This is a genomic window from Nonomuraea soli, assembly GCF_013761175.1.
Classification (GTDB): Bacteria; Actinomycetota; Actinomycetes; order Streptosporangiales; family Streptosporangiaceae; genus Nonomuraea; species Nonomuraea soli.
Window position 1 is genome coordinate 1 of the sequence record NZ_JACDUR010000001.1, and the last position, 55,868, is coordinate 55,868.

General features: G+C 70.7%; 53 protein-coding genes and 2 rRNA genes (1 of these 55 running past the window's edge). 29 read left to right on the plus strand and 26 right to left on the minus strand.

Going from position 1 to position 55,868, the window contains the following annotated elements; genetic code table 11:
• The 3 genes from HNR30_RS00005 to HNR30_RS00015 form a co-directional block, all read left to right on the plus strand.
• A 23S ribosomal RNA gene (locus HNR30_RS00005) occupies positions 1 to 99 on the plus strand; the annotation flags it as partial.
• 78 nt (positions 100 to 177) lie between these two features.
• Positions 178 to 294, plus strand: a 5S ribosomal RNA gene (rrf, locus tag HNR30_RS00010).
• Between the two features lie 280 nt (positions 295 to 574).
• Entirely contained in the window at positions 575 to 1,927 is a 1,353-nt protein-coding gene (locus HNR30_RS00015; protein WP_181606862.1) for a S1 family peptidase, read from the plus strand.
• Positions 1,928 to 2,271: 344 nt separating this feature from the next.
• Here HNR30_RS00015 and HNR30_RS00020 read toward each other — a convergent pair whose 3' ends face one another.
• The gene (locus HNR30_RS00020; RefSeq protein ID WP_181606868.1) at positions 2,272 to 3,723 is read right to left on the minus strand and encodes a phosphodiester glycosidase family protein; all 1,452 of its coding nucleotides are present in this window, start codon (positions 3,721 to 3,723) and stop codon (positions 2,272 to 2,274) included.
• Between the two features lie 231 nt (positions 3,724 to 3,954).
• On the opposite strand from HNR30_RS00020, the gene trpS reads away from it, so the two are divergent.
• The 3 genes from trpS to HNR30_RS00035 all read left to right on the plus strand — a co-directional run bounded on the left by trpS (position 3,955) and on the right by HNR30_RS00035 (position 6,674).
• Positions 3,955 to 4,923, plus strand: a complete 969-nt coding sequence (gene trpS, locus HNR30_RS00025) for a tryptophan--tRNA ligase (RefSeq protein ID WP_181606878.1) — start codon at positions 3,955 to 3,957, stop codon at positions 4,921 to 4,923.
• Between the two features lie 77 nt (positions 4,924 to 5,000).
• Entirely contained in the window at positions 5,001 to 5,459 is a 459-nt protein-coding gene (locus tag HNR30_RS00030) for a hypothetical protein (protein WP_181606883.1), read from the plus strand.
• Between the two features lie 117 nt (positions 5,460 to 5,576).
• Positions 5,577 to 6,674, plus strand: a complete 1,098-nt coding sequence (locus tag HNR30_RS00035; protein WP_181606886.1) for a helix-turn-helix transcriptional regulator — start codon at positions 5,577 to 5,579, stop codon at positions 6,672 to 6,674.
• Here HNR30_RS00035 and HNR30_RS00040 read toward each other — a convergent pair.
• Positions 6,671 to 8,146: an LLM class flavin-dependent oxidoreductase gene (locus tag HNR30_RS00040; RefSeq protein WP_181606889.1), complete on the minus strand. Its 1,476-nt coding sequence runs from the start codon at positions 8,144 to 8,146 to the stop codon at positions 6,671 to 6,673. The genes HNR30_RS00035 and HNR30_RS00040 overlap by 4 nt on opposite strands.
• A 75-nt stretch (positions 8,147 to 8,221) precedes the next feature.
• Here HNR30_RS00040 and HNR30_RS00045 point away from each other — a divergent pair, with 75 nt between their 5' ends.
• Positions 8,222 to 8,707, plus strand: a complete 486-nt coding sequence (locus HNR30_RS00045) for a MarR family winged helix-turn-helix transcriptional regulator (RefSeq protein ID WP_181606892.1) — start codon at positions 8,222 to 8,224, stop codon at positions 8,705 to 8,707.
• An 8-nt stretch (positions 8,708 to 8,715) separates the two neighbouring features.
• Here the strand turns inward: HNR30_RS00045 and HNR30_RS00050 are convergent, their stop codons facing one another.
• The 4 genes from HNR30_RS00050 to HNR30_RS00065 all read right to left on the minus strand — a co-directional run bounded on the left by HNR30_RS00050 (position 8,716) and on the right by HNR30_RS00065 (position 13,111).
• A complete protein-coding gene (locus tag HNR30_RS00050) occupies positions 8,716 to 9,030 on the minus strand; it encodes a cupin domain-containing protein (RefSeq protein ID WP_181606897.1) in 315 nt (104 codons plus the stop codon).
• 45 nt (positions 9,031 to 9,075) lie between these two features.
• The gene (locus HNR30_RS00055) at positions 9,076 to 10,722 is read right to left on the minus strand and encodes a PucR family transcriptional regulator (protein ID WP_181606906.1); all 1,647 of its coding nucleotides are present in this window, start codon (positions 10,720 to 10,722) and stop codon (positions 9,076 to 9,078) included.
• Positions 10,723 to 10,812: 90 nt separating this feature from the next.
• Positions 10,813 to 12,396: an AMP-binding protein gene (locus HNR30_RS00060; protein ID WP_181606909.1), complete on the minus strand. Its 1,584-nt coding sequence runs from the start codon at positions 12,394 to 12,396 to the stop codon at positions 10,813 to 10,815.
• A 13-nt stretch (positions 12,397 to 12,409) separates the two neighbouring features.
• Positions 12,410 to 13,111, minus strand: a complete 702-nt coding sequence (locus tag HNR30_RS00065; protein WP_181606911.1) for a TetR/AcrR family transcriptional regulator — start codon at positions 13,109 to 13,111, stop codon at positions 12,410 to 12,412.
• A 56-nt stretch (positions 13,112 to 13,167) separates the two neighbouring features.
• On the opposite strand from HNR30_RS00065, the gene HNR30_RS00070 reads away from it, so the two are divergent.
• Positions 13,168 to 14,616: an MFS transporter gene (locus HNR30_RS00070; protein WP_312894158.1), complete on the plus strand. Its 1,449-nt coding sequence runs from the start codon at positions 13,168 to 13,170 to the stop codon at positions 14,614 to 14,616.
• Here the strand turns inward: HNR30_RS00070 and HNR30_RS00075 are convergent.
• Positions 14,592 to 15,293, minus strand: a complete 702-nt coding sequence (locus HNR30_RS00075) for an alternative oxidase (RefSeq protein WP_181606915.1) — start codon at positions 15,291 to 15,293, stop codon at positions 14,592 to 14,594. The two genes, HNR30_RS00070 and HNR30_RS00075, sit on opposite strands and share 25 nt — an antisense overlap.
• A 184-nt stretch (positions 15,294 to 15,477) precedes the next feature.
• Here HNR30_RS00075 and HNR30_RS00080 point away from each other — a divergent pair, with 184 nt between their 5' ends.
• From HNR30_RS00080 to HNR30_RS00095, 4 genes are all read left to right on the plus strand, one after another.
• Entirely contained in the window at positions 15,478 to 16,752 is a 1,275-nt protein-coding gene (locus HNR30_RS00080) for an aspartate aminotransferase family protein (protein ID WP_181606918.1), read from the plus strand.
• Entirely contained in the window at positions 16,739 to 18,226 is a 1,488-nt protein-coding gene (locus HNR30_RS00085) for a CoA-acylating methylmalonate-semialdehyde dehydrogenase (protein ID WP_181606920.1), read from the plus strand. The genes HNR30_RS00080 and HNR30_RS00085 overlap by 14 nt, the downstream gene beginning before the upstream one ends.
• Before the next feature lie 98 nt (positions 18,227 to 18,324).
• Entirely contained in the window at positions 18,325 to 19,440 is a 1,116-nt protein-coding gene (locus tag HNR30_RS00090) for an extracellular solute-binding protein (RefSeq protein WP_181606922.1), read from the plus strand.
• 130 nt (positions 19,441 to 19,570) lie between these two features.
• Complete coding sequence (locus HNR30_RS00095) at positions 19,571 to 20,794, plus strand: saccharopine dehydrogenase family protein (protein ID WP_181606925.1); 1,224 nt, start codon at positions 19,571 to 19,573, stop codon at positions 20,792 to 20,794.
• On the opposite strand, the gene HNR30_RS00100 is transcribed toward HNR30_RS00095, so the two are convergent.
• The 4 genes from HNR30_RS00100 to gabT form a co-directional block, all read right to left on the minus strand.
• Positions 20,778 to 22,046: an MFS transporter gene (locus HNR30_RS00100; protein WP_220133121.1), complete on the minus strand. Its 1,269-nt coding sequence runs from the start codon at positions 22,044 to 22,046 to the stop codon at positions 20,778 to 20,780. The two genes, HNR30_RS00095 and HNR30_RS00100, sit on opposite strands and share 17 nt — an antisense overlap.
• 37 nt (positions 22,047 to 22,083) lie before the next feature.
• Positions 22,084 to 22,293 carry a hypothetical protein gene (locus HNR30_RS00105; protein WP_181608994.1) on the minus strand — a complete coding sequence of 70 codons (210 nt, stop codon included), beginning with the start codon at positions 22,291 to 22,293 and terminating at the stop codon, positions 22,084 to 22,086.
• Positions 22,294 to 22,341: 48 nt separating this feature from the next.
• On the minus strand, positions 22,342 to 22,575 hold the full coding sequence (locus HNR30_RS00110; protein ID WP_246377053.1) for a hypothetical protein: 234 nt from the start codon (positions 22,573 to 22,575) through the stop codon (positions 22,342 to 22,344).
• A gap of 191 nt (positions 22,576 to 22,766) precedes the next feature.
• On the minus strand, positions 22,767 to 24,074 hold the full coding sequence (gabT, locus tag HNR30_RS00115; RefSeq protein ID WP_181606928.1) for a 4-aminobutyrate--2-oxoglutarate transaminase: 1,308 nt from the start codon (positions 24,072 to 24,074) through the stop codon (positions 22,767 to 22,769).
• A gap of 108 nt (positions 24,075 to 24,182) precedes the next feature.
• Here gabT and HNR30_RS00120 point away from each other — a divergent pair, with 108 nt between their 5' ends.
• A complete protein-coding gene (locus HNR30_RS00120; RefSeq protein ID WP_312894159.1) occupies positions 24,183 to 25,562 on the plus strand; it encodes a PucR family transcriptional regulator in 1,380 nt (459 codons plus the stop codon).
• A gap of 2 nt (positions 25,563 to 25,564) precedes the next feature.
• Here HNR30_RS00120 and HNR30_RS00125 read toward each other — a convergent pair whose 3' ends face one another.
• Positions 25,565 to 26,197, minus strand: a complete 633-nt coding sequence (locus HNR30_RS00125; RefSeq protein WP_312894160.1) for a TetR/AcrR family transcriptional regulator — start codon at positions 26,195 to 26,197, stop codon at positions 25,565 to 25,567.
• Between the two features lie 201 nt (positions 26,198 to 26,398).
• Between HNR30_RS00125 and HNR30_RS00130 the strand changes: the two genes are divergently transcribed.
• Positions 26,399 to 27,826: an aldehyde dehydrogenase family protein gene (locus HNR30_RS00130; protein ID WP_181606932.1), complete on the plus strand. Its 1,428-nt coding sequence runs from the start codon at positions 26,399 to 26,401 to the stop codon at positions 27,824 to 27,826.
• 18 nt (positions 27,827 to 27,844) lie between these two features.
• On the opposite strand, the gene HNR30_RS00135 is transcribed toward HNR30_RS00130, so the two are convergent.
• A complete protein-coding gene (locus HNR30_RS00135) occupies positions 27,845 to 28,063 on the minus strand; it encodes a hypothetical protein (RefSeq protein ID WP_181606933.1) in 219 nt (72 codons plus the stop codon).
• Between the two features lie 132 nt (positions 28,064 to 28,195).
• Between HNR30_RS00135 and HNR30_RS00140 the strand changes: the two genes are divergently transcribed.
• Positions 28,196 to 28,654 (plus strand): GNAT family N-acetyltransferase, encoded by a 459-nt coding sequence (locus HNR30_RS00140; protein ID WP_181606935.1) that lies wholly within the window; start codon positions 28,196 to 28,198, stop codon positions 28,652 to 28,654.
• Here HNR30_RS00140 and HNR30_RS00145 read toward each other — a convergent pair.
• Entirely contained in the window at positions 28,614 to 29,222 is a 609-nt protein-coding gene (locus HNR30_RS00145) for a hypothetical protein (RefSeq protein WP_181606939.1), read from the minus strand. The genes HNR30_RS00140 and HNR30_RS00145 overlap by 41 nt on opposite strands.
• Positions 29,223 to 29,319: 97 nt before the next feature.
• Complete coding sequence (locus HNR30_RS00150; protein ID WP_181606942.1) at positions 29,320 to 29,907, minus strand: hypothetical protein; 588 nt, start codon at positions 29,905 to 29,907, stop codon at positions 29,320 to 29,322.
• 247 nt (positions 29,908 to 30,154) lie between these two features.
• Here HNR30_RS00150 and HNR30_RS00155 point away from each other — a divergent pair, with 247 nt between their 5' ends.
• A complete protein-coding gene (locus HNR30_RS00155; protein WP_181606945.1) occupies positions 30,155 to 30,937 on the plus strand; it encodes a DUF899 family protein in 783 nt (260 codons plus the stop codon).
• Between the two features lie 43 nt (positions 30,938 to 30,980).
• On the opposite strand, the gene HNR30_RS00160 is transcribed toward HNR30_RS00155, so the two are convergent.
• Positions 30,981 to 32,060: a trypsin-like serine peptidase gene (locus HNR30_RS00160; RefSeq protein WP_181606947.1), complete on the minus strand. Its 1,080-nt coding sequence runs from the start codon at positions 32,058 to 32,060 to the stop codon at positions 30,981 to 30,983.
• A gap of 56 nt (positions 32,061 to 32,116) precedes the next feature.
• A complete protein-coding gene (locus HNR30_RS00165; RefSeq protein WP_181606949.1) occupies positions 32,117 to 33,097 on the minus strand; it encodes a trypsin-like serine peptidase in 981 nt (326 codons plus the stop codon).
• A gap of 193 nt (positions 33,098 to 33,290) precedes the next feature.
• On the opposite strand from HNR30_RS00165, the gene dxr reads away from it, so the two are divergent.
• The 3 genes from dxr to HNR30_RS00180 all read left to right on the plus strand — a co-directional run bounded on the left by dxr (position 33,291) and on the right by HNR30_RS00180 (position 36,718).
• Positions 33,291 to 34,502: a 1-deoxy-D-xylulose-5-phosphate reductoisomerase gene (dxr, locus tag HNR30_RS00170; RefSeq protein WP_181606951.1), complete on the plus strand. Its 1,212-nt coding sequence runs from the start codon at positions 33,291 to 33,293 to the stop codon at positions 34,500 to 34,502.
• A gap of 9 nt (positions 34,503 to 34,511) precedes the next feature.
• Positions 34,512 to 35,678: a flavodoxin-dependent (E)-4-hydroxy-3-methylbut-2-enyl-diphosphate synthase gene (gene ispG, locus HNR30_RS00175; RefSeq protein ID WP_181606953.1), complete on the plus strand. Its 1,167-nt coding sequence runs from the start codon at positions 34,512 to 34,514 to the stop codon at positions 35,676 to 35,678.
• Between the two features lie 470 nt (positions 35,679 to 36,148).
• Positions 36,149 to 36,718, plus strand: a complete 570-nt coding sequence (locus HNR30_RS00180; RefSeq protein WP_181606955.1) for a GNAT family N-acetyltransferase — start codon at positions 36,149 to 36,151, stop codon at positions 36,716 to 36,718.
• Here HNR30_RS00180 and HNR30_RS00185 read toward each other — a convergent pair.
• Together HNR30_RS00185 and HNR30_RS00190 are read right to left on the minus strand one after the other, a co-directional pair.
• Positions 36,676 to 37,839: a hypothetical protein gene (locus tag HNR30_RS00185; protein WP_181606958.1), complete on the minus strand. Its 1,164-nt coding sequence runs from the start codon at positions 37,837 to 37,839 to the stop codon at positions 36,676 to 36,678. The genes HNR30_RS00180 and HNR30_RS00185 overlap by 43 nt on opposite strands.
• Positions 37,836 to 38,336: a SigE family RNA polymerase sigma factor gene (locus tag HNR30_RS00190; protein ID WP_181606961.1), complete on the minus strand. Its 501-nt coding sequence runs from the start codon at positions 38,334 to 38,336 to the stop codon at positions 37,836 to 37,838. Before HNR30_RS00190 ends, HNR30_RS00185 begins: the two co-directional genes overlap by 4 nt.
• 278 nt (positions 38,337 to 38,614) lie before the next feature.
• On the opposite strand from HNR30_RS00190, the gene HNR30_RS00195 reads away from it, so the two are divergent.
• From HNR30_RS00195 to HNR30_RS00215, 5 genes are read left to right on the plus strand one after another with little or no spacing between them, the layout of a single operon-like run.
• Positions 38,615 to 40,075, plus strand: a complete 1,461-nt coding sequence (locus HNR30_RS00195) for an alpha/beta hydrolase (protein ID WP_246377054.1) — start codon at positions 38,615 to 38,617, stop codon at positions 40,073 to 40,075.
• A 12-nt stretch (positions 40,076 to 40,087) separates the two neighbouring features.
• Positions 40,088 to 40,930: a GNAT family N-acetyltransferase gene (locus tag HNR30_RS00200; RefSeq protein WP_181608872.1), complete on the plus strand. Its 843-nt coding sequence runs from the start codon at positions 40,088 to 40,090 to the stop codon at positions 40,928 to 40,930.
• A gap of 2 nt (positions 40,931 to 40,932) precedes the next feature.
• On the plus strand, positions 40,933 to 41,508 hold the full coding sequence (locus tag HNR30_RS00205) for a mycothiol-dependent nitroreductase Rv2466c family protein (protein ID WP_312894161.1): 576 nt from the start codon (positions 40,933 to 40,935) through the stop codon (positions 41,506 to 41,508).
• 56 nt (positions 41,509 to 41,564) lie between these two features.
• Complete coding sequence (locus HNR30_RS00210; RefSeq protein ID WP_181606964.1) at positions 41,565 to 43,532, plus strand: sensor histidine kinase; 1,968 nt, start codon at positions 41,565 to 41,567, stop codon at positions 43,530 to 43,532.
• Positions 43,533 to 43,560: 28 nt separating this feature from the next.
• Entirely contained in the window at positions 43,561 to 44,199 is a 639-nt protein-coding gene (locus HNR30_RS00215; RefSeq protein ID WP_181606966.1) for a response regulator, read from the plus strand.
• Here the strand turns inward: HNR30_RS00215 and HNR30_RS00220 are convergent.
• The 3 genes from HNR30_RS00220 to HNR30_RS00230 are packed head-to-tail and all read right to left on the minus strand — an operon-like array spanning position 44,196 to position 45,857.
• Positions 44,196 to 44,567 (minus strand): DUF3037 domain-containing protein, encoded by a 372-nt coding sequence (locus HNR30_RS00220; protein WP_181606971.1) that lies wholly within the window; start codon positions 44,565 to 44,567, stop codon positions 44,196 to 44,198. The genes HNR30_RS00215 and HNR30_RS00220 overlap by 4 nt on opposite strands.
• On the minus strand, positions 44,567 to 45,343 hold the full coding sequence (locus HNR30_RS00225) for a HipA family kinase (RefSeq protein ID WP_181606974.1): 777 nt from the start codon (positions 45,341 to 45,343) through the stop codon (positions 44,567 to 44,569). Before HNR30_RS00225 ends, HNR30_RS00220 begins: the two co-directional genes overlap by 1 nt.
• On the minus strand, positions 45,336 to 45,857 hold the full coding sequence (locus tag HNR30_RS00230; RefSeq protein WP_181606976.1) for a hypothetical protein: 522 nt from the start codon (positions 45,855 to 45,857) through the stop codon (positions 45,336 to 45,338). Before HNR30_RS00230 ends, HNR30_RS00225 begins: the two co-directional genes overlap by 8 nt.
• 65 nt (positions 45,858 to 45,922) lie before the next feature.
• Between HNR30_RS00230 and HNR30_RS00235 the strand changes: the two genes are divergently transcribed.
• Complete coding sequence (locus HNR30_RS00235) at positions 45,923 to 46,459, plus strand: TetR/AcrR family transcriptional regulator (RefSeq protein WP_181606978.1); 537 nt, start codon at positions 45,923 to 45,925, stop codon at positions 46,457 to 46,459.
• On the opposite strand, the gene HNR30_RS00240 is transcribed toward HNR30_RS00235, so the two are convergent.
• From HNR30_RS00240 to HNR30_RS00250, 3 genes are read right to left on the minus strand one after another with little or no spacing between them, the layout of a single operon-like run.
• Complete coding sequence (locus tag HNR30_RS00240) at positions 46,452 to 47,312, minus strand: TIGR03619 family F420-dependent LLM class oxidoreductase (RefSeq protein WP_181606980.1); 861 nt, start codon at positions 47,310 to 47,312, stop codon at positions 46,452 to 46,454. The two genes, HNR30_RS00235 and HNR30_RS00240, sit on opposite strands and share 8 nt — an antisense overlap.
• Positions 47,309 to 48,556, minus strand: coding sequence for an LLM class flavin-dependent oxidoreductase (locus HNR30_RS00245; RefSeq protein WP_181606983.1), 1,248 nt, complete (start codon positions 48,554 to 48,556; stop codon positions 47,309 to 47,311). The genes HNR30_RS00240 and HNR30_RS00245 overlap by 4 nt, the downstream gene beginning before the upstream one ends.
• Entirely contained in the window at positions 48,553 to 49,332 is a 780-nt protein-coding gene (locus tag HNR30_RS00250) for an alpha/beta fold hydrolase (RefSeq protein WP_181606985.1), read from the minus strand. Before HNR30_RS00250 ends, HNR30_RS00245 begins: the two co-directional genes overlap by 4 nt.
• Before the next feature lie 60 nt (positions 49,333 to 49,392).
• Here HNR30_RS00250 and HNR30_RS00255 point away from each other — a divergent pair, with 60 nt between their 5' ends.
• The 3 genes from HNR30_RS00255 to HNR30_RS00265 all read left to right on the plus strand — a co-directional run bounded on the left by HNR30_RS00255 (position 49,393) and on the right by HNR30_RS00265 (position 53,581).
• Positions 49,393 to 50,214, plus strand: coding sequence for a TIGR03619 family F420-dependent LLM class oxidoreductase (locus HNR30_RS00255; protein ID WP_181606987.1), 822 nt, complete (start codon positions 49,393 to 49,395; stop codon positions 50,212 to 50,214).
• Entirely contained in the window at positions 50,186 to 51,457 is a 1,272-nt protein-coding gene (locus HNR30_RS00260; protein WP_181606989.1) for a serine/threonine-protein kinase, read from the plus strand. The genes HNR30_RS00255 and HNR30_RS00260 overlap by 29 nt, the downstream gene beginning before the upstream one ends.
• Before the next feature lie 117 nt (positions 51,458 to 51,574).
• Positions 51,575 to 53,581, plus strand: coding sequence for a PASTA domain-containing protein (locus HNR30_RS00265; RefSeq protein ID WP_246377219.1), 2,007 nt, complete (start codon positions 51,575 to 51,577; stop codon positions 53,579 to 53,581).
• Between the two features lie 15 nt (positions 53,582 to 53,596).
• Here the strand turns inward: HNR30_RS00265 and HNR30_RS00270 are convergent, their stop codons facing one another.
• On the minus strand, positions 53,597 to 54,130 hold the full coding sequence (locus tag HNR30_RS00270; protein ID WP_181606993.1) for a TetR/AcrR family transcriptional regulator: 534 nt from the start codon (positions 54,128 to 54,130) through the stop codon (positions 53,597 to 53,599).
• A 74-nt stretch (positions 54,131 to 54,204) separates the two neighbouring features.
• On the opposite strand from HNR30_RS00270, the gene HNR30_RS00275 reads away from it, so the two are divergent.
• On the plus strand, positions 54,205 to 55,868 hold the 5' portion of the coding sequence (locus tag HNR30_RS00275) for an MMPL family transporter (RefSeq protein ID WP_181606995.1). 493 nt of this gene lie beyond the right edge of the window; only the first 1,664 of its 2,157 coding nucleotides appear in the window; the start codon lies at positions 54,205 to 54,207; the stop codon falls past the right edge of the window.

Below are 55,868 nucleotides of genomic sequence, written 5' to 3' on the forward strand. Positions count from 1 at the left end.
GGGTAAGGCTCCCAGTAGACGACTGGGTTGATAGGCCGGAGGTGGAAGCACAGTAATGTGTGGAGCTGACCGGTACTAATAGGCCGAGGACTTGATCACAAAGCTAACACGTTCTGCGTGTGTAATGCTCGCGTCCACTACGCAATTCTGAGACAGCAAGCGGCTGTTTCGAGGGGTTGCGGTGGTTATGGCGGGAAGGAAACACCCGGTTACATTCCGAACCCGGAAGTTAAGCTTCTCTGCGCCGATGGTACTGCACTCGCCAGGGTGTGGGAGAGTAGGTCGCCGCCGCACAAATTTTGGTTCAGAAAGGCCCACCCGGGGTGACTCGGTGCGGGCCTTTCTGCGTTTCACGGCAACCCCGAAGGCCCGCCCGGCGCGGGCCTTCGGGGTTTCACGACAACGAAGTGTTCGGTACGGGCCTCCTGGCGCGTTTCGGCACCCCCAAACCCAAGCATTCCATGATCGAACAGGCGGGCTGAAACCAGCCTGCAACCGAGCGGCAAACTCCTGCCAGCCGCCTGACATCGCCGAAGCGCACCCTCGCTCCAACGGAGAGACGAGGAGCACGAAGATGCGGCGATCACTGCGCAATGGTGTGGCCCTGGTGAGCTTGAGCCTGGCCGGACTGAGTGTCGCGCCTGCCCACCAGGCCATGGCCCAGGAGCCCATGACCCTGGAGCGGGCCACCACCACCCAACAGGCGTCACGAACATCGCCTGAGGTGTCGATAGGTACCAGGCTGGCGGCGAGGACAGATCCGTCGGTGCGGCAGATCACCACGGTGTACCGCGCCACGATGAGCATCCCGCCGCCGAAGGCGACGAAGGCGTACTACCAGTTGTTCAAGAAGGCGGAAGCCCATGCGAAGGCCGGCCGGATTCCGTCCGACAATCAGAGCCGCCTCAAGTGGGTGCTCAAGACGGCGGGCGGGGATGTCGGCAAGTACTTCGTGCCTGGCAAGGCGGCCAGGGTCGCGCCGGGGGAGATTCCCGGCATCTGCACGGGCTGGTGGGTGACGCCGCAGGGTCATATGGTTACCGGCTCGCACTGCGTGGGCTGGAGCAAGGCGAGCTTCCAGCAGAACTTCGCCGAGATGTTCCTGCCGAAGCTGACCGCTGACGACGCCAAGGCCTTCCTGCAGCCGATGCGGAAGAGCGTGGTGATCGACGAGGGCCTGACGAAGCTCGCCCAGACGTTGTTCGCCACCTTCAACGTCAAGCACCTCAAGCTGAAGAACCCGCGCAGCGCCGTCTACCTCGGCTCGGTGGACGCCTACGTCGAGGGCAAGGCGCCGCGGCTGACGCTGCTGAGGAAGGGCGAGGACTGGCCGGGGCTCGACTGGGCGCTGCTCAAGGCGAGCAACATGCGGAACCTGCCGACCGTGCCGCTCGGCCGTGACGGGGACGTGCGCGTGGGCGACACGCTCTACATCAACGGCTACCCGGGCACCGTCGACATGAGCCCTTACCTGAGCCGCAAGTCGAAGGATCACCCGACGCTGACGCAGGGCGCGTTCAACGCGATGCGCACCTCGATCAGGGGCGTGCCGTACATCCAGACGCAGGTCCCGGTCTACGGCGGGAACTCGGGCGGCCCGGTCTTCAACAAGGACGGCAAGGTCATCGGCATCGCGATCGCGGTGCTGATCAGCGACCGGATCGGCGGGCAGACGGAGAACTCGACGCTGGTGCTGCCCGTGGACCTGATCAAGCAGCAGCTCAAGCTGGCCGGTGTCACCCCGGTGACGTCGCGGACCTCGGCGGTCTACTACTCGGCGCTCGACGACTTCTTCGCCGACCGCTACAAGGCGGCGCTGCCGAAGTTCGTCAAGGTGCTGCGCATGCACCCGCAGCACCTGTACGTGCGGAGCTTCATCAAGCAGGCGAAGCAGGCGATCGCCGCAGGACGCGACAAGAGCCGTTAATGATGCAAGGGGCCTGTGAGCCCACCGCAGACATCACCGCAAGCTCCACCCATGCGTAGATCGCTGACCGCAGTGGTCATGGTGGGGCTCACGGTGGTGAGGGCGTCGCCTCCGCCTCCCGCGGGGGCGACGCCGCGCCCGCGACCGGGACGGTGGTGGCGGCCAGGACCGATCCGGCCGTCCGCCGGCTCTCCCTCGTCGTCAGGGCCAGGCTGTAGGCGGCCGACAAACGCTACAAGCCCGCCCTGCTGAATGCACCCCCAGCACCTGCACGTGCGCGGCTACATCGCCGCGCTCACGGCAGGATGAGCAACGCGTCGCCCCCGGCCCGCTCGCGTCCGTGGTCACGGCAGGATGAGCAACGCGTCGCCCACGGCCCGCTCGCGGCCGTCGGACGGCTTGTTGACGACCTTCTTGCCGACCACCATCGCGCTGGAGCCGCCGCCGTCCAGGTTGATCGCCTGGACGGCGCCCATCCAGCGCATCAGCTGGGCGGCCTCGATCATGTTGGCCCCGACCGTCACGCCGGGCTTGCGGCCGTCGACGGTGGCCACGATGAGGCCGCCGCCGCGGGTCACGCCGACCATCGTGCGGGGGTGACGGCGCAGCACCATGTTGACCGAGTCGTGGCCGTCGCGCTTGGCCGACACCCGGACCCGGCCGTTGCGGACCAGGCCCACGCCGCCGCCGATGACGTGCACGTCGGGGGCGAGTGCGATGGCCGAGCCGGTGCGCAGGTCGATGACCTTGGTGTCGAAGGTCATCGTCCAGCCCTCCCAGGCGTGCTGGTAGAGCCAGTCGGAGGCGACGCCCGAGGCGTGCAGCACCCGGTGACCGGCCGGGATCGCCGCTCCGGAGGTGCGCAGCCCCACGATCTTGCCGGAGGCGTCGATCACCGCGTCGGCTCCGCCGTTGGCGGGGGTCTTGGCGCCCCATTCCTCGGTGTAGAGCACCATCTCGTCGGCGCCGGCGTTGCGGTTGACGCCCTGGACGTCGACCCGGGCGCTGTCCTGGGCGATGGCCGCCACGGTGGTCTTGATCTCGGTGACGCGTGCCGTACGGCCCTTGAGGACCAGGGCGGAACGGCCGGGCACGGCTTCGCTGAGCAGCCTGCCGCCGACCACCGAGACGCCGACCGGCTCGCCGCGCAGGGCGGAGAGGGTGTGGATGTTGAAGAAGCCGCCGTTGACGGCGGCCAGCGCGCCCGCCGCCTTGGCCATCGACGAGGTGGTCTCGCGCTTGGCGACGCTGGTGCCGAGGCTCGCGGCGTACGAGCCGCGGAAACGCCGGCCGTCGATCATGAGGACCTTCATGTTCCACGGTCCGGTGGTCTGCACGCCGTCGTCGCCGAGGAAGTCGACCTTCGACTTGATCCCGGCGTCCTTCAGCGCCTTGACCGTCTTGGCCGCTTCGTCCTTGTCCTTCAGCGACCACAGGCCCACGCGGACGGTGAAGTACTCCTTGGCGGGGCCGTCGGAGACCTGCGGCTTGACCATCGGCTGGACGCTCGGGGTCTCGCCCGCGGCCTCCACCTCGCCCGCTTTCAGCTCGGCGTCCTGGAGGGTGCCGTGATCACGGCCGTTCGGCATCAGGATGGTGACCGTGTAGCCGTCGGTGGCCTTGCCGGCCTTCAGGGTGAACAACTCCACGCCCTGCCCCAGGCTGGACACGGACTTGGCCGTGGGGCCGCCCAGGGGAAACTCCGAGCTGGGCAGATCGGCGGCATGGGCCGTCGCCGCCGAAACGGTGAGACAGGTGGCCGTGGCGAGACCGACGACGAGGGTGCGTCGTGACATGAACACTCCAGAGGGGACCTAACGGGACCGAACCATCCTGGCGAGGTGATCATGGACGGCGCGGCAGAACACGCAAACCCGGTTGGAGTGGTTACAGGATTGGGACACAATGGATCCATGACTCGAGTCAGCATGTGGTGGCGGCCGCCCGACGGCCCCTGACTTTCGCATGCTGCGCAAAGGCCGTCCCCGGGGACGGCCTTCCTGGGGACCTCGTCGATGGAGACCCAGATGAGACACACCGTGCTGACCGGCGACCGGCCCACCGGACCGCTGCACATCGGCCACTACTTCGGTTCGCTGGCCAACCGGATCAGGCTGCAGGACGAACACGACGTCTACGTGCTCGTCGCCGACTACCAGGTGATCACCGACCGCGACCTGCCGGGCGAGATCAGGCGCAACACCGTCGACGTGGTCCTCGACTACCTGGCCATCGGCCTGTCGAACACGACGATCTTCCAGCACAGCGCCGTCCCCGAGCTGAACCAGCTGCTGCTGCCGTTCCTGAGCCTGGTGACCGTCTCGGAGCTGCAGCGCAACCCCACGGTCAAGGACGAGATCGCGCACAGCTCCCAGGCGGCGGTCAGCGGGCTGATGTTCACCTATCCGGTGCACCAGGCGGCCGACATCCTGTTCTGTAAGGGCGACCTGGTGCCGGTCGGCAAGGACCAGTTGCCGCACATCGAGGTGACCCGGGTGATCGCGCGGCGCTTCAACGAGCGCTACGCGCCGGTCTTTCCCGTCCCCGACGCGCTGCTCAGCCAGACGCCGCTGCTCAAGGGGCTCGACGGCGGCAAGATGAGCAAGTCGCGCGGCAACGCCATCGCCCTGAAGGCCTCCGACGACGAGACCGCGGCGCTGATCAGGCGGGCGGTGACCGACGCCGAGCGGCACATCACCTTCGAGCCGGAGCGGCGGCCCGAGGTGGCCAACCTGCTGACCATCGCGGGCCTGTGCACCGGCCGCGCGCCCGAGGCGATCGCGGAGGAGATCGGCGACGGGGGTGCGTCGGCGCTCAAGCGGCTGGTCATCGAGGCGGTCAACGAGTTCTTCCGCCCCATCAGGGACAAACGCCGCTCGCTGGCGGAGGCGGACGTGCACGACGTGCTGCGCGCCGGCAACGCGCGGGCCCGCGAGGTGGCCGTGCGCACGCTCGACGAGGTACGGCAGGCGATGGGCTACGCGTTCGGGCCGTGAGGCATGACATTCGGCTGCAAGGGCTAGGTATAGGCATACTCAGGTGTTCTTCAAGCATCACCCGGACACTTCTAGCCATGAGAACCCTGCTGGCCCTCCTGGCCCCCGCCGTCGCCGCCGTCCTCCTCGCCGCGCAGCCCGCGAGCGCCGTGCCCTCCGTCAAGTGGGGCCCGTACCAGACCCCCGGTGGCAAGGCGAAGGTGCACGGCACCTACATCGCCGTCGGCGAGGACCACGACGTCCTGCCCACCGCCGACACCCTGACCGTCAAGGGCAAGCTCACCGACTACGCCCGCTCGCCCGGCACCTGCGCCTGGGTGATGTGGCAGTTCGCCATCCGCAAGGGCAACCAGTTCGTCATCAAGGAGAAGAACATCCGCGACTGCTCGTACGGCACGGCCCGGAAGTTCACGCTCGTCTACAAGGACGTCTACCAGGCAGAACTCAAGGTCTGCTCCGAGGGCAAGGCCGCGGAGCCGTCGGCTTCGTGCCGCTACTCGGGCACCTGGAAGATCATTTACAAGTCGCCGCTGTAGCCGTACCCCCTCCCGCGGACCGTCGTGTCACTGAGCGGTCCGCGGTCAGGTTCAGGGTTACCTCGGATCCCCCGGCGGCCTCGCGTCCCTAACGTCATTGTCTGGGAGGTGGGGGAGATGGTCGCCTTCGTGGGAAGGACGGCGGAGCGCACCGCGATCAGGGACGCGCTCCGCGACCGGACAGGGATCCTCGTCGTCGGTGAGCCGGGGGCGGGCAAGAGCAGGCTGCTGGCGGAGACGGTGCGCGGGCTGGGCGTCGTGCGCGTGTCGGGCGCGGGGCCGGAGATCGCCTTCGGGGCGTTCGCGCATCTGCTGTCGGGCGAACCGCAAGGGCTCAACCCGGTGCGCTGGGCGGCCGGGCAGATCGAGGTCGAGGCGCTGGTCGTCGACGACGCGCACCTGCTCGATCCGCACTCGGCGGCGCTGGTCAGGCACCTGGCGGAGCACCACGGCGTACGGCTGGCCGTCGCCGCCGTGAGCGGGGCGGCACTGCCCGGGCAACTGGTGGAGTTGTGGAAGGAAGGGCGGCTGGCCAGGCTCGACCTCGGCCCGCTGTCGGCGTCCGACAGCGCGAGGCTGCTGTCACTGGCGCTCGGCGGCCAGGTCGAGGGACTGACCTCGCGCAGGTTGTGGCACGCCACCCGCGGCAACGTACGGTTCCTGGTCGAGCTGGTCACCTCGGGGCCGTTCGCCTACAGCGGCGGGTTGTGGCGCTGGCCCGGCGAGATCGTCCTCACCGAGCGGCTGCGGCTGCTGGTGGAGGCCGCGATCGGCGAGGTCGACGAGCAGGAACGGTCGGTGCTGGAGTACGTCGCCTTCGGCGAGCCGCTGGAGCTGGCCACGCTCATCGAACTGGCCGGCACCGACGCCGTCGAGCGCATGGAGCGCCGCGGCCTCATCTCGGTGGGCGACCAGCCCCTGCGGGTCCAGCTGGCGCACCCGCTCTACGCCCAGGTGATCCGTACCTGGACCGGCCCCGTGCGTACCCGCGGCCACCTGGCCAGGGTCATCCCTTTCTCCTCCGGCGATCAGCAGATCTCCGAGCTGAGCGGCCGGGAGAAGGAGATAGCCCGACTGGCGTCGTGGAACCTGACCAACCGTGAGATCGCCGACCTGCTCACCGTCTCGCCGCGCACGGTCGGCAACCATCTGTGCCGTATCTATTCCAAGCTCGGCGTCAACCACCGGCTCGACCTGGCCAGGCTGCTGGCCTAGAAGCCGACGCGCGACAGCGGCTCGACCAGTTCGCGCTCCTCGTACGACAGGTGCGACAGCAGCGCGTCGGTGAGCAGGTCGACCTCCGCGCGCAGCAGGTCGAGACCGTCGGGGGACTCCACTGTGGCGACCAGTGCCTGGTCGACGCGCTCCAGGATGCCGTGGATGACGTGGTGCTCCTCTTCGAGCCTGGTCAGGACCGGGGTGAGGCCTGGGTCCGCCCGCCGTAGCCGGGGGAAGAGCGATTGGTCCTCCAGCGTGTGATGGGTGGTCACGACCCGGCAGTAGGCCGAGCAGTAGGCGCCGAGGGTCCAGTCGTTCTGGCGCATTGTCATGCGGTTGATCGCCGCGCGGGCCTGGCCCGCGCTCAGGCGGCTGGCGACGACCTGCTCGATCAGGTCTCTGACCTGCTCCAGCTCGGAGCGCAGGTGGTCGTGGACGTCGACCAGGTGCTGCCCGGCCGCCTGCTCCTGGTGGGTGAGCGGACGTGCCCCCGCGGGCACGGGGGCGGTGGGCCGGGTGGATTCGTCCCAAGCGCGCTCGCCGCTGAGCCGTACGCCGGGGGCGGGGGTGGCGATGGTCGCGGACTCGTGCGCGGCCGGCGCCTCCGGCTCCCCGGCGGGAGCGTCCTGCTCGCTCTCGATCAGCTCCCGTACGGCAGGCGCGACCTCGGCCGCGAACAGCTGGATCGTGCGCGGGTCGTCGTCGGCCAGCACGAACGTGCCCATGCCGTAGGTGAGGTTCAGCCCGGCCAGCCGCTCGGCCCACTCCGCCGCGGAGCCCTGGTGGCGGCCCACGTTGTAGAGCCTGCGCACGTCCTGCGGCGAGCGTCCCGCCTCCAGCGCGGCCTCATCGATGATCTTGTTGGCCTCGGCCAGCCGCTCGGGCGGGACATACGACTCGCTCGGCCACCAGCCGTCGCCCAGCCGCCCGACGAGCCGGAGCATGCGCGGCTTGAGCGCTCCGACCCAGATCCGCGGCCGGTGCGGCGGGATCGGGCCGGGCGGTGCGCCCTCCAGCCGGTAGTGCTCGCCCTCGAACGTGACGGGCTGTCCGGGCGTCCACAACGCGCGGATCAGCTCGATGGCCTCCTCCAGCGCCGCCACCGCCTCACCGGGCGAGCGCCGCGGGCCGCCCAGCATGGCCACCCCGTCGGGCATCGCGCCCGCCCCGAGCCCCAGTTCGGCCCGGCCGCCGGTGAGCAGATCGAGGGTGGCGACACTCTTGGCCAGCACCGCAGGCGGGCGCAACGGCAGGTTGGCCACGTTGAGGCTGACGTGTACGCGCTCGGTCCGCGCGGCGATGACGGCGGCCAGGGTCCAGGCGTCGAGGAAGGCGGGATGGTACGGGTGGTCCTGCACGGTCACCAGGTCCAGGCCCTCGCCGTCGGCGAGCTGCGCCAGAGGCAGCACCCGGTCGGGGGTGGGGGTCAGGAAGACGCCGAACTTCAATTCGTGGCCATAGGTCGGCATGACGCTCCAATCGTCTGTCTTTAAGATGATATATCAGGCAGAAGATTGACGAATCAAGCTAGGTAGAATGGCGCCATGACCACGGACACCGGGCTCGACGCCGACCTCGGCTGGGCACTCGGCACCGTCTTCCGCACGTACGTGAAGGCCGCCGACGCCGTCATCAGCGGCCTGCCCGGGGGGCCGCGCGGCTTCCAGATCCTCGCCGCGGCAATGCAGGAGACGCCCGCCAACCAGGGCGCCATCGCCAGACAGCTCGGCATCGACCGCACGGTGATGACCTACCTCGTCGACGACCTGGTCGGGCTCGACCTGGTCGAACGGCAGCCCGACCCGTCCGACCGGCGCAACCGCCGCGTGGTGGCCACCGCCCACGGCCGCGAGGTCTGGGCGCGGCTCCAGGACCGGCTGGCGCGGGTGGAGCAGCACGTGCTCGCGGCACTGGGCGACGACGCGGAGCGTTTCCGCGATCTGGTGGGGCGCCTGGCGGTGGCGCTGGGGAACGACGGTGACCGGATCATGGAGACCTGCGCCGCCGTGGAGGAACTCGGGCCCCTCTAGGGCCGCCGCTAGTGCGCCTGGTAGACCTTGCGGAGCGTCTCGTGCACCGTCCAGGTGGTCCTGGCTCCGGCGTCGAGCAGGCAGACGTCGCCGGGGCCCACCTCGATCGCCGGGCCGCCCTCCACTTCGATCGTGGCCCTGCCGGACAGGACCACGAAGATCTCGTCGTGCTCGACGTCGGTGACCACGCCCGGCGTGATCTCCCAGATGCCGCGTCCCTCGCCGAGCTCCAGCACCGAGACGGCGGGGGTGCCGGAGACGATCTGGGCGGGGTCGAGCTCGTCGGCTTCGAGCACGGCGTCACGGACGGAGAAGGCGCGCATGATGGTCCTCGGATCGGGATGTGGTGACAGGGAGAGCGGGGCGGGTCAGCGCGGCTCGCGGCGGAACGACTCAAGCGCCAGCAGGGCGACGTGCAACGACAGGCACGACTCGACGTCGTCGAGGTCGGTGTCGAGGATGCGTTCCAGCCGTCGCAACCGGTCGTAGAAGGCGGGACGCGACAGATGGGCCTTCTGCGCCGCGACCGCCTTGTTGCGCCCGGCGTCGAGGTAGATGCGCAGGATCCGCGTCAGGTCGCCGCCGCGTTGCGCATCGTGTGCCAGCAGCGGCCCCAGCTCCCGTTCCGCGAAGGTCTGCAGCCGGGCGTCGTCGCGCAGGAGGTGCAGCAGCCCGCGCAGGCGCAGGTCGGGCAGCCGGTAGTAGGCGCGGCCGTCGGGCTGGCGCACGGCGACGTCGGCCACCTGCTCGGCCTCCAGGAAGCTGCGCCGTACGTCGCGGATGCTCTCGACGACCGAGCCGGCGGCCAGCACGAACGCCGAGCCGGGACGCCACAGCATGCGCAGGCGGTCGGCCAGGGCGGTGAGCGCCGGCTCGGCACTGGTGCGCGGCGGAAGCGGCAGCAGCACTCCGACGCGGTCCTGGTCGAGCGCGCCCACCAGGGCGGGCAGGCGGGCGTCGCGGCAGGCGGCGGCGGTGGCCTCGGCGAGCTCGCCGAGCTGGGCCTGGCCGTCGAGGGGTGAGGTCTTCAGCCCGGGGACGCTGGGGGTCTGCTCGGTCGGCTCGGTGGGCCTGATCACGACGCTGATCAGCTTGCGCCCGGTGAGCGGCACGCCGACGGCGCGGGCGCGGGCGGCGGCCTCGTCGGGGTCGGAGTAGGCGTGGGTGAGGATGCCGGTGAGGATCGTGCCGTGCGCCTGCCGTTCGAGCGACTCCTGGTGCCGCTCCAGCAGGCGGCCCAGGGCCAGCGTGGTGGCGGCGCGCTCGGCGAGCACGAGGTCGCGCGGGGTGGGTGGAGCGTCGAAGACCAGGATGAGCCGGCCCCAGTCCTGGCCGCGCGCGCCGACCACGGTGACGAGCCAGCCGGAGGAGGGGTCGAAGGCGGTGCGCCCGGCGGGGGCGACGGCCCTGCTGCGCGACTCCCAGCCGGCGAGCAGTCCGCCGGTGTCGCGCCCGGCGGACTCGCAGGCGAGCACCTGGTGGGCCAGGTTCTCCAGCACCACGGGACGGCCCGACAGGCGGGCGACCTGGGCCAGCACCTCGGTGGGGGAGGCGCCCTCGACGGACAGCTCGGTGAAGACCTCGTGGAGCTGCTCGGAGGCGCGCAGCTCCTCCAGCTGGATCTCGATGATGCGCGAGTGCACCGATTCGGTGATCTGCACGAACGGGGTCTCGCGGGCCAGCACGATCAGCGGCAGGCCGTGGTCCTCGGCCGCCTTGACCACGGGCCTGGGCAGCTCGCGCACGAAGCGCCTGCCCAGCTCGACCACCAGCCCGGACGCGCCGACCCCGGCCAGCTCGGCGATGTAGGCGGCCAGCTTCTCGGGATCCTCCGGAAGCGCGACGCCGGTGGTCAGCACCAGCTCGCCGCCGCGCAGGAGGTGGGCGATGTCGGCGATCTCGCCCACGTGCACCCACCGCACCCGCGTGTCGAGCCGGTCGGCGCCCGCCACCACGCGCGGATTGCCCCGGCGGACGGTCTCCAGGGCGAGGACATCGGCGATGGTGGGAAGCACGGGAGCGAGCCTATCCGATCAGCCTGTAAATAGGGTTAATTATCCATTTACAGTTTGTTGCCTATCCTGTCGCTGTACGTCGCCACAAGATCACAAAGTGTATTCAGTGCCGGGTTCCTGCTCGCGCAACTCCACCCGCCGGATCTTGCCGGAGATCGTCTTGGGCAGCTCGGCGAACTCCAGGCGGCGGATGCGCTTGTAGGGGGCGAGGTTGGCGCCGCAGTAGTCGAGGATGGCGCGGGCGGTCGCCTCGGAGGGCTCGAAGCCGGGCGCCAGGACCACATAGGCCTTCGGTACGGCCAGGCGCACCGGATCGGGTGCGGGCACCACGGCCGCCTCGGCCACCGCCTCGTGCTCCAGGAGCACGCTCTCCAGCTCGAAGGGGGAGATGCGGTAGTCGGAGGCCTTGAAGACGTCGTCGGTGCGGCCCACGTAGGTGATGTAGCCGTCGGCGTCGCGGGTGGCCACGTCGCCGGTGTGGTAGTAGCCGTGGTCGTCCATGGACCGCCCGACATATCCGGACATGAGGCCTAGCGGGCGCCCCTCGCCCAACGGCAGGCAGATCTCCCCGTCGTCACCGGGCTCGCCCGTTACCGGATCCAGCAGGGTGATCTCGTACCCCGGCAGCGGCAACCCCATCGAGCCCGGTTTGACCGCCATCCCCGGCACGTTGCCGATCTGCGCGGTCGTCTCCGTCTGCCCGTAGCCGTCGCGGATCGTGATGCCCCACGCCTTCGCGACCTGGTCGATGATCTCCGGATTGAGCGGCTCCCCCGCGGCCACGGCCGTGCGCAGCGGCAGCTTCCACGCGGCCAGGTCCTCCTGGATGAGCATGCGCCACACGGTCGGCGGCGCGCAGAAGGTCGTGACCGCCTCGTCGCGCAGCACCTCCAGCAGCCTGGCCGCCGAGAACCGCTGGTAGTCGTGGATCAGCACGGTCGCTCCCGCGTTCCACGGCGCGAAGACGTTGCTCCAGGCGTGCTTGGCCCAGCCCGGCGAGGAGATGTTGAGGTGCACGTCGCCGGGGCGCAGCCCGATCCAGTACATCGTGGACAGGTGGCCCACCGGGTAGGAGGCGTGGGTGTGCTCGACCAGCTTCGGCTGGGAGGTCGTACCAGAGGTGAAGTAGAGCAGCAGCGTGTCGCCGGCGCGGGTCGGGCCGTCGGGGGTGAACTCCTCCGGGGCGCTGTAGGCCTCGTGGAAGGGCAGCCAGCCGTAGGCCTCGCCGACGCCGATCTTGGTGTAGGGCCCGCCGGTGAACTTGGCGGCGTCGGCCGCGTTGGCGATGACGTGCCTGACCTCGCCGCGCTCGATGCGCTCGGTGATGTCCTTGGCGGTCAGCAGGGTGGTGGCCGGGATGATGACCGCGCCCAGCTTCATCGCCCCCAGCATCGCCTCCCACAACTCCGGCTGGTTGCCGAGCATCACCAGGATGCGCTCGCCCCGCCGTACGCCCTGGTTGTGCAGCCAGTTGGCGACCTGGTTGGAACGCGCGGCCAGTTCGGCGAAGCCGTAGGACGGACCGCCGACGAACTTCAGCGCCATGCCCTCCTGGTGGTCGAACCAGTCGAGCGCCCAGTTGAACTCCTCCAGCGCCGGCCATCGGAACGTGCGCCGCGCGGTGGCGTAGTCGGAGTCGAGGAGCAGATCACGGGCGGTGCGGAAGTCGGTCATGCCTCCGATCCTGCTACGCGTTCACCCGAGCCTCAAGGCCGTCGAGCACGCACTCGAGGCCGTAGCTGAACGACATCCTCTGCGTCTCCAGGGGATCCATGTCCCTGGTGTCGCGGAAGGCGGCGAACAGTTCGGGGAAGTCGTCGGCGGTGGTCTTCTCGAGGATGTTCATCAGGTCGCCGGGCTGGATTTCCTGCTTGCCCATGGTCTCGCGCCACGTCACCTCCGGGATGGTCTGGCCCATGACGTAGGCCATCACCGTGCCCGTGGCGAAGCTGATCTCCAGGCCCTCGAACCCGGCACGCTGCATCAGGCGCATGATCCGGTCGCTGACGCTCAGCAGGTTGGGCCCCAGGCCGGGGATGCGGCCCAGCAGCCTGGCCAGCCACGGGTGGCGCAGAATGGTGGAGCGCAGGCTGTGGGCGAAGGTCGACAACGCCGGCCTCCAGTGGGCGGTCTCCGGGTCGAGCACCACCACGTCGACCCAGACCCGGTCGTAACACAGCTCCAGGAGCTCGTCCTTGTTGGCCACGTGCCAGTAGATGCTGGTCGCGCCCGCGTTGAGCCTGGCGCCGAGCTTGCGCATGCTCAGGCCTTCGACGCCTTCGGCGTCGAGGAGGTCGAGGGCGGCCCTGACGATCTGGTCGCGGCTGAGCCCTGGCGCCTTGGGCGGCCGCTCTTCGCGGGTCCACACGGAGCTGAACTGCTTCGTCACAAGGCCCAGCATAAATGCAGTCGCACAGTGTGCGAGTTTCGTCGTACAGTGTGCGAGTGGAATCGAACACTGTACGAGACCCCCGCCGGTGGTGGATTCTGGCGGTCCTGTGTCTCTCCCTGCTGGTCCTCGTGATCGACGGCACGGTCCTGAACCTGGCGATCCCCTCCCTGGGCAGGGAGCTGGGGGCCTCCACGTCCGACGTGCAGTGGATCCTGGACGCCTACGTGCTGGCGATGGCCGGCCTGCTCCTGACCGCGGGCAGCCTGTCCGACCGGTTCGGCAGGCGCCTCATGCTCGTCATCGGGCTGACCGTCTTCGGCCTGGCGTCCGTCGTGGCCGTCATGTCGACGGAACCGTGGATGCTCATCCTCGCCCGCGCCCTCATGGGCGTCGGCGCGGCGGTCCTCATGCCCTCGACCCTGTCCATCTTGATGACCGTCTTCGACGAGGAGGAACGACGCAAGGCCATGGCCGGGTGGATGACCGTCTCCATGGTGGGCGTCATCCTCGGGCCCACGCTCGGCGGCTTCCTGCTGGAGCACTTCTGGTGGGGCTCGGTCTTCCTGCTCAACATCCCCGTCGCGATCATCGCGATCATCGCCGCGTTCGTGCTCATGCCCGAGAGCAAGGGCAACGAGCACCGCAGGATCGACCCGGTGGGCGTGGTGCTCTCCGTCGTCGGCCTCACCTCGGCGGTCTACGTGATCATCGAGCGGGAGTGGAACATCCCGGTCATCGCCCTGGCCGTCGTCACCCTCGGCGCCTTCATCTGGTGGGAGCGCCGCTCCGACGAGCCGATGCTGCCGCTGGGAGTCTTCAAGAGCCGCGACTTCAGCGGTGCCGCCTCGACCCTGCTGCTGATGTCGTTCGGCATGGGCGGCGTCATGCTGATCCTCACCTACTACCTGCAGTACGTCCTGGGCTACAGCCCCATGCAGGCCGGCCTGGCCTTCCTGCCCTACGCGATCGCCGCGACCGTCTTCAACGGCCTGGGCGCCACGCTGGGCAAGAAGCTGAGCAACAAGACCCTCATGGTCTCCGGCCTGGTCATCATCTCCGGAGCCTTCGCGATCCTCGCCCTCGGGGAGGGCTACGGCGCGGTGCTCGCCTCGATGCTGGTGATGGGCGTCGGCGGCGGTCTGGCGGGGCCCGCGGGCTACGCCACCATCATGGGCGCCATCCCGCTGGAGCACGCCGGTGTCGGCTCGGCCATGAACGACACGCTCCAGCAGGTCGGCATGGCCATCAGCATCGCCCTGCTGGGCAGCGTTCTGGCGGGGGTCTTCGCCTCCAACATGCCTGCCGAGGTGCCGGCCGCGGTGGCCGACTCGATCGACCTGTCGTTCACCCGGTTCCCGGCGGCGGCCGAGCCCGCGCTCGGCGCCGCCATGTCGACAGGCTCCTGGGTCGCCGCCGCACTCAGCCTCGCGGCGGCGGTGTACGGCGCCTTCGTGCTGAAGGGCAGGAAGCCCGCCGCTCAGGACCCGGTGACGGTCGGCTGAGCCATCTTCTCCAGGCTGTCGAGCTTGTGCACCCGCTCGTCGTGGCCGATCTGGCGCATCAGGTCGGCCACCGAGCGGTAGCGCCCGTACTCGTCGGCGTAGGTGCCCGGGTCGGGAACGAACTCCAGGTCCGGGTTCTCCGCCACGAAGGTCATGTACTCGTGCTCGGCGTGATCCTCGAACTCGGCGTTCAGCCGGTAGCTCGACTTCGGGTGGACCAGGAACAGCAGCCACGAGACGTGGTAGTAGAAGAACGAGATCGCCCAGGGCGCCGCCCGGTGCAGCAGCCAGTTGCGCTTGAGCCCCTGGCGGTCGACCAGGTCCTCCATGATCAGCAGGTGGAACTGCTCGTTGTCCTGGTCCTCGCGGGCCTCGACGATGCGCTCGAAGACCCGTCGGGCCAGGTGGGACCGGCTGCGATGGCGGTGGACCGCCCAGTACCCCATACGCTCCCAGGCCTGGTACGGCACGCGGGCGATGATCTCCAGCATGGCGAACTTCGTGAACGATCCCTGCTTGCCGTACAGGATGTCCACGGGCTTGAACATCAGCTTGGCCAGCAGGCTGTAGCGCATCCGCGGAGTGTCGAGGGTCTCCTGCTGCGCCTGCTTGAGCTGCTCCCTGGTGAGCTTGACGGGTCCGGCGAGGGTCTGCGGCTTTTCGATCGTGATTGTCATGCATTGATGGTGCGGGCAGGGACCCTCGCCGGTCGTCGCCCGCTGGGAGGCATTGAAAACGCCCGGCGTACCGCGCCAGGTGGACGGGAGATCCCCTAGGGGGTGGACAGGATGTAAGGGGATTTCGCGCCCCGCCGACAGTTTGACGGTGGGAGCAGCCGCGCTGAGCAGGGATACTCGGAACATGTCCGACCTTCTCGCACGCCACCGGGCCGTCATCCCCAACTGGGTGGCACTCAACTACGCCGAACCCATCGAGATCGTCAGCGGCAAGGGCAACCGAGTCGTCGATCACACGGGCAAGAGCTACCTGGACTTCTTCGCCGGGATCCTGACCAACATGATCGGCTACGACGTGCCCGAGGTGCGGGAAGCCGTCGAACGTCAGCTGGCCACAGGCGTCGTGCACACCAGCACCGTCTACCTGCTGCGCGGCCAGATCGAGCTCGCCGAGAAGATCGCCAGGCTGTCGGGCATCCCCGACGCCAAGGTCTTCTTCACCAACTCCGGCACCGAGGCCAACGAGACCGCCCTCCTCCTGGCGACGTACGCGCGCAAGACCGACCAGGTGCTGGCGATGCGCCAGAGCTACCACGGCCGCTCCTTCGGCGCGATCTCGGTGACCTCCAACACCACGTGGAAGAACAACTCGATGTCGCCGCTGAACGTGCACTTCCTGCACGGCGCGGACCGCCACCTGCCGGCCTTCAGGGGCATGGGCGACGCGGAGTACATCGAGGCGTGCGTCGCCGACCTGCGCCACGCCCTGGCCACCGTCGTCTCCCGTGACGTCGCCGCGCTGATCGCCGAGCCGATCCAGGGCGTCGGCGGCTTCACCGCCGCTCCCGACGGGCTGTTCAAGGCCTACAAGGAGGTGCTCGACGAGCACGGCATCCTGCTCATCTCCGACGAGGTGCAGACCGGCTGGGGCCGTACGGGCTCGGCCTTCTTCGGCATCCAGAACCACGACGTCACGCCGGACATGATGACCTTCGCCAAGGGACTGGGCAACGGCTTCGCCGTCGGCGGCATCGTCGCGCGCGGCGACCTCATGGACGGCCTGCACGCGGTGGGCCTGTCGACCTTCGGCGGCAACCCGATCTCCATGGCCGCCGCCAACGCCACCCTCGACTACGTGCTCGACCACGACCTGCAGGCCAACGCCGCGCGGACCGGGAAGATCATCATCGACGGCCTGCGTGAGGCGGCCCAGCGCCTGCCCATCGTCAAGGAGGTGCGCGGCAAGGGCCTGATGTTCGCCATCGAGCTCGCCGAGCCCGCCCACGCCGGACGGTTCATGGAGGAGAGCAAGAAGCTCGGCCTGCTCGCGGGCAAGGGCGGCCTGTACGGCACGGCCATCCGCATGGCCCCGCCGCTCACCCTGACCGTGGAAGAGGCGCACGAGGGCCTCGACATCATCGTCAACGCTCTGGAAGTCATTCAGGATGAAGTTCGTTAAGCACTGGATCAACGGCACCGAACACGACGGCGACAGCCGCACGGCGCCGATCTCGAACCCGGCCACCGGCCAGGCCAGCGGCCAGGTCGCGATGGCCTCGGCGGCCGACGTCGACGCCGCCGTCGCCTCCGCCAAGGCCGCCTTCCCCGCCTGGCGCGACGCTTCGCTGGTCAAGCGGGCGCAGGTGCTCTTCCGTTTCCGCGAGCTGATGGACGCCCACCGCGACGAGCTGGCCGGGCTGATCTCCGCCGAGCACGGCAAGGTGCACTCCGACGCGCTCGGCGAGGTGGCGCGCGGCCTGGAGGTCGTCGAGTTCGCCTGCGGCATCCCGCACCTGCTCAAGGGCGGCTTCTCCGAGGGCGTCTCGACGCGGGTCGACTCCTACTCGATTCGCCAGCCGCTGGGCGTGGTCGCCGGCATCACGCCGTTCAACTTCCCGGCGATGGTGCCGATGTGGATGTTCCCCATCGCCATCGCCTGCGGCAACGCCTTCATCCTCAAGCCGTCGGAGAAGGATCCGTCGGCCTCGCTGCTGATGGCCCGGCTGTGGAAGCAGGCGGGGCTGCCCGACGGCGTCTTCAGCGTCGTGCAGGGTGACAAGGTCGCCGTCGACCGGCTGCTGGAGCACCCGGACGTCAAGGCGGTCTCGTTCGTCGGCTCCACGCCGATCGCCCGCTACGTCTACGAGAGCGGTACGGCCGCCGGCAAGCGGGTGCAGGCGCTCGGCGGAGCGAAGAACCACATGCTGGTGCTTCCCGACGCCGACCTGGACCTGGTGGCCGACTCGGCGGTCTCGGCGGGCTTCGGCTCGGCGGGCGAGCGCTGCATGGCGATCTCGGTCGTCCTGGCCGTCGAGCCCGTCGCGGACGAGCTGGTCTCCAAGATCGTCTCGCGGGTCGAGCAGCTGAAGATCGGGCCGGGCGACAACCCCGAGGCCGAGATGGGCCCGCTGGTCACCCGGGAGCACCGCGACAAGGTGGCCTCCTACCTCGACCTCGACGAGGGCTTCAAGATCGTGGTCGACGGCCGCGAGACCGAGGTGCTCGGCGGTCGAGGTGAGGGCTTCTGGCTCGGACCGACCGTCCTGGACCACGTCCAGGTCGGCTCGCGCGTGCACACCGAGGAGATCTTCGGCCCGGTGCTGTCCGTCGTGCGCGTCTCCTCCTACGAGGAGGGGCTCGAGGTCATCAACAACCTCGAGTACGGCAACGGCACAGCGATCTTCACCAACGACGGGGGAGCGGCCCGCCGCTTCCAGAACGAGGTCGAGGTGGGCATGGTCGGCATCAACGTGCCGATCCCGGTGCCGATGGCCTTCTACAGCTTCGGCGGCTGGAAGTCGTCGCTCTTCGGCGACACCCACGTGCACGGCACCGAGGGCGTGCACTTCTACACCCGCGGCAAGGTGGTCACCTCGCGCTGGCTCGACCCCTCGCACGGCGGCGTGAACCTCGGGTTCCCGACGAACAGGTGAACGACGTCAGGGGGCGCGGGCCGACCGGCTCGCGCCCCCTTCCCGTGCGGCGGCGGTAAGCTCCAGCAGACAGCCGAGGGCACGACCGAGGGGGACAGGTGCGCAGCCGTACACTCGCGACCGCACTGGTGGCGACGTTGCTCACCACGGGATTCACCCCGCCGCCCACCCCCACGGGCACTCCCGCGCCGAGTTCCGGCCCGACTCCCACCGCCACCCCCACGGCCACGCCCACCGCCACGCCCAGCGACGGCACGCTGCAGATCCTGGCCTTCAAGGGCTACATCGAATACGGCGGCTCCACCCCCAAGGTCAACTGGACCAGCGCGTTCCAGGACACCACCGGCTGCCGCATCGCCCGCCTCGACGTCGTCGGCTCGCGCGCCGAGCTGGACGAGGCGCTCGCCAAGCGGCCCTACGACGTCTTCACCGCCGGCCCCGAGCTGGCGGGCGAGCTGATCGACGGCAAGCGCGCGCAGCGGCTCGACACCGCCAAGGTCTCCGGTTACGCCGACCTGGGCAAGCGGCAACGCGATCAGGTGACGCGCGGCGACGACGCCTACGGCGTGCCGTTCCTGTGGGGTTCGTACGAAACCCTCTACGACTCCTCGCGGGTCAAGGCGCCCACGGCCGAGGCGCTCTACACTTCCCCGCGGGCGATCGTGCGCGACACCCCGATGACGATCGGCCACGCCGCCCGTGCCTTCGGCCTCGACCCGGCCAAGCTCACCCCCGCCCAGCTCGACGAGCTGTCGGGCAGGCTCGCAGCGGGCGAGCGCGGCTACTGGACGCGCGAGCTGGAGATCATCACCGGCCTGGCCACGGGAAAGATCGACTACGCCCAGGCCACGCCGTACATCAGGAGCCGCCTGCAGAAGGCGGGCCAGCCGATCAAGCGGGTCAGGACCGATCACACGATCGGGTGGTCCGACTCCTGGATGATGGCGGCGAGCACGCCCAACGCCGACTGCGCCTACCGATGGCTGAGCTGGATCGCCGCTCCCGCCACCCAGGCCGAGGCGGCCGCCTGGACCGGCCTGGCGCCCGCGAGCCAGAAAGGCTGCACCGGGGCCGCCGCCGAGGTGTGCAGGGCGTACGGCAAACCCGCCAAGGTCGACTTCTTGCCCGGCTCCACGGGGATTTGCGCCGCGCAGGACCGGGAATGCACCAGCTATGCCACCTGGGAAGAACGGTGGCTCAAGATCGTTAGCTGAGTCTCTGTTTGCCGAGGCGCCCCGGGTGTTCCCCCCGACACCGGGGCGTCTCCCTTTTTGTCCAAACTGTAACTGGCTGAATGGCCAGTCAGTACTGGCTGAACGACCAGTCAGCGAGTAGAGTCCCTGCATGAGAATCCTTCTTGTGGGAGCCGGAGGCGTCGGCTCCGCAGTCGTGCCCATCGCCGCCCGCCGAAAATTCTTCGAGCACGTCGTGGTCGCCGACTCTAAACAGGACCGGGCGGCACAGGCCGTCGCCAAGGCCGGTGGCGATCCCCGCTTCAGCTCCATCCAGCTCGACGCCTCGAACCGGGCGGAGGTGGCAGCGGCGCTACGCGAACACCGGTGTGACGTGTTGTTCAACGCGGTCGATCCGCGCTTCACCATGTCGCTCTTCGAAGCCGCCCTCGACGCGGGCGCGCACTATCTCGACATGGCGATGTCGCTGAGCAGACCGCATCCCGCCGAGCCGTACCGCAAGCCGGGCGTCAAGCTCGGCGACGAGCAGTTCGCCCTCGACGGCGAGTGGCGCGCCAAGGGCCGCCTGGCCCTGGTCGGCATGGGCGTCGAGCCCGGACTGGCCGACATCTTCGCCCGCTACGCCGCCGACCACCTGTTCAGCCGCATCGACGAGGTCGGCATCCGCGACGGCTCCAACCTGGTCGTCGAGGGCTACGAGTTCGCCCCCACCTTCTCCATCTGGACCACGATCGAGGAGTGCCTCAACCCTCCGGTGGTGTGGGAGGACGGCGACTGGCACACCACAGAGCCGTTCAGCGAGCCGGAGATCTTCGACTTCCCCGAGGGCATCGGGCCGGTCGAGTGCGTCAACGTGGAGCACGAGGAGGTGCTGCTGGTGCCCCGCTGGATCGACGCCAGGCGGGTGACCTTCAAGTACGGCCTCGGCCAGGAGTTCATCGGCGTGCTCAAGACGCTGCGCAAGCTCGGCCTCGACACCGCGGAGAAGGTGCGCGTCGGCGCGGCCGAGATCGCCCCGCGCGACCTCGTGGCGGCCAGGCTGCCCGACCCGGCGACTCTCGGCTCCCGCATGCGCGGCAAGACCTGCGCCGGCACATGGGTCAAGGGTGTCGGCGTCGACGGCGCGCCGCGCGAGGTCTACCTCTACCACGTGGTCGACAACGAGTGGTCGATGGCGGAGTACGGCTCGCAGGCCGTCGTGTGGCAGACCGCCATCCACCCCGTCGTCGCGCTGGAGCTCGTCGCGTCGGGCGTGTGGTCGGGCAGCGGCGTGCTGGGCCCCGAGGCCTTCGACGCGGTGCCGTTCCTGACGATGCTCGAGGAGTACGGCTCGCCGTGGGGCATGCGCGAGCACAGCCTCATGCGGGCTGCCTGACCGCCAGGTCCGTGAGGTCGCGGTTGGCCGTCTCCGGCAGCCTCACCAGCACCGGCAGCAGGCCGATCGCGACCACCACGACCAGCAGCCCCGGACTGAGGTCCCAGCCGGTCACCTTGATCAGCAGGTCGGCGACGAAGGGCGACAGCCCGCCGAAGGCCGCGGTCGCCATCGTGTAGCCGAGCGCCATGCCGCTCATCCGCCCGGCGGTCGCGAACTGCTCGGGAATGCAGGCAGCGGCCGCCGCGCTCACCGCCCCGGCACCCGCGGCCAGCACCAGCGCGCCGATCAGCACCTGCGCGGTGCCCCCGCCCGCCATCAGGCCGAACATGGGCAGAGGCAGCACGATGAAGGCCACGGTGAGGCCGATGAGCATCGGCCGCCGCCCCACGCGGTCCGACCACAGCCCGATGAAGGGCGTGACCACGATGACCGCCACCGCCGCGACCGTGGAGAGCGTCAGCGCCCTGGCCTCCGGGATCCCGGCGACAGTCGTCAGGTAGGTGGGCACGTAGGTCACGGCGACGTAGTAGGTGACCGAGCCGAGCGCGGAGACGGCGAACGTGCGCCACAACGCCAGGCGCTGGTTGACCAGCACGTCCTTCAGCGGGTTGGCCGGCAGGGCGCCGCTGGCCAGGGCCCGCTCGAAGGCGGGCGTCTCGCTGACCGTGGTGCGCATGAGCAGGGTGAGCAGCGCCAGCGCGGCGCCCACGAAGAACGGGATGCGCCAGCCCCAGACGTAGAGCTGGTCGCCCGGCACCAGCAGCACCACCAGCGTGGCCACCCCGGAGGCCAGCAGCGCGCCCACCTCGCTGGCCCCCGAGGCCAGGCTCGCCACGAAGCCGCGCCGGTGCCGGTCGGCGCTCTCCACCAGCATGACCAGCACCCCGGAGTACTCCCCGCCCACCGAGAAGCCCATCGCGCAGCGCAGCAGGAACATCAGCAGCGCCGCCCCCGCCGGGATCAGGCCGGTCAGGAACATCGCCACGGCCATGATGGTCATCGAGATGAGCAGCACCCGGCGGCGGCCGATCCGATCGCCGATCGTGCCGAGCACCGCCCCGCCGACCGGCCGCAGGATGTAGGAGACGGCGAAGACGCCGAGCGTGGCCAGGGTGGAGTCCTCGCTGCCCTCGAAGAAGACCTTGGCGAGGATGGGCGCCATGTAGAGGTAGAGCGTGAAGTCGTACCACTCGACGATCGTGGAGAAGGCCGCGATGAGCATCGAGCGGCGTGGCACCGAGGTTGCCACGGAGGTCCTCCCTGGTCGAGACCGAGGGGGACGGCTCCTAATCTACCCCGAGGACCTCGGCGCAGTCGGAGCAGGCCATCACGGGGGAACCGTCGGGCAGGCGGCCGATCCGCACCCGGGGCAGCGGCCACTGCTTGCGGCACGACACGCACGAGCGGCCCACCCGCTGCGCGGGTGTCAGGACATCGGGGGCGATCGTGGGGAGCCGGTGGACTCTCGTCGCAGCTTTCGGCGGTCGTGAGGTCACATGGCCTCCTTCAGGGCCGAGGGGCTTGACGGAACGTTACCCCCTGGGTCAGCGGAGAGGGAAGGCCACGACTGTGGCCAATGGGGCGGGGAACAGCGCCTCGGCGCAGTCGGTGCAGGCCATGACGGCTGACTCGTCGGGAAGACGGCCGACACGAACCCGCGGTCGCGGCCATTTCTTGTGGCAGACCACACAGGCGTCGCCGAAGCGTTGGGCCGATGACAGGCCCTCTGGGTCGAACGTCACCATGTCGTCCACCGTTCCGGTCGGACCCCAGTTCATCACGCTCCTTGCAGCACTCGCCCAGCCCTATACCGGATCCGTTATAGCCGTCTGCGATCAAGGGGGGCGTCAAGTGCGGGTACAGCTTCCCCAGGAGAGCCTGCCGTACACCAATAAAGAGGGACATCCACCTGAAGATGGATGCCCCTCTTTGTGGGATAAAGCGGGAAACGGCCTTGGTAAAGAGCTGATCAGAGCTCGCCCAACGCCTTCTCCAGGATGCCCAGGCCCTCCTCCAGCAGGTGCTCGGGCATGACCAGCGGAGGCAGGAAACGCAGCACGTTGCCGTACGTGCCCGCCGTCAGCACCAGCAGGCCCTCGGCGTGGCACGCCTTGACCAGGGCCTGCGTGGCGGCCGCGTTCGGGGTCTTGGTGCCGGGCTCGACCAGCTCGATCGCGATCATCGCGCCGCGCCCGCGCACGTCGCCGATGATCGGGAAGCGGCTCTTCATCGCCTCCAGGCGCGGGAGCATGATCTCGCCGATCCTGCGGGCCCTGGCGACCAGGTCCTCCGCCTCGATCGTCTCCAGGACGGCGAGCGCCGCCTGGCAGGCCAGGGGGTTGCCGCCGTAGGTGCCGCCCAGGCCGCCCACGTGGACCTTGTCCATGATCTCGGCGCGTCCGGTGACGGCGGCCAGCGGCAGCCCGCCCGCGATGCCCTTGGCGGTGCAGATCAGGTCGGGCACGACGCCCTCGTCCTCGCAGGCGAACAGGTCACCGGTGCGGGCGAAGCCGGTCTGCACCTCGTCGGCGATGAACACGATGCCGTTGGCCCGGCAGAAGTCGGCGATCCTCGGCAGGAAGCCCCGCTCTGGCACGATGAAGCCGCCCTCGCCGGCGATCGGCTCGATCAGCACGGCGGCCACGTTCTCGGCGCCGATCTGCTTCTCGATCATGTCGACGGCCTGCTCGTAGGCGTCGCTCGGGCCGCGGAAGGGATAGGCGAGCGGCACCCGGTAGACCTCGGGAGCGAACGGCCCGAAGCGGTGCTTGTAGGGCATGTTCTTGGCGGTCAACGTCATCGTCAGCAGCGTGCGGCCGTGGTAGCCGTGGTCGAACACGACGACCGCCTGGCGGCCGGTGGCGTGCCTGGCGATCTTGACGGCGTTCTCGACCGCCTCCGCGCCGCTGTTGACCAGGAACGAGCGCTTGTCGTGGTCGCCGGGGGTGAGCTCGTTGAGCTTCTCGCAGACCTCCACGTACGACTCGTACGGAGTGACCATGAAGCAGGTGTGGGTGAAGTCGGCGACCTGCTTGCTGACGCGCTCGACGACCTTCGGCGCCGCGTTGCCCACGTTGGTGACCGCGATGCCCGCGCCGAAGTCGATCAGGCTGTTGCCGTCGATGTCCTCCACGACGCCGCCGCCCGCCCGGGTGATGAAGACGGGCAGGGTGGTGCCGATGCCCTGCGGGACGGCGGCCTGCTTGCGGGCCAGCAGCTCCTGCGACCGGGGGCCGGGGATGGCGGTGACGAGGCGGCGCTCCTGCGGAAGACTCATGCTCCCGACGGTAGGACGGGGACGGCAAAGGGCCGATACTCCGTTGTGGCACGATATATCCAAACCATTAGTGCTGAATGGACAAAAGTGCCGCCGACTCTGGACACCGTGGTACGCAGGCTCCACCTCACCACGCTCGTGGGCGGGGCTCCGGCGTTGCGCTGGGTGGCTGTCAGCGAGCTGGAGGATCCGACCCCCTTTCTCGAAGGCGGGGAACTCCTGCTCACCACAGGCATGCGGCTGGCGGAGCCGTACGAGAACTACATCGGACGGCTGGTGGATCGCGGGGTCGCGGGGCTCGGCTTCGGGGTGGGCCTCTCGCACGCCGAGACGCCCGCGGGGCTCGTGCGCGCGGCGCTGGAGGCCGGGCTGCCGCTGGTGGAGGTGCCCAGGGAGACGCCCTTCATCGCCATCGGGAAGGTGGTCAGCGAACTGCTGGCCGCCGAGCAGTACGAGGAGCTCAGCCGGGCGTTCGCCGCGCAGGGCAGGCTGACCAGGGCGGCGCTCGAAGGGCTGGAGGCGGTGGTCGAGCGGCTGGCGCGCGAGGTCGGCGGGTGGGCGGTGCTCCTCGACGACGAAGGGCGCGTACGGCACGCGACGGCGGGGGCCCGGGTCGCAGCGGTCACGGCGGAGCTGGGGCGGCTGAGGCGCGGCGGCGCCTGGCGCACGGCTCCCGCGAGCCTGGCGTTCTCCGAGCCGGGGCAGCATGTCGTGGTCCAGCCGCTCGGCGGGGGCGCCCGGCCCCGGGCGTACTTCGGAGTGGGCTCGGAGCAGCCGTTCACGCCGGTGGGGCATACGGTGATCAACGCTGCCGGGTCCTTGCTCACGCTGGCGATCGAACGGGGGCGGGCGCAGCTGGAGGCCGAGCGCCGGGTTCGCTCCGCCGTCCTGGAGCTGGTGCTGGCGGGGGAGGTCCAGCGGGCCCGTGAGGTGCTGGCCGCCATCGGGCAGGAGCTGCCGGGAGAGCCGGTGACCGTGCTGGCGGCCGAGGCGGCGGCGATCGAGGCCGCGGAGTCGGCGGGATTCGCCGTGCGGCGGGGGGAGATCGTCATCGTGCTCGCGGCCGCCGAAGAGCTGACGGGCCCCGTAGGCGTCAGCCGGGAGGCGGCGTTCTCCGGGCTGGCCGGGGCGGTCGAGGAGGCCGAGCGGGCGCTGGAGGCGGCGCGGCGCGACGGCGGGCGGGTGCACTTCGCCGACCTGGCCGGCCAGGGCCTGCTGTCCGTGCTCGACCCCGTCGCCTCGCGGGCCTTCGCCCGCGCCCTGCTGGCGCCGCTGGCCGAGTACGGCTCGCGCGCCGACCTGGTCGAATCGTTGCGCGCCTACCTCGCGAGCAACGGCCACTGGGACAACGCCGCCCAGCACCTCGGCATCCACCGCCACACCCTGCGCTATCGCATGCGGCGCGTGGCGGAGCTGCTCGGCCGGGACCTGGAGGATGCGGGCGTGCGCGCGGAGTTGTGGGTCGCCCTGGCCGTCGCGGCCGGGTGAGGTCAGTTCTTGCGCAGATAACAGCAGATCGTCGCCGTGGTCACCGCGTCGTAGGTGCGCCCGTCACGCAGGTGCCCGGCACGTTCCAGGCTGATCGCCCCCTGCGCCGCCGCCCACAGCGCGTCGGCGATCTTGCGCGGCTGGGTGGGCACCAGATACCCGGCCGAGATGCAGTCGGAGATCACCCGGTCGAAGAGGTTGAGCGCCGCCCTGGCCAGCGTCCTGGCACGCTCGCTCGGCTCGAACCCCGGGATGGCGCGCTCGAACATCAGGCTGTAGTACTGCGGCTCGCTCTGGCAGGCGGCACGGTAGGCGGGGCCCAGCGCGGTCAGGTACTCGAAGGCGTCGTGGCGGGGCTGCACCGCCTCCAGGTGCTTCCTGATGCGCTCGAACCCCTCCAGATACAGCGCCTCGGCCAGCCCCTCCCGGTTGCCGAACATGGTGTAGATCACCGTCGTGGAGCAGCCCGCCTCGGAGGCGATCCGGCGCATGGCCAGGCTCTCGGGACCGTCGGTGGCCAGCAGAGACACGGCCACGTCGAGCAGCCGGGTGCGCAGCTCGTCGTGGCTGGCCCGCTCGCCCAGCAGATACGCTCCCTGGAGGCCGAGTGGCGCCGAGGTCACGTGTTCGCTCACGGAGCCACGCCTTTCTGCTGAGTTGTCCGGTCGGATCCTTAGCCATGGCGGCGAACCTTCAAACCGCCCCACACGGTAAACATCCCGAATTGGTCCTAGTTTTGTTACATAGCCCCGTTTGTTCGTAACGGCAGAGTCACCTGGTGCTCTTGTGCAGGGTGGAGTATGGGCGCGCGGCGCCCGTGGCATAGCGTCGGGGGTATGGACGTGCGCACCTTCTGGCTGGCCGGGCGCCCCGCGACCGGCGACTCCTCGCTCACCGTGACCAACTCCCACACAGGGCAGGCCGTGGGCACCTACTCCGTGCCCACCGACGCCCAGGTGGAGGAGGCCGTCGCGGCCGCCGCCGCCGTCACGCGCGAGGCCGCCGCGCTCCCCGTCCACGTGCGCGCCGAAGCCCTCGCCCACGTCTCGCGGCGCCTGACCGAGCGCGCCGACGAGATCGCCAGGCTCATCACCGCCGAGAACGGCAAGCCCATCTTCTGGGCGCGCGGCGAGGTCGGCCGGGCCATCTCCACCTTCCGCTTCGCCGCCGAGGAGACGCGGCGCTGGTCGGGTACGGCCATGCGGCTCGACACCGAGCCCGCCGCGACCGGGCGCCTCGCCTACGTGTCGCGCGTGCCGTACGGCCCGGTGCTGGCGATCACGCCCTTCAACTTCCCGCTCAACCTCGTCGCGCACAAGGTCGCCCCCGCGATCGCCGTCGGCGCGCCGATCATCGTCAAGCCCGCGCCCGCCACGCCGCTGTCGTCGCTGCTGCTGGGCGAGATCCTGGCCGAGACCGACCTGCCCGCCGGCATGTTCTCGGTGCTGCCGGTCGAGAACTCCCGCGCCTCCGGCCTCGTCGAGGACCCGCGCCTGCCCGTCGTCTCCTTCACCGGCTCCGGGCCCGTCGGCTACTCGATCATGGACTCGGTGCCCAGGAAGCACGTCGTCCTGGAACTCGGCGGCAACGCCGCCGCGGTCGTCCTCGCCGACGCCGACCTCGACTGGGCCGCCTCCCGGGTCGCCCTGTTCTCCAACTACCAGGCCGGGCAGAGCTGCATCGCCGTCCAGCGGGTGATCGTTGAGGAGACGGTCGCCGAGGCGTTCACCGGCAAGCTGCTGAGCGCCGTCGGCGGGCTCGTCACCGGCGACCCGCTCGACGAGAAGACCCAGGTGGGTCCCCTGGTGTCGGAAGACGCGGCGATCCGCGTCGAGTCCTGGATCCAGGAGGCCGTCGCCGGCGGCGCCCGCCTGCTCGCGGGCGGCGGGCGCGACGGCGCCACGATCGAGCCGACCGTGCTGGCCGACGTGCCCGCGGGGGCGAAGGTCGTGTGCGAGGAGGTGTTCGGGCCGGTCATGGTGATCGAGACCGTGCCGTCGGTCGACGCCGCGTTCGCCTCCGTCAACGACTCGAAGTACGGGCTGCAGGCCGGGGTGTTCACCCGCTCGCTCGACGTCGCCTTCCGGGCCAACCGGGAGCTGGAGGTGGGCGGGGTGATCATCGGCGACGTGCCGTCGTACCGCGCCGACCAGATGCCGTACGGCGGGGTCAAGGAGTCGGGCGTCGGACGCGAAGGGCTGCGGTCGGCGATGGAGGATCTGACCTTCGAGAAGACGATGGTGCTGACGGGGCTGGCGCTCTAGGTTCGGCTCACGAGCCGATCAGCGGGCCCGGGGATCCCACGCTCGGCTCTGCGGTCGCAGGCTCTGCGCGATGATGCCGAGCCATCCAGCGATGAAGACGGCCCTGCCGAGCCAGCCCCACGAGCCGAGCTCCCAGTCGAAGACCGGCTCGAAGCCGTCGAACGGCCTGCCCGCGAAGGCCGCCAGAAGCTGGCTGATGACAACGACGGTGCCGATGGCGAAGAGAACCGCGTCCACCCAGGGGTGCGAGCGAGGCGGAGGGCGGGTGGACCCGAGGCCACGTAAATCGTCGAGTCGGTCGCTCATGTCCCGACCATCGCACGCGGGAAGGGCATTCGAAAGCCCTCTCCTGTCAACACACACGGCAGGATGGCGTTCATGGTGGAGATCGGCTTCCTGACCGAGTCCGACCGTGCGCGCTGGGAGGCGCTGGCCCGAGGCAAGGACGCGTACTTCGAGGTCGAACGCGGCGACGACGACTACGAACGAACCTGGCGGCGCCTGCTCGACGACGAGCGGGTGCGCGGGGTCGCCGCCCGGCTCGACGGCAGGATGGTCGGCATCGCGCACTACCTGTTCCACGCCAGCGTCTGGTCCGCCGGAAGGTGCTACCTGGCGGACCTGTTCGTCGACGCCGGCGCCCGGCGGCGGGGCGTGGCGAGGGCGGTGATCGAGTGGGTGGCGCGGGACGCCGAGGAACACGGCCACCCGGGCCTCTACTGGCACACGCTGGAGGACGCCCCGGCACGGGCGCTGTACGACAAGGTCGGCAGGCTCCACCAGGGGTTCATTCTGTACACGTACCGGCGTCGAGGAGGCGCTTCCTGAGGGTGGCGCACGCGGCCAGGACGGCATGCCGGTTCTTGGCGCTCTTCAGCCAGCCGGGCAGGCGGCTGGCCAGGCCGGCGTTGCGGTTGGGCTCACGTTCGCGAAGCGCCGCGCGCACGTACCGTTCGAGGAAGTCGAGATGCTCGGCGTCGTAGGCCCACAACACGTGGCCCCGGCACGGCGTCTGCAGCCACAGGTCCAGCCCGCCGACGGCCGGGGCGCCCGGCGCGGCATGCGGCCACCAGGTCACGGGCACGCGGGTGACGGCGCGGCAGCCAGGACACCTCACCGGCATCCATCGCGGAGGCGCCCCCGTACGGCTACCGCGGCGTTCGACGTCGCGACCGCAGGTGCCGCAGCGCCCGCGGGCGAGCGTGCCGATCCTGCCCGGCCAGCCGATGCCGGTCGCGTCCTTGGCGTATCCGCACGACAGGCACGTCACCCGCGTGGGCGTGACCACGGCGCAGCCCGCGCACCGTGGGCAACGCACGAGGACGCGGCCGGCGGTGCTCAGGTACTGGCGGGGGTGACCGCGGTCCGAGAAGCGGCGCCGCTCATCTGTGCCCATGCCCGCCAGGCTGACATCACCCGCTGCCGGGCGGCAACGCCACAGGCCACCCCTCGCCGTGCCGTACGGCAGGCGGGGGGTGGCCCGTGGAGCGACGTCACCTGCGGAAGAAGGCGCGGGCCGGGGGCAGGAGCAGCAGCACGATGACCACAGCCGAGGCCGCCATCGTGAAGGCGACGCGCCCCTGGGAGAGCGCCAGCAGCCAGCCGGGGTAGACGCTCTCGCTCGCCGCCAGGATGGCCGCGGCGTCGGCGCCGCTGCCGAGGATGCCCTGCAGATACTCCGCCCGCGCCAGCTGGCTGGTGAGGATGAAGAAGTCGAGCAGCAGGAAGATCGGCTGGACGACCAGGGTGAGGACGTGTCCGGCGCGTCTGCCCGCCAGGTTCAGCCACGCCAGGACGGCGGCGACGGCGGCGGTGACGGCCGGGATGACCAGCGCGTACCCGCCCTCGTCGAAGTGCAGGTTGTGCGTGGCCAGCAGACCGGGGTCGAGGCCCTGCCTGGCCAGCTCGGCCTCCGCCGCCGCCTGGACGTCGGCGCCGAAGAAGAGGCCGGCGACCGGGACGATCAGGAAGGCGAGGGCGAAGAGGACCTGGAGGACCGCGGCGAGGGTGACGGAGCCGGGGCGGACCTCGGCGGCGGGGGCGGTGCTGGCGGGGGCGATGTTCGCGGTGGCGGTGTTCATGGCACCGATGCTGGCCGGGCGCTCTAACAGGGGGCTTCCACGGCACTGATACACGCTGAGAGCCGGTGACAGCGAGCGCACAAAGGGGGAGAACGGTCCGTTTCCGGCCTTCAGGAACGTCACGTATGTGAAGGAGCGCATCGCCGATGAGTTCCGGCCTGCTCGCGTGTCTGTTCCGGTGCCACCGGCGCGTTCGCGACCCGGCTCCGCGTGGCCAGACTCTTACGACACATCACGGAGGATCCCCATGACGACCACCTCGGACGACACGACCACCGGGCTGTCCGGCCGCCCGCCCGTCGTCGACCTGGCGACCTGGCAGGCCGCCCGCGACGAGCTCCTCGTCCGCGAGAAGGCCCACACCCGCGCGGGCGACGCCCTCGCCGCGGCCCGCCGCCGGCTGCCGATGGTCGAGTTCGACGGGACCGTCGAGGTCGTCGGGGCCGGCGGGTCCGTCCCGTTCCTGGAGCTGTTCCAGGGGCGCGACGAGCTCGTGGTCTACAAGCACATGTGGCACGACGGGGCGCCGCACCAGGGGCAGTGCGAGGGTTGCACCTGGGCGGCCTGGCACCTGAAGGACGCCGTCTACCTCAACGCCCGCGGCGTCTCGTTCGCCATCGTGACCACCGGCGTGTGGGAGGAGGTGGCGCCGTTCGTCGAGTTCATGGGGTACACGCAGCCGTGGTACTCCGTGCGTGACGTGGCCGAGCCGGTGGGGGGTGACATGGGGCGCATCGCGTGTTATCTGCGCGACGGGGACCGGGTGTTCCTCACCTACTCCACGACCGGGCGGGGGAACGAGGCGGTCAATCCGTCGATGAGCCTGCTCGACATGACCCCGTACGGGCGCGGCGAGACCTGGGAGGACACGCCCGAGGGGTGGCCGGAAGGGCGCGGGGCGTGCTGGACGTGGCGGTCGGACGCGGAGGGGAACCCGGCGTGGGGGGAGACGAGCCGGCCGGTGCCGCAGTGGACCCGGCCGGGGGCGGGGGCGGTGGAGACGCTGGGGAGGCGGGGGGACTGCCACTGACGAGCCCCGCCCGCGAGGCGGCGCGACCTGGGTGCCCGTGATGTCAGGCGCGCTCCGCCGTACCGAAGAGCGCCTTGGCCGCGTCGCCGAAGTAGGGACCGTACATGGTCTCCCGGTCGTCGCTGTACTTGAAGCTGCTCACCGACATCACCGTCCCCCGCCCGGTGGACGGGTTGAACCCGCTCATCCACGGCCCCCCGCTGGACCCGGCCGTCATGTCGCACCCGAGTCCCTGGTCGCGGGTGGCCCCGTGGGGGTCGTCGCGGACGCGGCCGGCGCAGTAGATGAGGCGCTCGCCGTCGTAGGGCGGGTCGGCCGGGTAGCCGAAGCCGAAGATCTGGCCGCCGCGCCCGGCGTTGAAGGCGATGTCCTGGGTCCCGACGGCGTCGGCGACGTGCTTGCCGCCGTGCTTGTTGAGCGCCACCATCGCGATGTCGTAGCTGTCGTCGGCCGAGCGCGACCAGGGGCCGGCGACGAACATGCGGCGGGCGGTGAAGGTGCCGTACGGCCGTTCGCCCCCCTCGACGTAGCCGGGGACGAAGGTCCAGTTCTCGGCCCAGCCGCCCCGGCCGTCCTTGACGCAGTGGCCGGCGGTCACGACGACGTCCTTGTTGGCGGACTTCACCGTGCCCGCGGAGCAGACGAAGTCGACTCCGTCGAGCGTCAGGAAGACGCGCCCGGTGGTCTTGGCCACGGCGCCTCCCGTCACCCAGCGTGACCCCACGGTGGTGGTCTGCGGGCGCGCCGACTGGCGGCGCGGGGTGACTTTCGTGACGCCGTTGGCGATTTCGGGGGCGGCGCCGAGGCCGGTCCGGTTGCTGAGGCCGCTCAGCAGGCCGTCGCCGTCGACGGTCTTGGCGAGTTCGTCGAGCAGCTTGATCGGCAGGGCCGCCGCCATGCGCTCGGGAGTCCAGTACGCGAGCACGCGCCGCTGGTCGGCGGCGCTGCGGGTGGCGACGCGTTCGACGATGTCGGCCACCGGCGGAGTCCGCTCCTGCGCGGCGGAGCGGACGATCGGCCGGGACTCCACATGCGGCTCCGAAGGGGCCGCGCCGACGATTGCGGGGCCCATGAGGCCCGCTATGAGCGGTGCGGCCGCCAGCAGGGGGGTGCTCAGGGTCATGGCCCCCGAGTCTGCACTACGGAGTGTGTTCTTGTGGATACTTTCGGCAAATAGCCTCAGGTTGCGTCGGTGTTCTGCGCTTCCTTGTAAACGGCCTGTGCTTCATCGCCGAAATAGGGGCCGAACATCCAGTTCGGGGCGAAGTTGTACTTGAAACTGTTCACCGAATTCAGCGTGCCGGAACCGGAGGTCTCGTTGAAGTTGACGAACCACGGTCCGCCGCTGGAGCCGCCGGTCATGTTGCACGTGAGTCCGTGATCGCGCGAGAGCAGGAAGTCGTCGAAGGCCCGGCCTGCGCAGTGGATCAGCTTCGAGCCGTTGTACGGCGAGGCGGCGGGGTAGCCGAAGGAGTACATCTGCTGGCGCCGGTTCTGGTTGAACGCGATGCCCTGCCCGCCGACGACCTCCTGCAGCCGCTTGCCCGACTGGGGCGCGACGACGGCGGCGGCGATGTCGAAGTTGATGTCCTCCCGGGCGTTCCACTGCGGGGTGGTGATCAGCTTGGTCGCCACCCAGGTGCCGTAGGGCCGGTTGCCGTTGTCGTAGCCGGGCACGAAGACCCAGTTCGTGTGGAACTCGCCGCCCATCTTCACGCAGTGCCCGGCGGTGACGACGACGCTGCGGTTGGCGCTGGTCACGGCGCTGCCGGAGCAGGAGGCGTTGCGCCCCTGGTAGGTGAAGAAGACGCGGCCGGTGGTCTTGGCGACGGCGCCGCCCTTGGTCCACTGCGAGCCGGTGCTGACGGCGGCCTGCGGGTCGGTGGGCGGTGCCGTCCACGGGCTGTTGGTGTTGGGCTGGCCGGGCTCGCCCTGGCCGTTGCTGCCGGTCTTGGGCGCCGGCACGGTCAGCGGCTGGGCGTTCTGCATCCTGGACTTGGTCCAGTAGTCCAGGACGTCGCCCTGTTCCGCCTTGGTGTCGGCGGCTTCCTCCTCGGCGGGCGGGGGAGCGGTGGATGCGGTGGCGGGCAGTGCGGTGGTCAGAAAGGTGCCCCCCGAGGCGAGGGTGACGGCGGAGAGCAGAGCGAGTCTGCGGTGCATGAGGTACCTCCCGGAACCTGATCTGAGGTTGGAAGGTAGCGAGAGCAATATCCCGATTTCTCAAGATTTGCGGTTCTTGATATAGCTATATTTCTCGGAAAAGGGGCATTTATAAACTGCTGTCACAGGGGTTGCATATTTCGGCTCGGCCCCGCCGTACCGGGGCGCGGTCCAGGACCGCGAGAATGGACGGGTGCACTCACCTGACTCCCGCCCCGTCGTCGTCCTCGGCTCCACCGGCTCCGTCGGCACCCAGGCGCTAGACGTCATCGGCCGCGACCCCGGCGCCTTCCGCGTGGTGGCGCTCGCAGCCGGGGGCGGCAAGGTCGATCTGCTGGCTCGGCAGGCGGCCGCGTCCGGTGCCGAGGCGGTCGCGGTGGCCGACCCGCGTGCCGTACCCTCCCTGCGCGAGGCGCTGGCCGCGCACGGCTCGCGCGCCGCCGTCCTGGCGGGCGACGAGGGCGTGGCCGAGGCCGCCACCTGGCCCTCGACGGCCGGTACGGCAGGCGGCGGATCCGGGTCGCCCGTGGTGCTCAACGCCATCACCGGCGCCCTCGGCCTGACCTCCACCCTGGCCGCGCTGGAGGCGGGCCGCACCCTCGCCCTCGCCAACAAGGAGTCGCTGATCATCGGCGGCCCGCTGGTCAAGCGCCTGGCCAAGCCCGGCCAGCTGCTCCCCGTCGACTCCGAGCACTCCGCGCTGCAGCAGTGCCTGTGGGCGGCGGGCCCCGACGGCTACGACCCCGACGCGGTCAAGCGCCTGGTCGTCACCGCCTCCGGCGGGCCGTTCAGGGGCAGGAAACGCTCCGAGCTCGCCGACGTGACCCCCGAGATGGCCATGGCCCACCCGACGTGGAACATGGGGCCGGTCATCACGATCAACTCCGCGACCCTGGTCAACAAGGGCCTGGAGGTGATCGAGGCCCACCTGCTGTTCGACCTGGGCTTCGACCGCATCGAGGTGGTCGTGCACCCGCAGTCGATCATCCACTCGATGGTGGAGTACGTCGACGGCTCCACGATCGCGCAGGCCAGCCCGCCCGACATGCGCCTGCCCATCGCGCTGGCGCTCGGCCACCCGCACCGCGTCCCCGGCGCCACGGCCGCGGTCGACTGGACCCAGGCCCACACCTGGACCTTCGAGCCCCTCGACAACGAGGCCTTCCCCGCCGTGGCACTGGCCCGCGAGGTCGGTACGGCAGGCGGCACGGCTCCGGCGGTCTACAACGCGGCCAACGAGGTGTGCGTGGAGGCCTTCCAGGAAGGGCGCCTGCCTTTCCTATCCATCGTGGACACAGTTGCGTGCGTGGTGTCCGAACATACAGTGACATCCGCGGATACAGTGGGTGAGGTCCTGGCGGCCGACGCCTGGGCCCGGGCTCGGGCTGGGGAGCTCACCACCTAAACTGTCAAGGTGACTTCTGTAGCACTCGGCATCCCCTCGGTCCGTCCCAAGCCGATCGCCGAACGCCGCCCGTCCCGCCAAATCATGGTCGGCAGCGTGCCGGTCGGCGGCGACGCGCCGGTGTCCGTGCAGTCCATGACCACCACGGTCACGGCAGACATCAACGCCACCCTGCAGCAGATCGCCGAACTCACCGCCTCCGGCTGCCAGATCGTCCGCGTCGCCGTCCCCTCCCAGGACGACGCCGACGCGCTGCCGATCATCGCCAAGAAGTCGCAGATCCCCGTCATCGCCGACATCCACTTCCAGCCGAAGTACGTCTTCGCCGCCATCGAGGCGGGCTGCGCCGCGGTCCGGGTCAACCCGGGCAACATCAAGAAGTTCGACGACAAGGTCGGCGAGATCGCCCGTGCCGCCCGCGACCACGGCACCCCCATCCGCATCGGCGTCAACGCCGGCTCGCTCGACCCGCGCCTGCTCCAGAAGTACGGCAAGGCCACCCCCGAGGCGCTGGTGGAGTCCGCGCTGTGGGAGTGCTCCCTGTTCGAGGAGCACGACTTCCGCGACATCAAGATCTCGGTCAAGCACAACGACCCGGTCGTCATGGTCAACGCCTACCGGCTGCTGGCCCAGAAGTGCGACTACCCGCTCCACCTCGGCGTCACCGAGGCGGGCCCCGCCTTCCAGGGCACCATCAAATCCGCCGTCGCCTTCGGCGCGCTCCTGTCGGAGGGCATCGGCGACACCATCCGCGTCTCGCTGTCGGCCCCTCCCGTCGAGGAGGTCAAGGTCGGCGCCCAGATCCTCGAATCCCTCGGGCTGCGGGAGCGCGGGCTCGAGATCGTCTCCTGCCCGTCGTGCGGGCGTGCCCAGGTCGACGTGTACACGCTGGCCGAGCAGGTCCAGGCGGGCCTCGAAGGGCTCACGGTGCCGCTGCGCGTGGCCGTCATGGGCTGCGTCGTCAACGGGCCGGGAGAGGCCCGCGAGGCAGACCTCGGGGTCGCCTCGGGCAACGGGAAGGGGCAGATCTTCGTCAAGGGCGAGGTCATCAAGACCGTGCCCGAGTCGCAGATCGTCGAGACGCTGATCGAGGAGGCGCTGCGGATCGCCGAGGAGATGGGCGTCGAGATCGACCTCGACGACGACGCCCCCGGGCCTCAGGTGACCGTCGGCTAAAGGCAAGGGCCTCCCCACGGAGGCGCTTCGCGCCAGGCGGGGTCGGGCTCCCCTCACCGGGGGGCCGAGCCCCCAGACCCCAGCCGGGGCTGCCGCCCCGGACCCCGCATGGGTGTCCTTGGCGAGGGTGGGCATGGTGCGCCCCCAGCTGTGGTGGGCATCCGTGTCGACAGGGCACCGGAGGCCTTCGCGCTGCCGTGACGTCGAGTGAAGAGCGTCGCAGAAGCCGGTTTTGCTGGGTCGGTCACACCTGTCGGTGCGAAGGCGTTGCCTTTTGGCCAGTCCAAGGATGACCTGCACGGCCCTCTGCTCAGCATGTTCGTTGGCATGTCGGTGAACATGCCAGCGAACATGCCGCCTTCTCGAAGCTGGGTTCACCGGTTAGCCTGTGCACGCCCATGCAACTCACGTAACGAGGCTGCGCGATCCACGATGCCCCTCAAAACCCGGCCCCAGGCGATCCGGCAGTCGTGAGCTATGTGCGCCAAGGCAAGCGCGTAGCCATCCGCCCGATCGACCGCGGCGACTGCGCCGAGCTCGTGGTGCTCAACCGCGAGAGCGCCGACCTCCACGCCCGATGGATGCCGGGCCCTCCCATCGTCGACAGGGAGGCCTTCGACGCCTACCTGCGGCGTTTCGAGGAGGGCCCGCACGTCGGTCTGCTCGTCTGCGACAGCCGTACGGGCAGGATCGTCGGCCGGGTCAACGTCAACGACATCGTGCGCGGCTCGAAGCAGACGGCCACGCTCGGCTACGCCGCCTACGTGTCGACGACCGGGCGCGGTTACATGACGGAAGGGCTGGGCCTGGTGGTGGAGCATGCCTTCGGCGAGCTGGGGTTGCACAGGCTGGAGGCGAACATCCAGCCCGGCAACACCCGTTCCGTCAACCTGGTCAGGCGCGTCGGCTTCAGGAAGGAGGGCTATTCGCCGGACTTCCAGTTCGTCGACGGTGCCTGGCGTGATCACGAGCGGTGGGCGATCACGGTGGAGATGGTTCAGAGCCCGGCGGCGACGAGGTCGCCCGCCCAGCCGCGGTAGGTCAGGACTTCGGCCGCGCGTACCTCGCCGGTCTCCCTGTCGATCGTGTAGATGCGGTCGCCGAGCGTGGGCGGGTCGGTGCGTTCGCGGCCGCCGACTCGGGCGTCGGCGACGAGGATGCGCCGCTCGTCGAGAACGCCGGTCCGCATGGGGGAGATGTCCGGCGGGGCGCCGTTGAACGCGGCGCGGCTGCGTTCCTTGCCGGTCCGGGTGTCGATGGTGACGACGGTGTCGTAAGGGATCTGGCCCTCCTCGGTCATGTGCTGGTCGGTGGGTACGGTGCCGGTGATGGCGATCAGGCCGGTGCCGTCAGGGGTGAGTCCCGCGACCTGGAACCAGTGCTTGGGCCGGTAGAGCTCGCGGACTTGCCCGTCGGCCAGCAGGCCGATCGGCCCGCGCTCGCTGGTGACCACGGCGGGCAGGTCTCCGTTCGGGAGCTTGGTGGTGGTCCAGCCCTTGGGCACGGCGGTGGTCTCGCCGGTCTCCAGGTCGGTGATCGTGTCGTGGGTGGCCATGCGGCGGCCGTCGGGGGAGAGCATCAGCAGGGTGCCGCGGGAGACGAGTTCGGCGCGGGTGACGGTCTGCGGGCCGTGCACGATCCTGCCGCTGTCCAGCTCGCGGACGGCGAAGCGCTGGGCGGCCTCGTCGTAGTAGGCGATGCGCAGGCCGTCCGGCGTGATGGCGACGGGGGCCCCGGTGTTCATGTAGTTCTCGGCACTCTGCTCGGTGTAGACGCTGAGCGCTTCCGGCATGCGGTAGGTCTGCCCCGAGCGGGTGACGACCTTCCACTGCGTGCACGCGCGGCCGGTGAAGCTCGCCGTGTTGCCCCCCATATCCCACTTCTCGCCGCAGAAGTCGTAGTAGGCGTGACTGAGCGGCCCCACGCCCGACGGGGGCAGCGTCTCGGAGACGGTGCCTGTGGTCACGCCGTCGTCGCCGCCTCGGTCGGCGGTCACGGCGGCGGCGCCCAGCGACAGGGCGATCACCGCGGCCAGCGCGGACAGCAGCGTGCCCGCGCGCCGGCGCCGGGCGCCCCGTACGGCACGCTCGGCCAGGTCGCCGGGGCCGGAGGGGGCCTGGCCTGCCAGGTCTTCCAGGCGGTCGCGGAACAGGTGGGTCATGACGTGGCCTCCAGCAGCTCGGCGAGCTCGGGGGCCAGGACGCGCAGCCGGCCCAGGGCGTGATGGGTCTGGCTCTTGACCGTCCCGGTGGAGCAGCCAAGCAGCTCGGCGCTCTCCTCGATGGAGCGGTCCTCGTAGAAACGCAGCACCAGGACGGCCCGCTGGCGCGGGGTCAGCCGGGCCAGGGCGTCCTGGAGGGCCATGCGGCGCAGGCTGGCCTCGCCCGAGTCGTGTCCCTGCTCCGGCAGGACCGGGGTGGGTACGTCCCGGCGTAACCGGCGGCGCCACGAGATGTGCTGGTTGATCAGCGCCTTGCGGGCGTAGGCCTCCGGGTTGCCCCCGGCGGCCAGCTTGGGCCAGTGCCTGGCGACCCTGGTCAGGACGGTCTGCAGCAGGTCTTCTGCCAGGTGGGCGTCGCCGGTCAGCAGGTAGGCGCTGCGCATCAGCGACTGCTGCCGGGCGTGGACGAACTCCCGGAAGCCTTCATATCGGTCCAATGCGTCTCCTCTCGTCCTAGGAAACGCCATCGGCGGGCCCGGGGGTTGGAGGTCACGGCGCTATAACACAGTGCAATCTTGTGATTACAGAATGGCAATAGCCCAGGTCCCGGCGGTTCGTGCTTGGGAGCATGCCAGTCGTGAAACGGGCCGTCGGGATGATCACTGTATTGACGCTGCTGAGTGCGGGCATGACCGGGGCTGCGGAAGCCCGGACATTCCCCCGGGGAACGGTTGTATGGGGACCGTGCGGGCGGGCTCCGTCCGTGGTGGCCCAGATGCTCGGCGGGCTCACCTCGCAGCGCCGTACGCCCGACCAGCCCGGCGTGGAGTGCGCGACGGTCCGCGTGCCGCTCGACCATCGCGATCCGATGGGCCAGTCCATCAAGATCGCGCTCAACCGCGTCCGGGGCTCGGTCTCGCGTGACCACAACCACCTGGGCACGCTGCTGGTCAACCCCGGAGGGCCGGGGGCGAGCGGGCGCGAGCTGGCCGAGTACGTCGCCGCCGCGCTGCCCGCCTCGCTGGCCGACCGCTACGACGTGATCGGCTTCGACCCGCGTGGTGTGGGCCGCAGCGAGCCGAGCCTGCGCTGCGTCGACCCGGAGGTCTACTACGCGCCGCCGCGCCCCGACCACGTGCCGCGGACCGCGGCCGATGAGCGCACGCTCGTCGGCAGGGCCAAGGACTACGCCCAGCGCTGCGGCAACCTGTGGGCCTGGCTGCTGCCGCACCTGACCAGCGAGAACGCCGTGCGCGACCTCGACGTGATCCGCCAGGCGCTGGGCGAGGAGCGCATCAGCTACCTCGGCTACTCCTACGGCACCTACCTGGGCGCGCTGTACGCCACCATGTTCCCCACGCACGTCAAGCGCCTGGTGCTCGACAGCTCGGTCGACCCCGGCGCCGTCTGGTACGACGCCAACCTCGCCCAGAACCGCGCGTTCGACAAGCGGCACCGCGCCTTCCTGGCCTGGACCGCCGCCAACCGTTCCGTCTACAAGCTGGGCCGCACCCTCAAGCAGACCACCTTCGCCTGGTACACGATGCGTTCGCGGCTGCGCGAGCGCCCGGCCGGCGGCATCGTGGGCCCGAGCGAGCTCGACGACATCTTCACCGTGGGCGGATACTCCGACGCCGTGTGGCCGCAGCTGGCCGGCGCCTGGGCCGCCTACGTGCGCAAGGGCAAGGTCGACGGGCTCGTCCGTGCCTACCGCCAGCACGCGGCCAACGACGCGGAGAGTGAGAACGGCTACGCCGTCTACCTGGGCGTGCAGTGCCGCGACGCCGCCTGGCCGCGCGACTGGGCACGCTGGCGTTCGGACATGACCGAGCTGCACCGCAAGGCGCCCTTCATGACGTGGCCCAACGCCTGGTACAACGCGCCGTGCGCGTTCTGGTCCGTGCCCGGTGGCACGCCCCCGCAGGTCAAGGGCTCCAGCAAGCTGCCGCCGATCCTGATGCTGCAGTCACGGCTCGACGCCGCCACGCCGTACAGCGGGGCTCGTAACATGGCCAAGCTGCTGCCCACCGCGCACATGGTGGTGGACCCGGGCGGCAACCACGGCATCTCGCTGGCCGGCAACGCGTGCATCGACCGGTACCTGGCGCGATACCTCACCGACGGCACGCTGCCGCGCGCCACGACCTGCCCGGCGATGCCGGGGCCGAGGCCCGCAGAGCGGATGTCCGCAGCCGGAAGCGGGAGGCTCACGGAGATCCTGGTCCGTCGGAGGTAGGCTGCACATGTGATGCTGCGTACTTCGGCGTCGCGCGTCCTGGACGACAGCGATCGGGACGAGGTCATCGCACTCCTCGACACCGACCCGGTCGCCAACGTCTTCGTCGCCTCCAGGGTTCGCACCGTCGGGCTGAATCCTGCCCGGCTGGGCGGGCAGATGTGGGGATACGGGCCGCGCGGCGCGCTCGTGTCGCTCTGCTACGCCGGAGCCAACATGGTGCCGGTCAACGCCGGTCCCGAGGCGGTCCACGCCTTCGCCGACCGCGCCCGGCGCCAGGGCCGCCGCTGCTCGTCGATCGTGGGACCCGCCGACGCGGTCGGGCCGCTGTGGGAGCGGCTGGAGCCGTACTGGGGCAGGGCCCGCGCGGTCCGCTGGCGCCAGCCGGTGATGGCCACCACCCAGAAGCCGCCGGTCGCCGCCGACCCGCTCGTGCGGCGGGCCCGGCCCGAGGACTTCGACGTGATGTTGCCCGCGTGCGTGGCGATGTTCACCGAGGAGGTCGGCGTCTCGCCCAACATCGGCGACGGCGGCGCGCTCTACCGCACACGCGTGGCCGAGCTGATCCGCATCGGACGCTCCTACACCCGCATCGACGACGGCCGGGTGGTGTTCAAGGCCGAGATCGGGGCGGTCACCCCGCAGGCGTGCCAGATCCAGGGGGTCTGGGTCGCTCCCGACCTGCGTGGCCACGGGCACGCGGTGGCCGGGATGGCGGCGGTCGTGGAGGCGGCGCTGTCGTGCTTCGCCCCCGTGGTGTCGCTCTACGTCAACGATTTCAACCATGCGGCGCGGGCGGTCTACCGCAAGGTGGGCTTCCACGAGGTCGACACGTTCATGTCGGTACTTTTCTAGACGTGCCCAATGATGTGATCGCTGATTTCTGGCTCGACCCGTCCTGCCCGTACACCTGGAACGCCTCGCGCTGGCTGCTGGAGGTGACCCGCGTGCGGCCGGTGACCGTGCGCTGGCAGTTGCTCAGCCTCTCGGCGCTCAACGAGCACCTGGAGGTCGACCCGGAGGGTGACACCGAAGGCTACCTCTGGTACCCCGCCCGCGTCTGCGCCGCCGTCGAGCTGGAGCACGGCAAGGAGGCGCTCGGCACGTTCTACTCCGCCTACGGCAGGCGCGACGACTGGGACTTCGCCGCCGCGCTGACCGAGGCGGGGCTTCCCGCCGAGCTGGCGGAACGGGCCGGCGACACCGGCCTCGACGACTTCCTGCGCGCGTCCACGGCTCGCGGGATCGCCCGTGTCGGGCCGCACGTCGGCACCCCGATCGTCGCGGCGGGCGAGGTGGCGTTCTTCGGCCCGGTGATCTCCGAGATCCCGCACGGCGAGGCGGCCGGACGGTTATGGGACGGGCTGCTGCTGGTCGCGGCGACGCCGGGATTCCACGAGCTGAAGGGTCCCTCGGCGCCGGAGCAGCCCTGAGGATCTCCGGGCTGGTACGGATGTCCGTGTGAGCGGCCCGGCCGTACGATCCGGGCATGTCGTGGCTCCAGCGGTCGGCCTACGCCCTCGCCCTGCTCGCCCTCGTCTGCGCGGCCGGTGGATGCGTGTTCGCCGCGATCTCGCCCACTGCCGGTGACCTGGCCTACCTGGCCGTCGCCCTCGTGATCGGCGCGGCCTCGTGCGGGCTCGGGCTGGTCATCGCCCGCCGCCTCCCGGCCAACGCGGTCGGCCTGCTGATGGTCTGGCTCGGCTGCGGCGTCGTCGTCCTGACCGTCCGTGACCTGTACTGGAACACCCTGGCCCGCGAGCCAGGCGCCCTGCCGCCGATGGGCGAGGTGGCGACCGCCGTGCTCAAGGAGGCGGGCATCTGGCCCATCTGCGCCGCCGCGCTGCTCCTGCTCCTCTTCCCCGACGGCCGGCTGCCCTCGCCGCGCTGGCGCTGGGCGGCGATCTCGCTGGTGTCCGTCGCGGCCGTCGCCCAGGTGGCGGGGATCTTCAACCCGGTCGCGCCGCCACGCGAGAACGAGCCGCTCACGCTGCCGTTCGGGACCTGGCCAGAGGGCGTGCTCATGGTCCTGGACGGGCTGACCCTGTTCGGGCTCATGGCCCTGCTGATCGCCAGCGCGGCGTCGATGTTCGTCAAGTACGGCAGAGCCGGCCGGATCGGGCGCACCCGCCTGAAGTGGCTGGCCCTGGCCGGGATCTGCCTGCCGCTCTACCTGATCGGCTGCTTCGCCGAGTACCTGATCTTCGGCGAGCCCCTGTGGTTCAGCGTCGCCGCCGGCGTCGCCCTGCTCGCGGGCATCCCGCTGGCCACGGCGGTGGCGATGCTCAAGCACGATCTCTACGACATCGACAAGGCGATCGCCGCGACGGTCACCTACGGCGCGCTCACCGCCGTCGTGGTCGCGATCTACGCGCTGACCTCCTTCGCGGGCGGGCTGGTGGCCGCTGACGGTTCGGCGGTCGCGGCGGCCGCGGCGACGGCGGTGTGCGCGGTGGTGCTGGCCCCGGCGCACCGGCGGCTGCGGCGCGGGGTGGACCGGCGTTTCTACCCGCTGCGCGGGGCCGTCCTGGGCGCGGTGGAGGATCTGCTGCGCCGTACGCATGCCGGCCGTGCGGCGCCCGAGCAGGTGGAGCAGACCCTCCGGCAGGCGTTGCGCGACCCGGATCTGCGGGTCGGCTACGTGCTGCCCGGCCGAGACGACCTGGTCTCGTCCGGAGGCGACGCCATCGAGGGCGGGCGGACCGTCCCGGTGACGATGGGCGGCTCCAGGATCGGCGCGCTGCTGCCGGGCGACGACGGGCTCGCCTCGCCCGAGCTGCTGCGCGAGAGCGCCTCAGCCGCCGCCGTCCTGGTCGAGCTGGTACGGCTGCGCGTCGAGCTCGCCGGGGCGTTGCGCGAGGTGGAGGCCAGCCGTACGCGGCTCCTGCAGGTCGGCTACCGGGAGCGGCGGCGGCTGGAGCGTGACCTGCACGACGGGGTGCAGCAGCGGCTCGTGTCGCTCGGCATGACCCTGCGGCTGGCGCAGCGCAGCGCGCGTGCGGTGCCGGTCGACGAGCTCATCGACCAGAGCGTCGCCGAGCTGGGCACCGCCGTCGCCGAGCTGCGTCAGATCGCGCACGGGCTGCGGCCCAGCAGTCTCGACGATGGCCTCGACCAGGCGCTGCTCGCGCTGGCGGGCACGGTGCCGCTGCCGGTGGAGGTCGACGTGGCCGCGCGCGAGCTGCCCGACGACGTGGCGACCACCGCGTACTTCGTGGCCAGCGAGGCGGTGACCAACGCGCTCAAGCACGCCTCGGCCAGCCGCATCGCCCTGCGGGTGGGGCAGCACGACGGGCAGGTCAGGCTGGAGATCCGCGACGACGGCCGGGGCGGGGCCAGGATCGGCGGCAGCTCGGGGCTGGCCGATCGGGTGGCCGCGCACGGCGGCTCGCTGACGGTGCGCAGCCCCGCCGGATACGGCACCGTGGTCGAGGCGGTGCTGCCGTGCGCGTCGTGACGTGGTTCGAGCCCCGGAGGGTGACATCGTGCGCATCGTGATCGGTGAGGACTCCGCCCTGTTCCGCGAGGGTTTGTCGAGGTTGTTGTCGGAGGCCGGGCACGAGGTCGCGGCGCTGGCCGGCGACGCGGGCACGCTGGTCGAGGCGGTCGACCGCGAGCGCCCCGACCTGGCGATCATCGACATCCGCATGCCGCCCGACCACACCGACGACGGCGCGCGGGCCGCTCGCCGGGTGCGCGCCGCCCACCCCGGCATGGGCATCGTCCTGCTCTCGCAGCACATCGAGTCGCGCCACTCGGTCGAGCTGGTCGCCGCGGGACGTTTCGGTTACCTGCTGAAGGACCGGGTGTTCGACGTCGACGACTTCCTCGACGCCCTGCGCAGGGTGGCCTGCGGCGGCTCGGCGCTCGATCCCGAGGTGGTCGAGCGCCTCATCAAGGCCACCCGCCACGACGACCCGCTCCTGGCGCTCACCCCGCGCGAGCGGGAGGTGCTGGCGCTGATGGCCGAGGGCAGGACCAACGTGGGCATCGCCAGGCGGTTGTGGCTCACCGAGCGCACCGTCGAGACCCACGTCGGCAACATCCTGACCAAGCTCGGCCTGGCCGACGGCAAGGAGGACCACCGCAGGGTCCTGGCGGTGCTGGCGTACCTGAGGCGTTAGAGGCTGACGAGCTTGCCGAACAGGCGATCCAGCTCCTGGGCCGGATCGTCGGTGAGGCCGGCGTGCACGGGGCCGGCCTGCACGATCGTGCTGCGCGGGGCGGTGAGCCAGCGGAAGCGGCTGCCCGGGGACTCGCGTGACAGCGGTCCTTCCTTGTCGGCGCAGGCCAGCTCGTAGGCCGACAGCGCCTGCCGTACGGCACGCACGTCGGCGACCGGGTCGAGGGCGCGCAGCCGGGCGGCGTCGAGCTCGACCCTGGCGCACAGGTAGGTGCGCGGCTGGCAGTAGAGCAGTACGCCGGCGTTGATCTGCTCGCCGCGCTCGACCCTGGGGATGACGCGGATGACTGCGTACTCGTAGACGTCCATCACTGACCTCGGTGGAAGGCGCCGACGGAGCCGGGGCCGCTCTTGCGCCGCTCGGTGACGGCGCTCTCCCAGCCGTCGAGGGCGCGCCGGTGAAGGTGCTCCACGTACGCGTGCCGTACGTCGGCGGGGGAGCCGAAGCCGGGCTCGTCGGCCAGCCACTCGTCGGGCACGAGCGCGGTGACCTCCTCCAGCATCGCGCGGGTGACCTCCATGCGGCCCTCGCCCTCGGCGAACGGGGCCAGCACGTGGTCGGAGTCGTCGTAGGGCCGTCGCGGGTCGGCGCTCTTCCAGTTGTGGTGGAACCACAACGCCGCGCCGTGGTCGATCAGCCAGACGTCGTCGTGCCACAGCAGCAGGTTGGGGTTGCGCCAGCTGCGGTCGACGTTGTGGATCAGCCCGTCGAACCAGACGACGCGCGCGGCGAAGGCCGGGTCGGGGGTCCAGGTGAGCGGCTCGAAGTTGAGCGCTCCCGGCAGGAAGTCGACGGCCAGGTTGAGCCCGGCGCTGTTCTTGAGCAGCTCCTGGATCTCGTGGTCGGGCTCGCGCACGCCGAACTGGGCGTCGAGTTCGATGAGCTTCAGGTCGGGGGTGCGCAGGCCCAGGCGGCGGGCGAGCTCGGCGCAGATGATCTCGGCGACGAGCACCCGGCGTCCCTGACCGGCGCCGCGGAATTTCACGGCGTAGGTGCCGTAGTCGTCGGCCTCCACCACACCTGGCAGCGAGCCGCCCTCCCGCAGCGGGGTGACGTAGCGGGTCGCCGTGATCCGTTCAAGCACGTCCAGAGGCTATCGCCTTGACGCGGCGGAGCATCATCACGCGGATCAGGCCGCTCCCGGGACGGATCACCCGCCAGTAGCGCAGGAAGGCCCGCCGGGCCTCGGGGCTGGTCGCCGTGACCGTCGTCTCGGTGGTCAGTTTCGTACGGCCGGCGTGGTCCTCCAGGGTGAAGCCGAAGACGCCCTTGGCGTAGCCGGGCTCGGCGAAGGCCTCGAACGCGGCGGCGTCGGCGATCGTGACGTTGCGCGCGGCGCCGAGCTTCCACCACTGGCCGACGATGCCGCTGGTGAGCTCCTTGCCGGGGATCTCGGTGAGGGGCACGAACGCGGCGGGCAGGTCGCGCTGGAGGTGGCCGTGGCGTACCAGCGCGGCCAGGCCGCGGAGCACGAACAGCGGTTTGACGATCTTCAGGTCTCTCGCGGAGAAGGACTTCAGCGCCGCCCAGACACGTTCGGGCGGTGCGTCGATGACGATGCTGTGCCGTTCGGCGGCGTCAGGCTGGGTGTGAACCATTGTCGCATCACTCCATACGGTTGCGTATGGCCGGACCGTACGCTGGCGTATGGAAGGATGTCAACATGGCGAAGGTCACCGCGGACGACTGGGCGAACGCCGCCCTGGAGGCGATGGCGGAGGGCGGGCCCGCGGCGGTCGCCGTCGAGCCGGTCGCCACCAGGCTGGGCGTCTCCAAGGGCAGCTTCTACTGGCATTTCACCAACCGGCAGGCCCTGGTGGAGGCGGCACTGAGACGCTGGGAGACCTCGACGGGCGAGATCATCGATTACCTGGAGGAGATCCCCGATCCGGCGGCGCGCCTGCGGGCCCTGCTGGAGCTGGCCTTCTCCGACCCGCGAGACGCCTCGGTGTCGCTGCGGCTGGTCGGCGCCGCCGACGACCCCGCCGTCGCCGAGGTGGCGCGGCGGGTCAGTCAGCGGCGGCTCGGCTACATCGCGGCCGCGCTGGAACAGCTCGGCCACCCGCCGCAGGCCGCGCGCGACAGGGCGCTGTCGGCCTACAGCGGCTACCTGGGGCTGGCCGCGCTGCTGCGCATCGGGGCGGTCACCGAGGTGCCGCCCAACGCGGTCGAGGAGGTGCTGCGGGAGATGCTCACCTGATGATCTCTTCGGCGAACCTCTCCATGGTCACCCGCTTCAGCTCGAGGCCGCTCAGCGTGGCCTTCTCCTCGGGCGTTGCGAGCCACCAGGGCGCCGCCATCGTGGCCGACACGCCCTTGTCGTGCCATCGCCGGTAGGTGTCGCGATCGGGTAGCACGGCCAGCGGGGCGACGATCTCCAGGGCGTCGGCGGGCCTGCCGTACTCCGCCAGAAACTTGCGCAACGCCGCCAGCACCTCGTCGAGCTGCTCCTCGGCGTAGATGCGGTTGCCGATCCAGCCGTCGCCGAGCCGGGCCGCCCTGCGCAGGGCCGCCTCGCTGTCGCCGCCGACGTACACCGGGATCGGGCGCTCGGGCGTGGGGGCGATGGAGAACTCCGGGATGCCGGGCAGGGTCAGCGCCTCGCCGCTCCACAGCTGCCGCAGCCGCGGGATCATCGCGTCGAGGCGGCGGCCACGCGTGTGGAAGTCCTGGCCGGTCGCCAGGAACTCCTCCTTGCACCAGCCCACACCCACCCCGAACGTCACCCGGTCGCCCGACAGCACCGCCGCCGTGGAGACCTGCTTGGCCACGGTGAGAAGATCACGCGCGGGAGCGATGTAGACGTTCGGCGCGAAGCGCAGCCGCGTCGTCACCGCCGCCATCGCCCCGATCGTCACCCACGCGTCCGGCCAGTGCGTGGAGGCGTCCCAGCGCGGCTTCCCGCTGCGCGAGTAGGGGTACGGCGTGGCGAAGTCGGCGTAGAAGAGGTGGTCGGACAGGGTGAAGGTGTCGAAGCCGCAGTCCTCGGCGATCCGGGCGAGCTGGGTGAACTCGCCCGTGTCGACGAAGGAGGCGCCCAGCCAGTACCTCACTGGAACTCCGGGATGACCTTGGTGGCGAACAGCTCCAGGTTGCGCTTGACCGTGTCGAGCGGCAGCACACCCTGCTGTCCCTGCATGTACAGGCCGAACCACTCCAGGTCCGGCATGCGGTCGAGCATGCGCTGGATGCCGCGCTTGACGTCGTCGGGCGAGCCGAACAGCGCCATCTCGACGTCGTTCATGCGCTTGACGTCGCCCTTCTCCGGCGAGATGGGCTTGTGCCTGTCGTCCTCCTTCTTGCGCAGCACCTCCAGGTAACCGAACGGGCCGAAGAAGGCGGCGAAGTCCTTGGGGATGCCGCGGCCGTAGGTGTTGATCGCCTCTTCCGTCGTGTCGGCGATGCCCACGATCTTCAGGATGCCGGTGTGCTCGCCCAGCTTGTAGTGGCGCCCGGCCTTGGCCGACTCCTCCTGGTAGAGCTTGGCCTTGGCCGCGTGGTCGTCGGGGTTGGGCGTGAACATCCACGGCATGATGTCTTCTTGCGCGGCCCGGATGACGCTGCGGTCGGAGATCGTGAACGGCTGCCACAACTCGGGGTGCGGGTTCTGGTACGGCCGGGGGCAGACCGAGATCGCCTGGACCTTTCCCTCGTCGTCGAGCTCGCCCGGCGCGCCGAAGGTCTGCGTCCACTCCTGCGCGGGCCAGCCCTCGATGCCCTCGTAGGGATGGGGCACGGAGTAGTCGAGCACGTCCGACTTGTAGCGCAGCGTCTCCTGCGTCCACGCCATCTTCATGATCTTGAGCACTTCGCCGAAGACGTCGAAGTTGCGGTCGTCGGACTTGGAGCCGTCGGAGCGGGCGGCCGCGGCGTGCCAGCGCTGGCCCAGCACGTTCATCCACCGGTTCTGGTAGCCGCGCGCTACGCCGAGGCGCAGCCGGCCCTTGGAGAACTGGTCGAGCAGCGCCACGTCCTCGGCCGCCCGGATCGGGTCCCACGCGGGCAGCACCATGCCGAGCGGCGCCAGCAGGATGCGCTCGGTGCGGGCCGCCAGGTCCGTCAGGAACATCAGCGGGTTGACCGAGAACTCCATGCCCTCCGAGTGGAAGTGGTGCTCGGTCATCATGAGGGCGTCGAAGCCGATGCGGTCGGCGTGGACCGCGATCTCGCGCACCTCGTGCAGCAAGGCCTGGTACGACTCGGTGTCGCGGCCGATCGGCCGTTTGGCGCGCGCGTTCGCCTCCGCGGCGTACCCGGAGCCGGGGATCTGGGGGTTCAGGAAGATGGCGAACTTCACGTGAGACTCCTCAGCCATTCAGTGACGACAAGAGCGAATTCGGCAGGGCGTTCCTCGTGCAGCCGATGGCCGCTTCCGGGCCAGCAGATCGTGCGCGAGCGGGGGTCCTTCAGCAGGTCGGCCTCCCAGGCGGCCTGGGCCGGGTTGGCCCAGAACGACAGCACCGGGCAGGTCCGCTGCGACAGGTAGGCGTCGGCGGCCGGGCGGGTCCCGATCGCGTCCTGGCCGTCCCAGAGCGACTCGAACGCCTGGGCCAGCACGTGCGGCGGGGTGGCCAGCAGCCTCCTGCGGTGCCATTCGCGCAGCCAGGAGGGGGAGGCGGCGGTGTAGCACCACTGGTCGATCTGGACGGCCGCGGCCGCGGGGTCGGGGCCGCGCAGGCCGTCGAGGAGGCTCAGCGAGATGCGGCCCACGCCCGCGGGCCAGCCGTAGCCGGGGTCGACGGTGACGAGGGCCTTGACCAGCTCGGGGTGCTCGACGGCCAGGCGGGAGACGATGACGGCTCCCATCGAGTGGCCGACGGCCACGCACGGGCCGTCGAGGAGCCGGACGAGGTCGCCGGTCATCGCGGTCACGGTGTTGCCGGTCTCCGGGGCGGAGGAGTATCCGTGTCCGCGCAGGTCGACGGCGATCACCCGGTAGTGCTGGGTGAGCGCGGGCAGGTGGTGCACCCACTGATGCGAGTCCGCGCCCCAGCCGTGGACGAGCAGCAGTGTGGTGTCCCCGGAACCGTCGTCGGTGTAGAACAACCGAAACCCGTCCAACTCCACGAACATGGTCAGCAAGCTACTCTAAGATTCTGAACCGAGCAATCGCTTGGTAGAGAGAGGGGCGTCATGCGGCTGGGCGTCACGATGTTCGCCACCGACCGGTCGATCTCCATCACCCGGCTGGCCCGGGCCGTCGAGGAGCGCGGGCTCTGCTCGCTCTACCTGCCCGAGCACACCCACATGCCCGTCGCCACCCCGCACACGCCGGGGCAGCCCGACGTGCCGGAGCCGTACAAGCGCACGCTCGACCCGCTCGTCGCGCTCGCCGCCGCCGCGGCCGTCACCGAGCGCATCACCCTGGGCACCGGCATCCTGCTGGCCGCGCAGCGCGAACCGCTCGTCACGGCCAAGGCCATCGCCACCCTCGACCACCTCGCGCCCGGCCGGGTGGCGGTGGGGGTCGGGTTCGGGTGGAACGCGCCCGAGGTCGAGCACCACGGCGTGCCCTACGCCGAGCGCAGGGACGTGGCTCGGCGGCACATGCTCGCCATGAAGGCGCTGTGGAGCCAGGAGCAGGCCTCGTCGGAGAGCTTCGGTCCGACCTATTCATGGCCCAAGCCCACGGTGATGCCGCCGATCTACCTCGGCGGCGCGGCGGGGCCCAAGCTGTTCGCGCACGTGGCGGAGTACGGCGACGGCTGGATCCCGATCGGCGCCAAGGGCATCAAGGCCGCCCTGCCCGCCTTCCGCGACACCTGTGGCGACAAGCGCATCATCCCGTTCGGCTCGCTGCCCACACCCGACAAGCTCGAGTACTTCGCCACGCTGGGGATCGAGGAGGTGGTGGCCAACGTGCCCAGCGGCACCGCCGACGAGGTGCTGCCGGTGCTGGACACGCTGGCTGCCATAATCTCCCCCTATGTCGAAACTCGCCCCGCTTCGCGCTGAGGACCCGCGACGGCTGGGCGCGTACGACCTCGTCGGCAGGCTCGGCCAGGGCGGCCAGGGCGTGGTCTACCTGGGCGAGCCCGCGGCCGCCGTCAAGCTGCTGCACGCCAGCGTCGACGAGCGGCGCATGCGGGGAGAGATCGAGGCGCTGCGCCGGGTCGCGCCGTTCTGCACCGCCCCGCTGCTCGACGCGGGCATCGCCGACGGGCGGCCCTACCTGGTCAGCGAATACGTCGACGGGGTGTCGCTGCGCGAGCACGTCATCGCGAGCGGGCCCCGCACGGGAGGGTCGCTGCACCGGCTGGCGATCGGCATGGCCACCGCCCTGGCCGCCATCCACCGCGCCGGGGTCGTGCACCGCGACTTCAAACCCGGCAACGTGCTGCTCGGGCTCGACGGGGTGCGGGTGATCGACTTCGGCGTCGCGCGCCTGGTGGGCACCGACGTGACCACGGGGCTCGCGGTGGGCTCACCGGCGTACATGGCGCCCGAGCAGGTCAAGGGGGAGGTGGCAGGGCCGGCTGCCGACCTGTACGCGTTCGGGCTGACCGTCGCGTTCACGGCCAACGGGCGGCACGCGTACGGCGGGGCGACGTATCAGGAGGTGCTGGCCAAGATCGTGTACGGCAGGGCGGACCTGGGGGAGCTGAGCGGGTCGCTGCGGGAGATCGTGGAGGGCTGCCTGGCGCCCGACCCGGAGGAGCGGCCGTCGGCGGAGGAGGTGCTCCGGCTGCTGCGGCACCACGACGCGCCCGCCACGGCACGTTCTGAGGTGTCGGCGGCTCGTCCTGTCTTGGTGCGCACCCTGCCCGGCGGTGAGGCGGCGGCTCCGAGGCGGAGGCGCCCGGCGTGGTGGCAGGTGCTCGTCCTCGCGGCCGGACTCGCCGCGGCCGTGGCCGGATTCGTCCTCTGGCTGGACTCGCCCAAGATGCCCACCCTCACCGGCCATTGGACCGGCACCGCCGTACACCCTGCGGCGGGCCGCGTCTTCCCGGTCGAGCTGGACCTGGCGGGTGAGGGCGACTCACGCATGCGCTGGGGCGCCGACCTGCACTGCGAAGGCATGCTCAGCCCCGGCGGCAAGCCCCTGACCTTCAGTCTCGACCGCGTGGAGGGCAAGGAGTGTTACCCCGGCACCGTCGTCCTCGGCCCCACCCGCGACTCCAACCAGCTGGACATCAAGGTCTCGCGATCAGGTGACAACACCGTCACCTACTCGGGCACGGTGGCGCGCCCCTCCTGACCTGGTGTGTCACAGTCAGGCGGCAATCGCCCCGCGAACCGTTGACTGCCGATGGTACGTCTCATTCAGTGGAACCCAACGACGGGTTGCTAGCGAGGGGAGGCGCCCGTGCCCATCATGCAGCCGCTCAGGACGGGGGACCCTCGGCGACTGGGAGACTACGAACTGTCAGGCCGCCTCGGTGAGGGCGGTCAGGGAGTGGTCTATCTCGGCACCAGGAGTCCTGAGCGGGGAGAGCACGAGCCGCAGGCAGGGGCCCACCACGAGGTGAGCTGTGCGGTCAAACTGCTGCACGGCACCGTGGGGGACGAACAGGCCGCCTTCCTGCGCGAGGTCGAGCTGGCCAAGCACGTGGCCAGGTTCTGCACCGCGCAGGTGCTCGACGTCGGCTTCGCCGAGGGCCGGCCGTTCATCGTCAGCGAGTACGTCGACGGGCCCTCGCTCCACCGGGAGGTGGCGCTGACCGGGCCGCGGCGCGGAGCCTCGCTGGAACGCCTGGCCGTGGGCTGCGCCACCGCGCTGGCGGCCATCCACCGGGCGGGCATCGTGCACCGCGACTTCAAGCCGCAGAACGTGCTGCTGGGACCCGACGGGCCGCGCGTCATCGACTTCGGGCTGGCCCGCGCCCTCGACGCCGCCGCCACCCAGAGCGGGCGGGGTGTCGGCACTCCCGCCTACATGGCGCCCGAGCAGATCACGGCCTCCGCGGTGACCGGGGTGGCCGACGTGTTCGCGTGGGGCGCCACGATGTGCTTCGCCGCGAATGCCTCCGCCCCCTTCGGGCAGGACTCCGTCGCACCGGTGCTGCATCGCATCCTCACCGCGCCGCCCGCGCTCGGGCGGCTGGAGGGGGCGTTACGCGAACTGGTGGCGGCTTGCCTGGAGAAGGACCCGCGCAACCGGCCCACCAGCCGGGATCTGCTGCTGGAGCTGCTCGGCGGTGCCGAGGGGGTGCCGGCGGAGGTGCTGCGCTCACCTCCGCCGCACGTCTTCCGCGCGGCGCGGGCGGCGGACGCGGCGGACGCGGAGGACACGGACCCGACGGGGTGGATGGCGGCCGGTGTGTCGATCGGCGGCGCCCCGATCGCCGAGCCTGAGGCCACGGGAGCGGCCCCGGACTCGTACCGCCTGCCGGATGCCGAGTCAGCGGGCAGGGAGAAGACGGGGACGGGTGGCCTCGGTTCGAGTCTGGTCACCTCGCCCAGGGCCGGCGCCGTCAACCGCGCCGGGCTGGCCGTCTCCGGAGCGCTCCTGGTCACCGCCGCCATCCTGGTGGCCGTCGTCTGGCCGGGCATCTCCCGCCGGGACGACCCGCCGCCCCAGGCCGCCGCCGGGCCGACCGTGGTGGTGACGACGACGCCCCTCGCGCTCCACCCGCAACTGGAGAGCGAGAACTCCCTGGAGAAGCGCTCGGAAGCGCCCCCCGACAAGCCCGCCGAGCGGCCGACCGACAGGCCGCCTCCTGCCACCCAGGTCCCCGTCCCTGCCGTGGTGGGCATGGATCGGGCCGCCGCGCAGAAGGCGCTCAAGGCCGGTGGGCTGGTGCTGGGCGACGTGGCCGAGGTCGACTCCCCGCGGAAGATCGGCCAGGTGCTCAGCAGTGTCCCGGCGGCCGGGGCGAGGGTGGCGCCGGGTTCGCGGGTGAGCCTGACGCTGTCGGCGGGGATCACCGTGCCCAAGGTCGTCGGCCTGACCCGTCCGGCCGCGGTATCGGCCCTGACGGCGAGCGGTCTGGCGGTGGGCAAGGTCACGCTGACCTGTGCGGCGGGCGGCGGTAACAGGGTGACCGCGGCCAGTCCGGCGCAGGGGAGCAGGGCGCCCGCGGGGACGAAGGTCGCCCTGACGGTGGCGCGGAACGGCGCGCAGATGCCGGGGGTGGTCGGCAGCCAGCGCGCCCAGGCGACCAAGCAGCTGGCCGGCGCCGGGTTCACGGTGAGGGTGGTGCCGCGGCTGGTGAGCGATCCGAGCCAGGGTGACGTGGTGCTGGCCCAGAACGTGGCCGCCGGGACGTGTGCCAAGCCGGGGCGCGTGGTGACGCTGACGGTGGGCGTGATGGGGCAGACGGAGCCCGAGCCGGACCCGAGCGAGGACCCGACGACCCCGGCCCCGAGCCCCAGCCCCTGACTCCCGGGGCGGGGGTCAGGCCCAGCGGGAGAGCAGCTCCAGCAGGCTCTGCCGTACCGTCTCCTCCGGCAGGTCCATCGTGTGCACCATGCCGTACTCCAGCGCTCCCAGCGCCGCCCATCCCCGCACCCTGGTGAAGTCCGTCGGCTCGGGGCCGACCAGCTTGGCGTAGATCTCGTCGCGGAAGGTGCGCACCGCCTCGCCGGTGGATCCGGGCGGCGCCTCGTCGATGCGCCCGATGTCCTCCAGCATGAGCCGCACCACCGCGCGATGCCGTACGCAGAAGGTCACCAGTCCGTCGAGGCAGCGCGAGAAGGTGTCGAAGGTGGCGCCGAGGAAGTCGAACAGGTCGTCGGCGGCGGGTGCGATGAGCTCGGCGGCAAGCCGGTCCTTGGGGTGGAAGTGGTAGGCGACGGCCGTCTTGGTCAGTCCGACGGCGCCGGCGATGTCGGCGAGCGAGGTGGCGGCGTAGCCGCGCTCGGCGAACAGTTTCTGCGCCGCGGCGAGGATGCGGCTGCGGGTGTCGTTGCCGTGATCGAGTGTGGTCATCGTCTCACTTCCCAGGTGGTGCAGCACTGCTTATCGTAGGTCCTGTACGGGCGTACAGGACGAGGGGAAAGCCAATGTCGGGACTGCTGGGACGGTTGGGCGGCTGGTGCGCGCGGCACGGCCGCTGGGTGCTGGCCCTGTGGGTGATCGTCGCGGCGGCCCTGATGGGCGGCAGCCTGGCGCTCGGCAGCCCGGTGAGCAACGAGGTGTCGATCCCCGGCAGCGACGCCCAGCGGGCCCACGACCTGATGGCCGAGGGTTTCGGTCCCGGTTACGGCACGGGCGGGACGGTCCAGCTGGTCCTGTACGCGGACGCGGCCCTGGCCGCCGAGCCGCGCAAGCAGGCCCTGGACGACTCGGTCGAGCGCATCGAGCGGCTCCCGAACGTCGTGGACGCCGAGCTCAGGCCGTCGGCGAACCCGAACATCGGGATGATCGTCGTCAGGCTCGAAGGCCACGACACCACCAAGACGGCGCAGACCGCCCAGACGATCGCGAAGGCCGCCGACCCGGCGCGGGAGTACGGGGTCGAGGTGGTGCCCGCCGACAACTCCACGCCCGCCGACAAGGAGATCAAGACCGGCCCGAGCGAGATCGCCGGCGTGCTCATCGCCCTGCTCGTGCTGGTCCTCGCGTTCGGCACGCTCGTCGCCGCCCTGGTGCCCATCTTCAGCGCCCTCGTCAGCGTCGTGACGGGGCTGGGCCTGATCGGCCTGCTCGGCCACCTGATCGACGTGCCCAAGCAGGCGGGCATCATGGCCACCATGATCGGCCTGGGCGTCGGCATCGACTACGCCCTGTTCCTCATCTCCCGCTACCGCAGGCTCCTGGCCGAGGGCGTGCCGACCGTGGAGGCCGTGCGCAGGACCACCTCCAGCTCGGGCGGCGCGGTCGTGTTCGCGGGCGGCACCGTGATCATCGCGCTGAGCGCGCTCATGCTCGGCGGCTTCCCGCTGCTGCAGACACTCGGCTGGATCACCGGCCTGTCGGTGGTGTGCGCGGTGCTCACCTCGGTCACGCTGGTGCCCGCGATGCTCGGCGTGCTCGGACCGAAGATCAACGCGCTGCGGGTGCTCAAGGCGCGCGGCTCGGAGGACAGCGGCTGGGGCGGCCTGGCCCAGTGGGTCGCCCGGAGGCCCTGGCGGGTGCTGATCGGCAGCGTGCTGGTGCTGGCCGCCCTGGCCGCGCCCGCCCTGACGCTGAAGCTCGGCCCGCTCGGCGACTCCTACGCCGAGGAGGGCACCACCACCCGCCGCGCCTACGAGCTGATCCAGACCGGGTACGGACCCGGCGCCAACGGGCCGCTGATCGTGGTGGCCGACGGCACCGGTGACGCGCACGCCGTACGGCAGGCGCTGGACGAGGTGCCGGGCGTGGCGAGCGTCGGCCCCGCCAAGCTCAACGAGTCCGGCAGGTCGGTCCTGGTGCAGGTCATCCCCGACTACGCGCCCGGTGACCCGCGTTCCCTGGACGTGGTCGAGGCGGTGCGCGCGCTGGAGCTGCCCGGCGCGAAGGTGCACGTCGGCGGCGAGGTGGCGGCGATGGCCGACGTCGGCGGCCGCATGGTCGAGCGCACGCCGCTGGTCATCGGCGTGGTGGTGCTGCTCAGCGCGTTGCTCCTGCTGCTCGCCTTCCGCGCCCCCGTGGTGGCGGTCAAGGCCGCGGTGATGAACCTGATCTCGCTCGGCGCCGCCTTCGGCGCGCTGGCGCTGGTCTTCTCCCTGGGCCTGGGCAGCCG

Coding starts and splice junctions, on each gene's coding strand:
- HNR30_RS00015 (WP_181606862.1), top strand. CDS start 575: ATGCGGCGATCACTGCGCAATGGTGTGGCCCTGGTGAGCTTGAGCCTG.
- HNR30_RS00020 (WP_181606868.1), bottom strand. CDS start 3,723: ATGTCACGACGCACCCTCGTCGTCGGTCTCGCCACGGCCACCTGTCTC.
- trpS (WP_181606878.1), top strand. CDS start 3,955: ATGAGACACACCGTGCTGACCGGCGACCGGCCCACCGGACCGCTGCAC.
- HNR30_RS00030 (WP_181606883.1), top strand. CDS start 5,001: ATGAGAACCCTGCTGGCCCTCCTGGCCCCCGCCGTCGCCGCCGTCCTC.
- HNR30_RS00035 (WP_181606886.1), top strand. CDS start 5,577: ATGGTCGCCTTCGTGGGAAGGACGGCGGAGCGCACCGCGATCAGGGAC.
- HNR30_RS00040 (WP_181606889.1), bottom strand. CDS start 8,146: ATGCCGACCTATGGCCACGAATTGAAGTTCGGCGTCTTCCTGACCCCC.
- HNR30_RS00045 (WP_181606892.1), top strand. CDS start 8,222: ATGACCACGGACACCGGGCTCGACGCCGACCTCGGCTGGGCACTCGGC.
- HNR30_RS00050 (WP_181606897.1), bottom strand. CDS start 9,030: ATGCGCGCCTTCTCCGTCCGTGACGCCGTGCTCGAAGCCGACGAGCTC.
- HNR30_RS00060 (WP_181606909.1), bottom strand. CDS start 12,396: ATGACCGACTTCCGCACCGCCCGTGATCTGCTCCTCGACTCCGACTAC.
- HNR30_RS00075 (WP_181606915.1), bottom strand. CDS start 15,293: ATGACAATCACGATCGAAAAGCCGCAGACCCTCGCCGGACCCGTCAAG.
- HNR30_RS00080 (WP_181606918.1), top strand. CDS start 15,478: ATGTCCGACCTTCTCGCACGCCACCGGGCCGTCATCCCCAACTGGGTG.
- HNR30_RS00085 (WP_181606920.1), top strand. CDS start 16,739: ATGAAGTTCGTTAAGCACTGGATCAACGGCACCGAACACGACGGCGAC.
- HNR30_RS00095 (WP_181606925.1), top strand. CDS start 19,571: ATGAGAATCCTTCTTGTGGGAGCCGGAGGCGTCGGCTCCGCAGTCGTG.
- HNR30_RS00110 (WP_246377053.1), bottom strand. CDS start 22,575: ATGAACTGGGGTCCGACCGGAACGGTGGACGACATGGTGACGTTCGAC.
- gabT (WP_181606928.1), bottom strand. CDS start 24,074: ATGAGTCTTCCGCAGGAGCGCCGCCTCGTCACCGCCATCCCCGGCCCC.
- HNR30_RS00130 (WP_181606932.1), top strand. CDS start 26,399: ATGGACGTGCGCACCTTCTGGCTGGCCGGGCGCCCCGCGACCGGCGAC.
- HNR30_RS00140 (WP_181606935.1), top strand. CDS start 28,196: ATGGCGTTCATGGTGGAGATCGGCTTCCTGACCGAGTCCGACCGTGCG.
- HNR30_RS00145 (WP_181606939.1), bottom strand. CDS start 29,222: ATGGGCACAGATGAGCGGCGCCGCTTCTCGGACCGCGGTCACCCCCGC.
- HNR30_RS00150 (WP_181606942.1), bottom strand. CDS start 29,907: ATGAACACCGCCACCGCGAACATCGCCCCCGCCAGCACCGCCCCCGCC.
- HNR30_RS00155 (WP_181606945.1), top strand. CDS start 30,155: ATGACGACCACCTCGGACGACACGACCACCGGGCTGTCCGGCCGCCCG.
- HNR30_RS00160 (WP_181606947.1), bottom strand. CDS start 32,060: ATGACCCTGAGCACCCCCCTGCTGGCGGCCGCACCGCTCATAGCGGGC.
- HNR30_RS00165 (WP_181606949.1), bottom strand. CDS start 33,097: ATGCACCGCAGACTCGCTCTGCTCTCCGCCGTCACCCTCGCCTCGGGG.
- HNR30_RS00185 (WP_181606958.1), bottom strand. CDS start 37,839: ATGACCCACCTGTTCCGCGACCGCCTGGAAGACCTGGCAGGCCAGGCC.
- HNR30_RS00195 (WP_246377054.1), top strand. CDS start 38,615: ATGCTCGGCGGGCTCACCTCGCAGCGCCGTACGCCCGACCAGCCCGGC.
- HNR30_RS00200 (WP_181608872.1), top strand. CDS start 40,088: ATGCTGCGTACTTCGGCGTCGCGCGTCCTGGACGACAGCGATCGGGAC.
- HNR30_RS00210 (WP_181606964.1), top strand. CDS start 41,565: ATGTCGTGGCTCCAGCGGTCGGCCTACGCCCTCGCCCTGCTCGCCCTC.
- HNR30_RS00220 (WP_181606971.1), bottom strand. CDS start 44,567: ATGGACGTCTACGAGTACGCAGTCATCCGCGTCATCCCCAGGGTCGAG.
- HNR30_RS00230 (WP_181606976.1), bottom strand. CDS start 45,857: ATGGTTCACACCCAGCCTGACGCCGCCGAACGGCACAGCATCGTCATC.
- HNR30_RS00235 (WP_181606978.1), top strand. CDS start 45,923: ATGGCGAAGGTCACCGCGGACGACTGGGCGAACGCCGCCCTGGAGGCG.
- HNR30_RS00250 (WP_181606985.1), bottom strand. CDS start 49,332: ATGTTCGTGGAGTTGGACGGGTTTCGGTTGTTCTACACCGACGACGGT.
- HNR30_RS00255 (WP_181606987.1), top strand. CDS start 49,393: ATGCGGCTGGGCGTCACGATGTTCGCCACCGACCGGTCGATCTCCATC.
- HNR30_RS00260 (WP_181606989.1), top strand. CDS start 50,186: ATGTCGAAACTCGCCCCGCTTCGCGCTGAGGACCCGCGACGGCTGGGC.
- HNR30_RS00265 (WP_246377219.1), top strand. CDS start 51,575: ATGCAGCCGCTCAGGACGGGGGACCCTCGGCGACTGGGAGACTACGAA.
- HNR30_RS00270 (WP_181606993.1), bottom strand. CDS start 54,130: ATGACCACACTCGATCACGGCAACGACACCCGCAGCCGCATCCTCGCC.